Source organism: Anaerobiospirillum succiniciproducens DSM 6400, from assembly GCF_000482845.1.
Taxonomy (GTDB): domain Bacteria; phylum Pseudomonadota; class Gammaproteobacteria; order Enterobacterales; family Succinivibrionaceae; genus Anaerobiospirillum; species Anaerobiospirillum succiniciproducens.
On sequence record NZ_AXWV01000018.1, the window covers coordinates 1 to 57,671 of the forward strand.

Genomic DNA, 57,671 nt, shown 5'->3' on the forward strand with positions numbered 1-57,671 from the left:
ATGTACTTATATTATTCTAGCATATTTTGAGTAAAAAAAAGCAAAAGCATGCGGTTAAACACTGCTTTTGCTAAAAAGTTTTGAAAAACTCAGGTATAAGCTAGGCTTATAGCAACATCTTGCATGAACATCACTACGTCTTGTTGCAGCTCAAATTTAAGATGGTAGCATCAAAGATATGTACAGAAGCGGCGTTGTGTGTTGGTGATAGGGCCGTTGTTTTTTTAGCAGTAGCGCATGATCTTTGGCATATAGCACCACAGCTATGTCTTGTTCATATGCTTCTACCAGCATCCATACGGCTATTGTTCTAAACTTTGTAGCTTAGATAAGGGGAATTTATATGTCAGGAGTAATGGCAATGATCCTCGCTGGTGGCGAGGGCACACGCTTAATGCCACTCACCAAATCGCGCTCCAAGCCGTCTGTGCCTTTTGGTGGTTCTTATCGACTGATCGACTTTGTGCTTAACAACTTCGTTAACTCAGGCATTCTGCGTCTGTTTGTAATCACTCAGTACAAGTCCCAATCTTTGTACATGCACTTGAAGAATGGCTGGACAGTTTCAGGTATTCCAGGCTGCTTTATTGATCCAATCCCTGCACAGATGCGTACTGGCAAGGAGTGGTATCAGGGCACAGCAGATGCTATCTATCAGAACTTAACCTTCATTGAAGATCTGTACCCATCCGATGTGTGCGTTTTCGGCTCTGACCATATCTATAAGATGGATATTCGCCAGATGCTGCAGTATCACACTTCTCATAAAGCTGACTTAACTGTAGCTGCTATTCGTCTGCCATCTAAAGATTGCGCCGGCAACTTCGGTGTGATTGAGGTAGACCAATCTGGTCGCATGATTGGCTTTGAAGAAAAGCCAGCCGTGCCAAAAGAGATCCCTGGTGATCCAGGCTACTCTTTAGTCTCCATGGGTAACTACATCTTCAAGACCGAAGTGTTAGGCCATGAGCTGCGTGTAGATGCAGAGGATAAAGAGTCCTCCCACGACTTTGGTAAGGACATCATTCCTAAGCTCTTCCCACGTGGCAATGTTTTCGTCTATGACCTGTCGAACAATGTTATCGATGGCGAGCCTAATGAAGTGTACTGGCGAGATGTAGGAAGTATAGATGCCTATTGGGATGCCCATATGGATCTACTCCAAGATAAGGCCCCATTCTCCTTAATGAACTTAAAGTGGGCTCTGCACACTTTCTACCCACCTCTTCCACCAGCTCACTTCTCTGATACAGCTAACAATCAATCTGAGGTATCTCAGTCTATGATCAGTGCTGGCTGTAACATCGATGGCGCACGCATTCGTAAGTCAGTAATGGGCTTTAGATGTACTGCTGAAGATGGTGCTCAGGTTGAAGAAACCGTTCTCATTGGTGATGTTAAGATTGGCGCTAACTGCAAGATTCGTCGTGCCATCATTGACCGTGATGTAGTCTTAGCTCCAGGTTTTACTCTAGGCTATGACAAAGAAGCTGATATGAAGATTGTCACTCCTGATGACAAGAACGGTCCACAAATGTCACCAAATGGTATTATCGTCATTCCTAAGGGCATGCGCCTTGGCTTTGACGAGTAGGCTTAGCAACCTTAAGCTTGGCTAAACATGGTCAATTAAAGTGCTAGGCCATAGTGCCTGTTAAGTAAAGACTATTGGCTTTCAAAAGCCCCAATGATTAGAGTTTTGGGGCTTTAACAAGCCATGATAATTAGCTATTAATCATTTTACAGACCATCTCAAAGTCATCTTGATAGAGGCTTTAAGATGCTGATTGCTAGATACTTGTTGCAAGTTTGAGTATTTGACTGCACATCTAGGCTAGAAATTTCATACAATAGCTAGACTAGATGTACACTTTTGACACTAGTAAGAGCGTTAGGTTTTTAAAGCTATGGTATGCAGCTTTAACTTACGCTAGCTTGGTGTTGGTACACACAAGCACCACACAAGGTGCATTTACTCAGTCAGTTGCGAAGTTTGCTCTTAAGAGTGACCAATCTCTTAAGGATCTGTCCTTGAGACAAGTAACTGTCTATTCCTCCTGATTGCGACGTTTAGGAAGGTGCGTTTTGAATATCCTATTTATTTCTTCAGAGGTTGCTGACATTATCAAGACTGGTGGTCTTGCTGATGTGGCGAAGGCTTTGCCGGCACAACTGAAAAGCAACGGACATCAGGTTCGAGTAGTAATGCCTTGCTACAGTCTCATCAAAGGCGTTGAAAACTTCCCTGTCATCGGTTCTTCATCTTTAAATCCTGGAACCGATCGTCAAATCGATTACACCATTCGCTCAACTCACATTGCTAATGACGTTGAAGTTTGGCTTATCGATTGCCCACGTTACTACAACCGTACCTCCATTTACGGTGATAACAACCAGGCTTACTGGGATAATGGCGAACGTTACGCCTTCTTATCTGCAGCCTCTTTTGATGCAGCCGAGAAACTTCAGTTCCGCCCTGACATCGTACATGCTAACGACTGGCATGCTGCCTTAGCTCCAATGATCCTGCGCATCAAGTACGATGACAATAAGTTCTTTGATAAGACCCGCTCAGTAATTACCGTGCACAATGGTGCATTCCAAGGCGTCTTTGATCGCGGTCAGATTTATATGATTCCTGAGATTTGTCAGGTCTACAACGACATGATCTCTCAGGGCACTTACATTAACTTCTTAAAGTGCGGCGTGTTCTACGCTGACAAGATCACTACCGTATCCCCAGGCTACGCTACCGAACTTACCACCTACTTAGGCGGTCACGGTATGACAGTTAACTTCCAAAGCCGTAGCGCTGATTTAGTAGGTATTATTAACGGCTGTGACTATAGCGACTGGGATCCTGCTACCGATAAGCACTTAAAGATTCAGTACGACATCAACACCCTCGAAGAGAAGATTTTAGGCAAGTACCTGCTACAAAAAGAGCTGGGTCTGCCAATGGGTGATGACCCTATGTACGGTATGGTGGCACGTCTTACTGACCAAAAAGGTGTGGGCATCTTAATCCCTATTCTTGAGCAGTTCTTACGTCACCGTGTACAAATCGTTATCGAGGGCACTGGTGATCCAAACTTAGCTCGTCAAATTCAAGAGATTGCCGATCGTCATCCAGACAAGATGATTTTCCGCTCGGTTTATGACAATGCCTTAGCTCATAAGATTGAAGCTGCAGCTGACTTCTTCTTAATGCCATCAATCTTTGAGCCTTGCGGTCTCAATCAGATGTACTCTCTTGCCTACGGTACCATCCCAATTGTGCGTGGTGTAGGCGGTCTGCGTGATACCGTTACTAACTACGATACCGACCAAGTTAACGGTAATGGCTTTATCTTCTGGGATCCAAATCCTGAGGAGTTACTAAGCACCTTACGTCGCTCTTTAATTCTCTACCTTGAGGATCCTGTGGAGATGGAGCGTCTGCGTAAGAATGCTATGAGCGTTCACTTTAGTTGGGAAGAGTCCTGCGCTAAGTACGAAAAACTCTACGAGGAAGCTCTTACTAAGCCAAAGTGGTGGTAACACTATATGTAACTGCTACCTAGGTAGCGACAAAAAAGGCAGCCAAATGGCTGCCTTTTTTGTCTCTTGGCTCTTACCAAGATAAGCACTAAAGATAAGCGCATACCTCCTACAGGTACATGCGCCTATCTTAGTGAAAGATGGAATCTAATTACTTAGAAAAAGCGGCGATAGCATCTTCAATACGCTTGAAGGTACGCTCGCGACCAACTAACTCCATGGTGTCACCGATACCTGGAGAAGTTGGGGTGCCAGTCATAGCAAGACGCAGTGGCTGACCTACCTTACCCATGCCTACCTCATGCTTTTGAGCAATAGCCTCTAAAGCCTTATCAATAGCCTCTGGCTCCCAGCTGTCTAATGCCTTTAAAGCCTCTAAGCTGTCCTTTAAGATCTCAACAGAGCCTTCCTTGATCCACTTCTTAACACCTGCTGCATCATACTCAGTGATGTCTTCAAAGTAGCAACGAGCCTTCTCTGCCATCTCCTTGAGAGTCTGAGTACGCTCGCAGTAGTTCTTAACTACTAACTCTAAATCAGGACCTTGAACCTTATCAGTATCGATACCAAGACGGTTTAAGTGCCACTTGAGCTCTGAGGCTACCTCAGCACGTGGCTGGGTCTTCATGTAGTGAGCGTTAAGCCAGTTGAGCTTCTTGGTATTGAATGATGAGGCTGACTTGTTGATCTGCTCTGGAGTAAAGAGCTTAATCATCTCGTCAATGGTGAAGATTTCCTGATCACCATGAGACCAACCTAAACGTACGAGGTAGTTTAATAAGGCCTCTGGCAGGTAACCATCCTCACGGTACTGCATAACGCTAACAGCACCATGACGCTTAGAGAGCTTAGCGCCGTCATCACCTAAGATCATAGCTAAGTGACCAAAGACTGGCTCCTTTGCGCCCATAGCACGGTATAAGTTGATCTGACGTGGGGTGTTGTTAACGTGGTCATCACCACGGATAACGTGGGTAATACCCATGTCAAAGTCGTCAACTACTACGCAGAAGTTGTAAGTTGGGGTGCCGTCAGAACGCTGAATGATGAAGTCATCTAACTCTTCGTTCTTGAACTCAATGCGACCCTTAACCATGTCATCGAAAGCTACGATGCCAGTGTCTGGGTTACGGAAACGTACTACGTATGGCTCATCAGGTGAGTGCTCGGAGTGATCTTCACGGCAGTGACCGTCGTAACGTGGCTTAACACCGTCCTTCATCTGCTGAGCACGGATCTCTTCTAAGCGCTCTTTAGAGCAGTAGCACTTATAAGCCTTACCCTCAGCTAAAAGCTGATCGATAACTTCCTTGTAGCGGTCAAAACGCTTGGTCTGGTAATAAGGGCCCTCATCCCAACCTAAGTTGAGCCATTCCATGGACTCTAAAATGGCATCAATAGCTGGCTGAGTAGAACGTTCACGGTCGGTATCTTCAATACGCAGAACGAACTCACCATTGCAGTGTTTGGCATACAGCCATGAGAATAAAGCAGTTCTGGCACCGCCTACGTGTAAGTAACCAGTAGGTGACGGAGCAAAACGAGTCTTGACTAGTTCCATTGTAAAGTCCTTAAGGCCGAGAGTGCGGAGTAGGAAGTGCCCGCACCCGTATAAAACCGTGTTACCAGATCAGGCAGCCCTGGAGGTAACGCGCCGTTGTGAGAAATTGCGCCTATTTTAGCACCTCACGCCCTAAACGGCGCTGTAATTGTGCCTAAATATCTTAGATCTCATACTTAAGCTCTTGGTAAGTTAGCAATAAAAGCAAAATGGCACTTGCTTAGGCATACTAAATTGCAGACAAACAATGTTTTTTCTTTAGCCACAAATAAGAACAAACTAACTTAAGAGCAATTAACAGTCAAAAGCGTTCCTACAATGACTTTGTACACCATATATAAGCTTTCAAAAGCTGCTTTTTTACAAGCAATGAGGATAAAGCAACACTTAATTTGATACGCAGATAAGCAAAGCCTTAGTACATAAGTTAATATTGAGGTGTTAACGGTTTGTGGACTAGTCAAATTGAGCGATCAAAACCAATACCCTAATTTAACATCACCTACTCCCGACTCATCGTCAGTTAAGGGAGTAACTATGGGTGAGAATGCTGATAAGCACACTCTTGATGGCACTAGCGTCACCACGAGTGCTGCCTCATCACATGACCAATCATTTGCCAATGCAGATACTGCTAGCAAAGCTGCAGCGACTGCATCAGGTGCTGATGCATCCGCCTCTTCTGAAGCTACTGCTACTGCAGGCAGCACTGATGCTGCAGCTGCTGTAGTCATTGCAGATACTGCTGCAGGCAGCGCTGATGCTGCAGCTACTGCAGGCAGCGCCGATGCTGCTGCAGCGCAAGCTCATGCAGCAGGAGCTGATGGTGTATCTGATAGCGGCAGCCTCAATGAGAGTGCCTATATCAACGGCAGTGCTAATGGATCATTAGATAGTGATGACAACCATTTAAGCGATACTGCTACCGTTGGACTTAGCTATGGTGGCTACTCTAAGTATCAAAGCCCTCTGCCAGAGCCTGATGTCTCTGCATGCGATGCATTTCAAATCCTTAATGGTATTCCAGCAAGTAGAGGCATAGCCGTTGGAAGAATCTCTTTTCTCCAACGCGATGCACAACTTGCTACACGTAGATCCATTGAGGATGTGGATGCAGAAGTTGCACGCTTTGAAACTGCACGTGCTGAGGCCATTGCCCAGCTTGGCACCTTGTACGAGACCACAGTAGAAAAGCTTGGTGATCAGAACGCAGTCGTGTTCCAAATTCACCAGATGATGCTTGATGACCCTGAATACGTTGATGCCATTGAAAGCACCATTCGTGACGAAAAGGTCAATGCTGAGTACGCTGTAGAAATCACTGGTAGCCGTTTTGCAGACATGTTCCGTCAGATGGAAGATAACGACTATATGCAAGGTCGTGCCGCTGACGTGATGGATGTTTCAAGACGTCTTAGCGATATCTTGAACCAAAGCTCCGGCTTTAATGCCCCGCATCAATTCGTTAACTCTGATGAGCCAATCATTCTGGCCACAGATGATCTAGCCCCATCTGAAACCGTACAGCTCGATCAAAACTTAGTACGTGGCATCATTACTTCGGCAGGCTCTGCTCGCTCTCATACTGTTATCTTCGCCCGCACCTTAGGTTTGCCTGCAGTTATCAATATTGGTAACGATTTAAACAGCGATCTTGAGGGCAAGATAGCGATTGTCGATGGAGCCACTGGTCGTGTCATCTTAGATCCTGATGAGAAGACACTCTCCATTTATGCCGAGCGCAAACGTACTGAGGATGCTCTAAGAGCCCGCTTAGAGCAATTTAGAGGTAAAGAGACGAAGACGCTCTCTGGCCGCAAGATCAATTTATTTACCAACATCGGTACCATTGCTGATCTTGATTTGGTCAAAACCTCTGATGCTGAGGGTATTGGTCTACTTCGCTCTGAGTATATCTACTTACAATCACAAGATTACCCAGATGAAGAGACTCAATTTAATATCTACAAAGAAGCTCTCCTTGCTTTGAATGGCAAGAAGGTGATTATCCGTACCCTTGATATCGGTGCTGATAAAACCGCTGAGTACTTCATGCTTAAGCACGAAGAAAACCCTGCCATGGGTATGAGAGCAATCCGTATTTGCCTCACCCGTCCTGAGGTCTTTATCACTCAGCTGCGTGCGCTTTACCGTGCCTCAGCCTTTGGTAACCTCTCCATTATGTTCCCGATGATTACCTCTGTTGAGGAGGTTAAAGATTGCATCAGGATCTGTAATGAGGTCAAAAAGCAGCTTGATGCAGAGGGTATTAAGTACTCAGATGACGTAGAGATTGGCATCATGATTGAGACACCGGCTTCAGCCTTAATCTCAGACATGCTTGCAGATCATGTCGATTTCTTCAGTATCGGAACTAACGATCTCACGCAGTTCACTCTGGCAGTAGATCGCCAAAATGCAGAGGTCGGCCGCTTTTTAAACCCTTACCACCGTGCTGTTATCCGTCTTATTGAAATGACAGTGAACAATGCCCACAAGAAAGGCATTTGGGTGGGTGTCTGTGGTGAGCTAGCTGCAGATGAGGGATTTACTCACGAACTTATCCGTATGGGTGTAGACGAAATATCCGTTGTCCCATCATCGGTGTTAAACATTCGTGCACGTATTTCAACTTTAGGTTAATAGCGGCACACTCCTACACAAGGTAGCAAACTAAACATCACATACTAAGAACATCACTTAATAACTAGCAAATACACTAGTAAGCTTAAGCCCCAATAATCTGGACTTAAAAGAAAAAGGCTGATAATTGTTGATTGTGTTGGTATGTACGCTCCAAAATTTTTAGGAGCAATGAACAGCAAAATGTTTTTACAGGCTGTCAAGTAACAACCTTGTCTAGCCAACATGAATAGAGCTACCTAGGAGCGCCCTCAAAGAGGATTATTTTTTTCTATGGCTCAATGTGTCGTAATTGCAGATGAGATTACTGGAGCTTCAGCAGTTGCAGCCATGCTGCAAAAGAACCGCTCCACCGTATGTTCTCTAGCAAGCTCACGAGGCTTGAAAGACCCTTTAACAAAAGATTATGAATGCTTAGTCTATTCAACTAATAGCCGAAATCTGATGCCTATTCAAAGCTATCAGATGGTGTTTTATGCCGGCAAGCTCTTAAAGTCTCCAGACATTAAGCTCTATGCTAAGCGTATTGACCCTGCTATGCGTGGCAATACCTGTGCCGAGACCCAGGCTCTGTTAGATGCCTTAGGCGATAACGATCGCGTGGCTATCGTGGTTCCAGGCTTCCCAGAGCTAAAGCGCTCCAACGTTGGCGGCTATATCTTAGTTGATGGCAAGCCAATGGAGAAATCACTAGCCGGTCTTGAGGATTTACACGCCACCGAAGGCAGTCGTGTAGCCGATCTCTTTACAGAGAAATTCCGCTATAAATCTGACCCTATCTACTTAAAAGACCTGCTCCATGGCCCAGACTATCTAGCTAATAAGATCAAAGCCTTAGCCTCAAGCGGCACTAGAGCCCTTGTCTTTGACTGTACTTCACAGCAGGACATCAATACTATTGCCGATGCTGTGCTCATGTCTGGCATTAAGTTCTTAGCTGTAGATCCAGGTCCATTCACTGCTACCATGGCTCGCAAGGTCATGCGCATGCAAAACAATCAGCGCATCTCCTCAGACAAGATCTTTGGTCTAGTAGGTGGTTCTAACCCTCTTATCGCAGCTCAAGTTGAAATGCTGCGTTTAGAGGAAAAGACCCTCTTTGTCCCTGTTAAGAATATCGATCTTATTGTAGATGATCAGACCCGTGCTGTAGAAATTGAGCGTGTCGTCAACAACGTCATCGCCCGCGCTGGCGAGTTTACTACCGTCTTTGCTGTCTCAGACCACCTTGGTGCTAATGCTCAAACCATCATGGAATTTAACAATATGATCGAGCAAAGCAATCGTTCTGCAATTGAGGCTATGGACATCATAGCTACAGCCTATGCACAAATTACCCATCAGGTAATTGAGCGCTGCCCTGAGTTTAGAGGCATTTACTCTACTGGCGCTGAATACACAGTAGCGATTTGCCGTGAGCTCAAATCCCTCGGCTTTAATATTCAAGGTCAGGTATTACCTCTAACCTCTTATGGTCATCTCTTAGGCGGCCCATATGAGGGTCTGCACTATGTTGCCTCAGCAAGCTCTGCAACCGACCCTAACACCCTCATTGAGTCCATTCAGTACCTACGCCGTAAGATGGTTCTATAACCCGATCGCCACCACGGACACAAGCCCTCAATGCCAATATAATCTTGCCACCTGTTTACAGGTGGCAGCTTCGCCTTGTAAAGCCGTAGTTGCTAAATGGCGGTATTGCCCGGCTTATTAAGTGTGCACCAAGCTTGTTGCAGCTTGCTTTTTAGGGCCTTTAGTATAGAATGACACTCACGCGACTTTAGTTTAATGGTAGAACTGTAGCTTCCCAAGCTTCAAGCGCGGGTTCGATTCCCGTAAGTCGCTCCATCCTTTAGATGCTTGTCATCATCATCTCTTCATCCCGCTCTTTGCTGCTTTATCTAAGGCACACCTTTCCCAAGCAATAAAAACAACCAAGCCTTGCTAATGCTAATTTGTCGTGCGCAAAGACAAAAGCTGATGCTAATTTGTTGTGTGCAAAGACCAAAACTGATGCTAATTTGTTGTGTGCAAAGACCAAAACTGATGCTAATTTGTTGTGCGCAAAGACAAAAAAAGCCGCAACCTCACAGTAAGGTATGCAGCTTTTTTTACTTTAGCTAATGCCTGTATGCTTAGGCATAAGCATCGCCTTGTAGGCTTTTAATTAGATGAGTTCGGCTGTGGTCTTTAAGAAGCCGTTTTGAATTACGTAACGGATCTTGAAGTCATCGTTGAAGACGATAAGGTCAGCACGATAGCCATGGTCAATCCAACCAGACTCGTAGTCTAAACCAAGCACACGAGCAGGAATTGTGGATGCGGCCATCAGAGCATCGTCAAGAGGAATACCACAGGTCTTAACTAAGAACTTAACACCGTCCATCATACAGATGTTAGTGCCTACTAAAGAGCCCTTAGCGTCGATAAGACCACGCTTAGCATCGTTGAATACTTCAGTACCAGCAACAGTAAAGCTGTTGAGAACCTCAGGTGAGCCAGCTACAGCCTGAGAGTCAGATACGATGTACATACGATCTTTAAGCAGCTGATGAATGATACGAACGATAGCAGGGTGCACGTGACGACCGTCAGCAATAACACCGGTGGTTACAGTCTGAGCATTTAATACAGCACCGATGATGCCTGGCTCACGACCGTTTAATGGACGCATAGCATTGAATAAGTGGGTAATGTTAGTAACACCCATCTTAAATGCATCCACAGTATCGTTGAATGAAGCGTTAGTGTGGCCTAAGGATAACTTCATACCCATGCCCATGAGCTCCATAAGGAACTTACCACGCACCACTTCAGGAGCAATGGTCATATAGGCGATGTTATCGATGTTATCGCGCAGATAAGCAAGGTCAGAGTTAGAGATACCACGGATATAACCATTACCGTGGAAGCCCTTACGCTCTGGGTTAATGAAAGGACCTTCAAGGTGCAGACCTGGGCATACACCTGGGTGCTTATCCATGAACTTACGGGTAACAGCCAGTGCACGGGTCATGTTCTCACGTGGACCTGAAACCAGTGTTGGAACAAAGGTTAAGGTACCGTGTAAAGTGAGCCAACGACGCATACGCTCTAAACCGTCTAAAGAGAGGTCAGAGCTGAAGGTTACACCAGCGCAGCCGTTAACGAGCAGGTCAATAAAGCCTGGGGCAACGTGCATTCCGTTAAGATCGATTTCCTCAGAGGTGCCATCCTCTAATAAAACTGGATCGAGCGGAATGATGCGGTGGTTTTGTACCGCTAAAGAGTCAGCGCCTTCAAGAACACCCTTAGTAAGGTGTAATCTTGCGTTGCGTAAAATGGTTGCACCCATGGTTTTACTTCCGACTAATTCATTAAGTAACTTCTATGGCTGATGCTACGACTTAGTTTTAGCATAGCCAGTACGTTAAGAGCCCGATGGAGGTATTGCGACTACCTAAGCTTAAAAGAGAGTGCCATATGTTTAACATTCAAACTCTTTTAGGCTTTCAATATCAAGTAGCCTTAAAGCTACCCCTCAATATCGTACGTCACAAGGATACTTATCTAAACGATCCTTGTTAGAAAAATGTGAACCTAACCAGCTTATTGTTTTTTAGAAGCCGCGCTATTAGCAAGCTTCTTTAACTTATCTTTAGGTTCGGCCTTTGCACCGGTATTGTTAACTGATGCATTGCTCTTTGCTTGAGGTGCACTATCTGCCCCATCAGCAACGGCGGCTTTAGCTGCAAGGCGATCAGCTTTCTTTGCGCGCTTAGCGGCAAAATCCGGCTTGCCTTTATTCTTCTTATCGCGATGACGAATCTTCTTATGAGGCTTCTTCTCTTCTTTGGTCTTTTTATCAAAACCGCCATTAGGAGAAGCACGACCGCGCTTTTTCTCACTCTGATGAGTTGCACCAACCTCTTCAAATGAAGCACAGAGTCCTTTAATCGCTCTACGCTCAATGCTTCGGTCGGTATAACGCTCGATACGCTCTAAGGTAGCAAACTCATCAGCCTGTACTAAGCTAATTACAGTACCCTTAGCGCCGGCTCGAGCTGTTCGGCCTGCACGGTGTACATAGATCTCGCCTTTTGATGGCAGATCAAAGTTGTACACATAAGCTACGTCATCAAGATCAAGACCGCGTGATGCAACGTCAGTGGCAAGGAGTAAATCTACTTCACCGTCACTGAAACGACGCAATGCAGCTTTTCTCTCATTTTGTGAGCTCTCACCTTTAAGACTTGCAAAGCTCATGCCTTGACGTGAAAGTAAGGAAGATAAGCGGCTGAGCGTGTCTTTCGTACGCACAAAGATAATAGATTTACCCTTGATCGTACTTAATAAGTGCAAGAGGATCTTAACCTTTTGAGAGTCATTAGCTGCATAGTAAGCACGTGACTGCAAGAGCTCTGGGAGCTTCTCAGTAAATTCCTCACCACCACCTACGACGATCTCAGATGGATTATTGAGCACATTGCGAGCAAAGTCTCTTACGCCAAAGCCCTCTAATGTGGCTGAGAAGAGCATGGTTTGGAAACGACGCTCTAGACAACGGGTAATTGCAGCAATGTCATCTCTAAAGCCCATGTCGAGCATACGATCAGCCTCATCGATGACCAATAACTCGACATCGTCACTGTCAAACCAGTCTTTGCGTAAGAACTCTTGCAGACGACCAGGGGTGGCACACACGATGGTCGGCATCGAGACTCGCTGAGCTGCACGATCTTCACCGCCAATAATGGTACCTACGCTGATCTCTTGAGTGATCTCTCCCTCGCCTGACTCAATGGCCTCATCTTGGAAGGCTAAGAGTTCTTTAGCTACTTGAGCTACCTGCATAGCAAGCTCACGAGTCGGCTCAAGAATAATACATTGCACACCTTTACGAGGACGCTGAGCAAGACGCGCAATCACAGGCAGTAAGAATGCAGCACTCTTACCGGTACCTGTTGGTGCACCTCCTAAAATGTCGACACCTTCCAAAGCCTTCGGAATGACGAGACTTTGTACATGCGTAGGCTGTTCCCAGCCCATCTTATCAATCGCTTCGAGCACAAAACCAGGAAGGGTAAACTCTTCAAACATCAGCATTTCCATTTACTTAAATAGGCACGCAATTGCATATTGATCGTGATACATACCTAAAGCTTAGACAAGGTATGTATCAAAACAAGGGATTTAGAGCAAATCATAAAACCATAACTTTAAAGATGGCTGATTTAAGCATAAATAAGCGCATATCCACCATCTTTAGACCAAGGTTCTATGTGTTAAACACCCTCACGGCCAGCACGGCCTGCGTGACACTCAATAATAATGTCCACCATCTTGCGACGACGTTCGGTGTCGGCTTCATTGATGCGATGGAACCAGCGGAATAACTCAAGATCGCTGGCATCGAGTAGATCTAAATAGTCATCTACTACGCTTGCATCCATCTTAGGCAGATCAATATCAACAAAAGGCAATAGCATCAGATCAAGCTCACGCATACCACGACGAGACTGCCACTTAATCTTGCCCCAGTTAATTTCGCTCATAATATAAAAATCCTTTTCCCAAGCCTTTTTCAGCAATAATTAATAAGGATGCTCTACTGCCTCCTATTTTCAACCAAATATCTTATTATGGTATACCAAAAGTCTATTTTTATCCTAAAAAAATTAGGACCCACCCTACCTACTCAACAGTGACAGATTTAGCCAAATTGCGAGGCTGGTCAACGTCACTACCTTTGATTAAGGCCACATGATAAGCCAACAGTTGTAGTGGAATAGTAAAGACTAAGGCACTGATAAAATCAGGAGAATGAGGCAAAGTAAAGACCTTAAGATGTTTATCATCAACTTCTAATTTTACTGTAGTATCAGTAAAGATATAAAGTTTGCCGCCTCTTGCGCTAACCTCTTGGATATTGGAAATCAGCTTAGGCAACAGCTTATTGTCAGGAGCTACGACAATTACAGGCATATGACTATCAATTAGCGCTATTGGGCCATGTTTTAACTCACCTGAGGCATAACCCTCAGCATGGATATAGCTAATTTCTTTAAGCTTGAGTGCACCCTCTAGAGCAATAGGATACATCATGCCTCTGCCTAAAAATAAACTATGATCTAAAGAGACAAAATCTTGAGCTAAGGTCTCAATAACCTTATCAAGCTTTAAGACTTCACTAATTAGATTAGGAATACTCTTAAGATCTGCAATTAAGCTTTGAGCTTGTTCTTTATCAATATGATTATGAGCCCTACCTAAAGCAATAGTAAGTAAATTAAAGCATAGCAATTGGGTAGTAAAAGCTTTAGTAGAAGCCACGCCAATTTCAGTGCCTGCACGAGTTAATAAACTATAGTCACTCTCTCTTACTAAAGAGCTATTAGCTACGTTACAAATACATAATGAAGCAAGATAGTTTTGTGTTTTAGCAAGCTTTAAAGCAGCTAAAGTATCAGCAGTTTCACCAGATTGTGAAATGGTCACAAAGAGACTGTTGCTAGGCACAATGGTCTTTTTGTAGCGATACTCAGATGCTATAGAAACATTAACGCTAATTTCAGCATATTGCTCTATTAAATACTTACCTACTAAGGCGGCGTGATAAGAAGTGCCGCAGGCAACAATCTCTAAATGATCAATGTCCTTTAATAGCTCGGTAAAAGAGCACTTAACCTTATCGTGGTTAGCAATAAAGCTATCTTCATCAATATCACTATCCTTAAGCCTACCCATCATAGTATTAACTAAGGCATCGGTTTGCTCAAATATTTCCTTTTGCATGTAGTGCTTATAAGGGCCTTTACCTAACAACTCACTACTATGTTCTAGGCTATTAACCTCACGGGTCACCGCCTTATCATGGCTATCAAAAAGCTGATAATCATTACGTCCTACAATGCCTCTATCGCCATCTTGTAAGTAAATAAAGCGAGAGGTAACACTAGTGAGAGCTAAAACATCAGAGGCAACAAAGTTTTCACCAATGCCCAGACCCAACACTAAAGGTGAACCTTCTTTAGCAATATAAATATGGTCATGGTCATTATCAAAAATTACTGCTATAGCATAAGAGCCTTTAACCAAGGATAAGGCACAAGATAGAGCTTGATAGTTTAATTGCTCTAAAGAAAGCTCTCCTTGAGCACCGTGTTTTTCCTGTTTTTGGTAACAACTATCAATTAAAGCAGCTAATACCTCAGTATCAGTAGAACTCTTAAAGCTATAGCCACTATTAAGTAATTGCGCTTTTAGCTCTTGGTAGTTTTCAATAATACCGTTGTGAACTAAAGTTACAGCTCCCACCTGATGAGGGTGAGCATTCTCTACGCTAGGACGACCATGAGTAGCCCAGCGGGTATGAGCAATACCTATCTTGCCATTTTGCTTTTGCTCTTTGACCAAATTCTCTAAAGCACTAACTTTACCAGGGCTTTTAATAATCACCATACAATCATCATCACACATACAGATGCCTGATGAGTCATATCCTCTGTACTCTAAAGACTTAAGCCCATAAATTAAGATTTCGGCAATAGGACGCAAAGCAACAGCGCCCACAATTCCACACATACATTATCCTTAGTAATATCTGTAAAGCTTAAAAAGCCTTACAACCACACACATACACACTCAAAAAAATCTTAAATGAGTTCCAAGACAATAAACAGCCCTACCATGCTACCATGCAAGCATTGTGCACCCGCCATGGCACTGCACCAGCGCCCGCTATGGCCCCGTACATGCGTACGCTATAGCGGTGTCTTTGCACCGCCATCAGGCAGCTTCTTTTCTTTTATACAATCCATTTTGTTTAGGCAGGGGTGAATAAAGAAAAAGCTAAGAGCACTTTAATGCCCTTAGCTTTTAATTATTGTTTAATTTTGGCGCTAGCTGTTAACAACTAAACAGCAATAGGAGCCTTGATGACTGGATATGGGTCGTAATCGACTAGATCAAAATCCTCGAACTTATAGTCAAAAATACTATCTGGCTTTCGCTTGATTAACATTTTTGGTAAAGCACGTGGAGTACGTGACAGCTGCTCTTTGGCCTGCTCAAAATGGTTGGAGTACAGGTGAGTATCACCACCTGTCCACACAAACTCACCAGGCTTGAGACCACATTGCTGAGCGATCATCATGCACAGTAAGGAGTATGAGGCGATGTTGAAAGGCACACCTAAGAAAAAGTCACAGCTGCGCTGATAGAGCATGCAGCTTAAACGATCATTGGCCACATAGAACTGGAACAGTAAGTGGCATGGAGGCAGTGCCATCTTATCTACGTCAGCTACGTTCCAAGCATTGACGATAAGACGACGGCTTTGTGGATTGTTCTTGATCTGCTCTACTACATTGGAGATCTGATCGATGATACGTCCATCAGCACATTCCCAACGACGCCACTGCTTACCATATACAGGACCTAAATTGCCGTTTTCATCAGCCCACTCGTCCCAAATGGTGACATTGTTGTCCTTTAAGAACTTGATGTTGGTATCACCACTTAAGAACCATAATAATTCATAAATGATGGAGCGTAAGTGAACCTTTTTGGTAGTCAGAAGTGGGAATGATTCAGACAGATCAAAACGCATCTGTGTACCGAAAATTGAACGAGTACCTACTCCGGTACGATCAGAACGATCTACACCCTCATCGAGGATCTTCTTCATTAAATCAAGATAGACCTGCATATTACATTATCCACACCCAAAGTGTGGCTCCTAACTAGCAAAACAGCAACTTTCTTAAGATCGAGCTTAGCTCGGCCTCAAGAACAAAAATCACCGAATATTAACACAGACATTATCCTATCGCACAATCAGCGCAATATTATCGTAGTTAAGCTAAACCACGACACAAAGATCTGGCATTAATAAGCTGCAGCATATAGAAAAAAATTAAGGCCGCAAAAGCGGCCTGTTAGTGCCGCTAAGATCTCTAAAACTTAGCGGCTAAGTGGGCTTTTAGCAGCATATAATCGCTGCCTAATAGCCCTAATTATGGGTGTTTAAAAGCCACAAATTATTGGTATTTCAAAGCCTTAAATTATGGGTAATTTAAAGCCCCGTATGAAAAGCAAGCAATACTAGTGATTGTCGGTCTTCTCACCGCTTTCAATAATGGCTTTAATTTCCTGTTGGTAAGATGACATGATCTTACCTAAGCCCTGATTTGCAGCATAGGCATCATACAGCGCACGGATAGACTTACCATCAGTAAGCTTGAGAGCCTCGGCTGCTAGCTTTTGCAGATCCTCACAGGATACACGACGCATGATGTACTTAATACGAGCAATAAATGAGTTATTCATGCTCAGTGAGGTGTAGCCAAGTGACAAGAGCAGTAAAGCAGACAGAGGATCACCAGCAGACTCACCACATACGGTAATTGGCTTATTGTGCTCTTTAGCCTTATCGACCAGACCCTTTAAGCAACGCACCACTGCAGGGTGGAAACAATCATAGAAACGAGCCACATTTGGATTAGCTCTATCTACTGCCAATAAGTACTGAATTAAGTCATTAGAGCCGATAGAGAAGAAGTCTACCTCTTGAGATAGCTCATCCATTAAGTAAGTAGTGGATGGAACTTCAATCATCACGCCAAATGGTGGCAGAGTAACCTCTTTGCCAGTCTTCTGTCGCAGCTCATTAGCAACCTCAATAATGGCACTCTTAACAAAGTGCACTTCTTCCATGCATGACACCATAGGAATCATGAGCTCTAAGTTGCCATACTTCTGATGAGCAAGCAGCATAGCGCGTAACTGAGTATGCAGAATATTTGGCATATCCACAGTGACACGTACACCACGCCAACCTAAAGCTGGGTTTGGCTCCTTGCTTTGCAAATATGGCAGACCCTTGTCTGAGCCAATATCTAAGGTACGCATACATACAGGCTTAGGAGCTGATTGCTCTAAAATACGTGAGTACCACTCATATTGCTGTTGCTCACCAGGGAAAGTGTCACACATCATGAAGGCAATTTCAGTACGGTAAAGACCGATGTTATCGCCAGCTTGCAGTGCCTCAGAACCATTCTGATTTAAGCCTGCATTTAAGCTTACAGTGACGTGCTGACCATCTAAGGTGTTAGCAGGCTCGGTTGCCTCTCTTGAGAAGAGATCCTGCTGCTCCTTGCTCTGACTTACGAGCTGTTTGAACTCACCGATCACTGACTCAGGTGGGTCAAGAATCACTTCACAGTTTCTACCATCAACGATCACGGTATGACCATCAAGATCATTGATGTTAACCTTAACGCCTAAGACAGAAGGAATACCAAAGTCACGGGCTAAGATAGAAGCGTGTGCTGAGGATACTTGTGAGGTTGCTACAAAACCTACGATCTTATCCTTTGGCAAGTCAGCAACCATGGCTGCAGGCATATTCTCCATAACGAGCACTACTTGCTCGTCAATGTCGAACTCACGATTACATGCGTGCACCAGACGTGAGACTAATACCTGACCAAAGTCTTTAATGTCGATGACTTTATCATCCTGACCTTGGATTAAAGCATCCTTCAGACGACGCTCGATAACAAACTTAACTGCTGAGGTGGCTAAGTAATGGCCTTGCTCAATGCAGCTAATTACCTCATCAGAGAAAGTAGAGTCATCGAGGAGCTTGCCATAAGAGGCCATGTAACCAAATGCGGCATTGCTCTTTTCGCCCTCTTGCATCTTGAGAGTGGCCTTATCCATCTCAATTTGCATTTGGAAAAGAACTTGGGTGAACAGATCAACTTGTAGCGTTGAATCCTCAGTCTTTTGAATTTTTACATCATCAAGGGAGGTATCTGGCTGCCACACTAATGCTTTAGCAATGGCAATTTCGCCAGTGGAGCTAATACCCTTGATACGCTTAAGTTCGTCATCTTCTAAAGAGTGCTCTTCACGGCTTCTAGAGATGATGCTGCCCATTTGCGCAGCAAGAGTGACTAAAAAAGACTCCTCTTGCTCACCAAATTGCTGTCTGCTCTTACTTTGAATAATGAGCACACCAATGGTAGAACCCTGATCGAGAATAGGCACGCCTAAGAATGACTGATACTCGTCTTCACCAACATCAGGCAGGTACTTAAAGTTTGGATGGCTTGGAGCATTAGCTAGGTTTAACACCTCGCCAGTAGTACCAACTACGCCCACTAAACCTTCATCAAAATGTAAGGTAGCCTTACCTACAGCAGACTGTGACAGACCGTCAGTCGCCATCAGACGATAGCGTTTGCGGAAGCTATCGAGAAGATAAATCGAACAGCAATCGGTCTCAGTAGTCAGGCGAATCTTATGTACCAGGATATCCATTGCCTTTTTAATATCCAGCTCGCCCGTTACTGCCTCAGTAATCTGACGCAATGCTTGTAAGAATATTCTTCCGTCCATACCGTAACTCCGCACGATGTTTATCTATCTGCTGCTCAAGCAGCATTGCGAGTTTGTCGCGCATTGATTAACAAGTTAAACATCAGATAGCTAAACGTTTACATACGTCTCTATCTGTGTCAAACCAAACTCTAGACATGATAATTAAGTAAAGAGGTGGTTTCACTAGTTAATCTTATAATATGAAAGGTGCCGTGACTTAATAAGTGCTGATAATCTTAGATCAGATAGCTAAAATCACATGCCAAAACCCACTAAAGAGTCATTAAACCAGCTTAATTACTCTACTAAGTCGCACACGCTAACAAGAAGCGCTTAGCGACGACGCTTTGAGTGGGATCGACTACGCCTTTCACCATGTTTATGAGGATGTAAATCAAGTCCTAAAGCTGCAGAGGCAAACTCTGTAAGAATGGCCCTGTATACATCGCGTTTGAATGTAACTACATTGCGTACTGGATACCAATAACTGACCCAACGCCAACCATCAAACTCTTGATGCGATGAGCTCGTGAAGTTGATTACATCATTAAGTTTTGATTCATCTTCTAAAGACAATAAGAACCAGCGCTGTTTTTGGCCTAAAAACTCATTGTCTTTATGAGCATCTAAAATTCGTTTAGGCAAACGGTAGCAATGATGATCTTTAGAAGTTTGAACAATCCAAACATCTTTTTTAGTTAGCCCTACTTCCTCGTAGAGCTCGCGATACATTGCCTCTTCTTCGGTTTCGTTGTCCCTCACTCCTCCTTGAGGAAATTGATAGGAATTTTGCCGAATGCGCCGTGCCCATAGCACCTGACCTTTGCGATTAAAGATCACCATGCCCACATTGGGTCTGAAACCGTCTTGATCCATCATCGCAAAAAAGCCTCATACAATAGCGCCGCACTCTACGTATAAACACTCAAACACTCTTTTCGAGCACAAGATAAGCGTTCTATCTCATGCACCTAAGTAGCTGTTACTCAACTATTTTAAAGCGCTTACAAGCGTAAAAATGAGGCGTTAAACACCTTTGACAAAGATGCACAAAAACGTCTTAAAGCCGCCTCCTGCATTGTTTTGTCAAGCAATTATTATCCCATAAGGCGTAAACTATGTTTATGGTATGCATCGCAAAATCGAACATTACTCATTACATAAGCTCTGAGTTTTTACCTAAAAACATGCAAAAATCGCAAAAATGCCACAAATTCAGCTAAAAACTGCCTCAAACCCCAATAATCCCTAGCTCCAACACCAACAGGCCTTTACCACAATAGTCAATACATAATCATACAAAGAAGCAGGATAATACTCATGCACCTGTCATGCTAAAAGCAAGACATACTCTCTTAATTGGTTTAGACTGTTGAGCTCACATTGAGGAAGACTAGATCATGAGTAATGCAGCGATTTTACAGCCACAGCATTTGTGCGAGAGTAAAAGTGCACCTAAGTACCGTAAAGAGCTCAATAGCTTACTCAAACTTAGTCAACCTAAAACTCGCGCCGATCTCATTAAACGCCTTGATCTCATCACAGGCCGCTCCCTTAGTGAGCTTGCCTTTCTCTCCGGCGTAGATTCTCCTTATAACAACCGTGCTGGAAAAGGCTTTGCAGGTCAACTTACAGAGATCTTCTTAGGAGCTGATGCTGGCACCCTCTCAGAGCCTGATTTTACTAATCTTGGTATCGAGCTTAAGACACTGCCAGTAGGCTTTGATCTCATGCCTGCTCAAAGCACGTTCTTGTGCATGGCAGATCTAAATCCTGAGCGCTTCATACCTTTTGAGCAATCTCACCTTTACCACAAACTGCGCCATATGCTCTTTGTGATCCTTTTAGCGCCAAAGGGAGCCAAGATCACCGAAAGACGCATCTTAGGCTACTTCTTTTTCAAGCCTGATAATCAAACGCTTAAGCTCTTTGAACAAGATTACAATGAGTTTAACGAGCTCATTTTGAATGCATCGGCACGTGAAATTGATGGTAGCGCAGGCAATGTCATTCAGATGCGACCAAAAGCAGCTGCATCAAGTGAATACATCAAAGTGCGCGATGTTTCTGGCAACTTTACTACTACCTATCCTCGTGCATACTACTTAAGACCATGGTTCACTAAAAAGCTAATGCAAGACTTTATGGCCATGAATAAGATTGATGATCTCGCTCTATCACAACTTGGCAAGCTCAAGAGTGCATTTGGCATAGATCCTAGCGATCTTGAAGCAGCATTAGCCGCAGATGATGATCCTCTAGAACTACAAGATAGCCAAGCAAGTAAGCATACTCAAGCCTCGACCATCGATACAGTCTCTAATCATGAGATCGAAGATCTCTAGTAAGAGCGAGTCCAACTTCAGAAGTTTACTAATCAACGGCTATAGCGCCTCATCAATACGTATTGCCGTATTACAACTGCAATATGCTTAGCTAGCTTGCTCTTAAGATATGTTTAGCTATAGCCACGCACCTGACACCCTCGTTTAACCCTAGGCTTAACCCTCAGTTAGCACGCTTTGTAAAGACTAGGAACCCTACCTACTTACCCTTATAAAGTTGATATATATCACATTTTCAAGTTAAAGCACCCTCTGTATCGTTTACTTACACCCTCATCTAACCCTCATGCCACCCTATGCCTACCCCAAGGCCTAGGGTACTAAATTAGGAAAAGATCACGCCATTTTTGTCACTTAATTGTGCAACGTCCTCAAGATCTTAGAAAATTTTAAGATTTCACAGATATAACTACTTATTTACGCGATCGTTATCTAACCCGCATACAACGTGGCAAGAGGGTGTCTTAGAGGGTGGCACCACCCTCCCAAAATTAACAAATCCGCAAATTTAAGCAATAGATCTATGCATGCAAGTTACCTATAATAGCCCTTATGCATAATCTTTGTTCGTACTTAAAATTTACCAAAGTACTTTTTGCATAGGGTGTTCAGAGGGTGTTCACACGGGGGTGAGACCCCCCTTATACAACCCTCAATACGCACTGTCTAAGCTAATGAACATATTGGAAAAGATAAGGCGTGACATAGGCTTTATGTAGGATCACCACCTACCTATACAGGTCAAAGCATCTGCGTAAAGAGCGATCTCAAAAGCAGATACACCTGATTAACTTGTGAACAAAGACGTTTAGTTAAGAGAAGCTTACCTTCGCTTGTCTAAGACAGCATCAACATCAAAACTTAGCTATCAAATGTTGTAATCAGATCTGCCAAGCACTTTTATTGGTGCCAACAGATCTGCAATCACTTTTATTGTTGCAATCAGATCAGCCAAAGCACTTTTTGCCATCAGATCTGGCCAAGCACGTTTTATCTATAACAGTGGCGCTCGTTTGAGTAGCACCATAATGATTGCAACTTGATAACTAAGCACAAAAGATTTCACTGCTAAGTGGCAGCACAATTCACTAACTTGCTGCCACAGTATGACCACAAGATTGCTAATGCAGCCCCTATCAGTTAACGCACCTAAGAGATGTGCACTGATTGCTAACGACTGCGATGCAACAACTGTAATAGAGGATATTTGCATGAGTATTGCCAAGAGCCCAACCAAGGACGGCAAGAAGATCACCATTACTTTCTACATCAAGAAAGAAGCTGCTGCAGGCGCTGACAAGATCTTCTTAATCTGCGAGCACAATGGCTGGGAGCCAGTTGCTATGAAGCCACAGAAGAACGGCACCTTCAGAGGCTCAATCACCGTTCCTACTGATATTCAGCCAAGCTATCAATACCGTTTTAAGTACATCATGAACGACGGTGAAGTTAAGTTCGACAACGACTGGGATGCAGAATCCTACTGCCGCAACGACTTTGGTACTGAAAACTCAGTATTCACCGTTCAGCAAAAGTAATCGCTCTTGTAGCTAAAATATTTTAATTAAAAGGCTACACCTTAACTATGTGGCCTTTTTAATTTTCCATCCCAAGCACATAATCTGATTCCTCTACCCAATAGCAGCATGCATCTGTTATAGAGCCCGTCTCAAACCTCCCTTTTAGCTCCTTTCTTAGGTGCCTAATTACTCCATGACCTACATTCTTCTTTTTTAAGGAAGTGTCCGGGAGTGTCCAGTCTCTTACCGACATCCCTTAATTTTATTTAACGAGCAGCATATAGCCTTACAGAGGGGTATGTGAACGGCGATTTTGCATTCTAAGTGCTAAATACAAACAATACATATGGTCTATATGCCAATAATTTTAAGTTCGTAGTCAAATATTTTTAGATCTAGATCAAAGTTCACAAATGGCATGTATATGGGCATCACGTACTATTAGAGTATGATTATATATTTCTGATAAGGACAAAAAACCAAACTTTTTTCATAAAAGTGTTGACAGATAATAGCCCATTCCATATAATGTGCTCATTCAATCGCGGGGTGGAGCAGCTCGGTAGCTCGTCGGGCTCATAACCCGAAGGTCGTAGGTTCAAATCCTGCCCCCGCAACCAACTAAGCTAGTTGGTCTAGACTGCTCCGAGATGACCGCAATTAGCCAGCTTTATGCTGGTTTTTTTGTTTTTGGGCATTTCAAAATTTTTCAAAGACCAGCTTCAGGCTGGTTTTTTTGTATCTACCGATCCGATCTACCGCCATCAAATTCTTATCTTCTTTCTCTCACTCATTTTTTCTACCAATTTAGACCTCTTGCTATTAAGAGCATCATGCTCATTTTGGCATTACTTTTGTTGTTACTATAGTTATTAGCTATACGGCAAGAATCCGCATGTATATTGGCTTTGAGTAAATTTAAAACTTGATGTTGAAAACAAGAAAATGAGAAATCATATCATGAACAGAGAGAAAATTGTCATCTTATACATCTAAATTTACCATTTTGTTTTAGTTTTCTAGCCAGCTTCATAATTCACAATTCCAGCTTATCTTAGTCAGCTATACGTAATCTAAAATATGCACAAATGCTCATGAAATGAATTTATGAGATGTGTGTGATCTGATTAGGGGGCCTTATGGAGCTCTTTACTTCAATGTCCGATGGTATGCAGTTTTTCGTGCAAATCATCGTTGTTCTAGCCTGTTTATTCTATGGCGCTAAAAAAGGCGGTTTAGCACTTGGTATGCTCGGTGGTATCGGCATCCTGGTTCTGATCTTCGTTTTCCACATTCAACCAGGCAAGCCTGCTATCGACGTTATGATTACCATCTTAGCGGTAGTAGTTGCCTCAGCTACACTGCAGGCTAGCGGTGGCTTAGATGTAATGCTGCAGATTGCAGAAAAGGTTTTACGTAAGAATCCTAAGTACGTAACCATCATCGCTCCATTCATCACCGGCTTCTTAACCATGCTCTGTGGTACTGGCCACGTGGTTTATACCATCATGCCGATTATTTATGACATCGCTATTAAGAATGGTATTCGTCCTGAGCGTCCAATGGCAGCCTCTTCCATTTCATCACAGCTTGCCATTATTGCATCCCCTGTATCAGTAGCAGTTGTTTCACTGTCTGCTTTCTTACTAGCCTCTGATCACAAGATCCCTGGATTTGACGGCTACTTAGACCTGCTTGCTGTAACCATTCCTAGCACCTTATTTGGTATCCTCTGCATTGGTATCTTCAGCTGGTTTAGAGGTAAGGATCTTGAGGACGATAAAGAGTTCCAAGAGAAGCTCAAGGACGAAGAGTTCAAGAAGTACGTATATGGTGATTCTAAGAGTCTTTTAGGCGTAAAGCTGCCTAAGTCTAGCTGGCTTGCCATGTGGATTTTCTTAGGCGCTATTGCTGCTGTGGCTGTGGTTGGTGCCTCTAATGACATCAAGCCTTCATGGGGTCAGAAGATGGCCTATGAGACCACTATAAGCGCCGATACTCCACTGCGTTGGACTTCTACTGGCTCAAATAAGGGTGAAATCAACCTTAAGGCATTAGGCTTTGATCAAGAGTCTGATCACGGTGCTGATAGCAAGTTCAAAGAGGCTATCAAGGATGGCACTATCACTGCTATCCCACTTAAGGACAAGATGGGTAATCCTGATATTAAGTACATCTCTATGGTGCATGTAATTCAGGCCTTTATGTTACTTGCTGGTGCCTTAATCATCATCTTTACTCCAACTGAAGCCAAGAAGATTGCCTCTAACGAAATCTTTAAGTCAGGTATGATTGCTCTGGTTGCTGTGTTCGGTATTTCATGGATGGCTGACACCATGTTCGCTGTGCACACCCCAATGATGAAAGAGTTCTTAGGTGACATCGTTAAAGAGCACCAGTGGACCTACGCTATCATGCTGCTGTTAATCTCTAAGTTCGTTAACTCACAGGCTGCTGCATTAGCCGCTTTCGTTCCAATCGCCTTAGGCATTGGTGTAGAGCCAGGCATCATCGTAGCCTTTGCTGCAGCATGTTACGGCTACTACATTCTGCCAACCTACCCATCAGACTTAGCAACTATCCAATTCGATCGTACTGGTACTACTCGCATTGGTAAGTTCGTAATCAACCACTCATTCATTCTTCCAGGTCTGATTGGTGTAGGCTCTTCATGCGTATTTGGCTACATCTTAGCTACCTTATTTGGCTATATCTAATACTGCAAACCTCTAAAGCTTATGCTTTAACAAGCTAAGCTAGAACCATAACCTTAAAGCCCTATTCCCAAGCAATAGGGCTTTTTTTTATGCGCAAAAGCCTAGTCTTTACTACTGCACCATACCCCTAGAGTTCCTGCTATAAAGACTAATAGTCACGTATAATCACTAAGACGCTCAGCACCCTTGTGTTAGTACGCAATGCTCTAACCAGCGTTAGTAAGCAATGCTTAACCTGCAAATGACCATCTACAATGGCCTCAATAAAGCTGCTACGTGTGCACATATGTCATCTTTGCATGCAATGGATGCGTAGTGTATAAAGCAGTTAGTTGATGCGGCTAATAGCCTTCGCTGCCAGTTGATGCGGCTAATAGCCTAGAAGATCTTTGACACAGCTAGTAGCTTTAGGTGGCTTTTAGCGTTTAAGGCCTTTTGATGAATAGTAAGCGCTTGGAAAAGTGAGGGCACTTTGAGCCTGTGATAAGAGCAATAGCCCGTTGTCGGTGGGATCGAGGAAGAATGGTGGCTTGTGTTTAGGGTATAAATTAGACGGAGTTATGGCGTGCATAGGCAGCCAAACATATTTTGAAATTTTGGAGTGTCTATAAATGACAAAAGCCTTGTTCGTGCAAACAAGGCTCTTGGCAGGCTCAAAATTTGAGCCATAAATGACCGCAGGCATGAGTCTGCGGCCTTAACAGGAATTAAACCTGTCTGACTGTTAAACCTTCTCGCGGATACGAGCAGCCTTACCAGTACGTGAGCGTAAGTAGTACAGCTTAGCACGACGAACGTCACCACGACGGGTAACCTTAACAGAAGCGATCATTGGGGAGTGAGTCTGGAAGACACGCTCAACACCCTCGCCAGAAGAGATCTTGCGAACGGTGAAAGAAGAGTTTAAGCCACGGTTACGCTTAGCGATAACGTTGCCTTCGAAAGCCTGCAGACGGGTCTTGTCGCCTTCTACTACACGTACTTCAACACGAACGGTATCACCTGGGTTGAATGCAGGGATGTCCTGACGAAGCTGCTCTTTCTCAAGCTGGTCAATAATTGGATGGCTAGCCATTTTTTACCTACCTAAAGTAAATTCTTCTAATCCTTGAGCTGTTTTTGCTCAAGGTATTCGTCTAAGAGCTTTTGCTCTTCACGATTTAGTAATCTTGACTGCAATAAATCAGGACGCCGCTCATATGTACGGGCTAATGCCTGCTGCAATCGCCAACGACGGATCTTTTCGTGATTGCCGCTCATTAACACCTCAGGAACTTCCATCCCGTCGATAACTTCAGGACGAGTATACTGAGGAAAGTGCAACAATCCGTCGGCAAAAGAATCCTCATGCGCGTTACGTATATCTCCTAGAACTCCAGGAACCATACGTGATACCGCATCGATGACACACATAGCAGGGATTTCACCACCCGAGAGCACGTAGTCACCGATTGAGACCTCCAGATCGACTTCTTTCTGAAGGATACGCTCATCTATTCCCTCATAGCGTCCGGCTATAAGGATTAACGAACCCCAGTTATGGAATCGCGTGACCAGTGAGTGGCTAAGACGTTCTCCTTGCGGAGACATATAGACGACTTTTGTTCCCTCAGGTGCTCTTTGTCGAGCTGCGCTGATTGCATCTCGTAACGGCTGTACTTTCATAAGCATACCTGGACCGCCGCCATATGGCTTATCGTCCACGGTTTGATACTTATCTAATGTGAAGTCTCGAGGATTCCAAACGTTGACCTCTATAAGGCCACGTTTGACAGCTCGTGACGTTACACCTGAATTACATACAGCACTGAACATCTCAGGGAAGAGCGATATTACACCAAACCACATATTTAAATCCTGTAAAGGTACCAGCATTGCTGGCGTTTAAACTCTTATTTGTCCTTTCAGGAGCGGTTTAGTAATCTTCGCCCCACTCAACCCGGATTGTCTTTGCATCGAGATCGACATGCGTAACAATCGGGCCTTTAACGTAAGGAATTAACCTCTCACGAGGTCCACCTTTCGTTTGGTCAGAGGGAGACACTACCATATAAGGAGCAGCTCCTTGATCCACAACCCTCGAAACAACTCCGAGGTTTACATCATCAAGACCGATGACTGTGCATCCTTCGAGGTCTACTAAGTAGAACTCGCCGTCTTGAAGTGCGGGCAAGCTTGAGCGCTTGATCCCGATATCCATGCCAGTAAGAAGCGCTGCTTCTTCCTTGACATTGACCGCATCTAGCTTAACTATAAAGCCGTCAGCATGCGGTTTCCAAGCTTCTACCTGAACCTCACGCCATTCTTCTCCACGCCGACGAATATACCATGGCGAGTAGTCAAAAAGGTTTTCAGGTTGCTCGGTAAAGGACTGAACTCTTAAGTAGCCCTTTAAGCCATAAGTAGAGCCTAGTCTACCCATGGAGCGTGGTGCATCATCGACCATTAGTCGGGTAATGCTTTATTAAGCTTCAGCAGGAGCTTCTGCAGCAGCAGCCTCAGCGGCGGCAGCAGCGGCCTCAGCCTCAGCCTTTGCCTTACGAGCAGCTACAGCCTTCTCGTACTTTGCAGTCTTGTAAGCTGCAACAGCCTCAGCGCCCATTTCCTCGTCCTTGATTAAACGAGCAACGCGGTCAGATGGCTGAGCACCTACACCCTTCCAGTAGTTAACGCGCTCCATGTCTAACTTGAGACGGACTTCCTTACCACGAGCGATTGGGTTAAAGAAACCAACCTCTTCGATGAAACGACCGGTTGCTGCAAAACGAGAATCAGCAACTACTACGTGATAGAAAGGACGCTTCTTAGCGCCAGCACGACGTAAACGAATGACTACCATTTCGTAATTAACCTATTTTAAAGTTCAAGCTGAGAGGTGCATAAGGACTAAATCGTTATGCGCTTCAGCCAAGATATCAATACAGAAGTGCGATTTTACATCTTTTCTCACAAAAATCAAGATCAAAGACGCATTTTTTGGCCTTTCTCCTATCAATCCCCTAATGCTTATGCTAACTAAGCTGTGATCTTGCCTTTTAATCATCGCACTGATGGAGCTTAAAACGCATAAACATAGCCTTTGTTGACCCATCGCTCTATGATCTTGATCCTAGTGACCGAAAGTTTAGGGATCTTACGTTGATGTACGCTTCATGATCTTGTGGTGATCTTATATGGCGACTGTATATAAGCTGCCTTTAGTGGATATAAAAAAGGCAGCCATATTTAGCTGCCTTCTTTTTTCAGTATAGATGTGCGCTCAAGTTTGTCATCTTGTAGCGAGGATTTACGCATCTATAGTGGTGATCTTTTCATCTAGCCTAACGCTTAAAGCCACCGCCACCCATTGGAGGCAGGCCACCGCCGCCCATCATGCCGCGCATCATACCACCAGCGCCCATCATACCGCGCATAGTGTTCATGATACCCTTCATGCCACCACGCTTGAACATCTTCATTGCCTTTTGCATCTGTTCAAACTGACGTAAGAGCTGATTTACATCACTTACATCTACACCTGCACCTGCAGCGATACGCTTTTTACGTGATCCCTTTAAAAGGTCAGGGTGATTTCGCTCCTTTGGAGTCATGGATAGGATGATAGCTTCAGTATGCTTGAGCTGATCATCAGTGACCTTGGAGCCAACTTTTTCTAAGAGCTTGGCACCACCTGGCAGGTTACTAATGATGTCATTCATCGAACCCATCTTCTTCATCTCACGAATCTGATCTAAGAAGTCTTGAAGAGTAAAGGTTTCACCCTTCTTCAACTTATTAGCCATCTGTTCGGCCTTAGCAAGATCGGTCTTACGTGACATCTCTTCAACTAATGAGAGCACGTCACCCATGCCAAGGATTCTAGAGGCGATACGGTCAGGATGGAAAGGCTCCAAAGCTACAACCTTTTCACCCATACCGATGAACTTAATTGGCTTACCAGTGATCTGACGAACAGACAGAGCAGCACCGCCACGAGCGTCACCGTCAGCCTTAGTTAAAATGACACCGGTTAAAGGCAGAGCTTCAGCAAAAGCTTTAGCGGTATTGGCTGCGTCCTGACCGGTCATGGAGTCAACCACGAACATGGTCTCGGTAGGCTCACAGATAGCGTGAAGCTCTTTAACCTCGTTCATCATCTCTTCGTCTACTGCAAGACGACCTGCAGTATCGATAATCAGAACTTCGGTATAACGACGCTTAGCCTCAGCCATTGCATCTTTAGCAATTTGCTGAGGAGTTGAGGTTGGGTCAGATGGGAAAGAATCAACGCCAATCTCTTTAGCTAAAGTATGCAGCTGATCAATAGCGGCTGGACGGTAGGTATCAACAGATGCCACCATCACAGTCTTCTTTAAGCGCTCTTTGATATATAAAGCAAGCTTACCTGCTGAGGTAGTCTTACCAGCACCTTGAAGACCAGCAAGCAAGATTACTGCAGGAGGCTGGTGGGCAATATTAAGTTCGCTATTAGCTGCACCCATAGTCTCGGTGAGCTGATCGTATACGATCTTAACGAACTCTTGGCCTGGTGTAAGACTAGTGCTTACTTGAACGCCTAAGGCACGCTCTTTAACTTTAGCAGTAAAGTCTTTAACAACGCTCAGAGCTACGTCCGCCTCAAGCAGGGCAGTTCTTACTTCACGTAAAGTGCTTTGAATGTTGTCTTCGGTAATACGACCCTGACCTGAGATATTTTTCAGGGTGCGATTAAGTCTTTCGGATAAATTCTCAAACATCGAGGTACTATCTTCCCGAAGTTAGAAGTATTAACAAAACCGTGTACTCAAACGCCTGCTTTAGTAGCAAGCGATCTGGCTTAAACACATTGTGCAACGGTGTTCTTATTACTTAAGAATGAAACTGTAGACGTCATTTGCTACAAGATAGCTAGACTATAGCCACTCACTTTTGTCAGTTACTAATGCAACTGCATGTAGTTTAACCACTCAACAAAACTAAGCTGAATATATGAGTGCGTACTTAGAGCGTGACATACAAATGACGTGATCTTATGCCCCTTAACTTACCGCTAGTAAAACTAAGTCTTACGTAAGATCAAGATCGTAACGGATCTCATTGGCCGGGCAAAAGCCGCTCATCATTATACACTGATGGCCTATATATCCCAAACTACGCCTAATAACGGAGCGAGTAATCGCTGCATTTTGCTTAATTAAGTATCTACTTTTTTATTTATCGCGTAAAACACTATTGATGGGAGGTACCTTTATACACACCAGGCATGAGATAAACAGTGCCTATGATCGCTCTAAGAATGTGAAATGATTTTATTCTTTTAGATGTGGATGCAGTGATCTTTGTAAGGAGGAATTTTAGAAAAGATCTGATGGAAGTGTTAGTTTTTTCATGCCTATAAATAAATAATCCCGCAATGCATGAACATTACGGGACTCAGAACAAAAACAACTAACTATTGGCAGAGCAAAAGCTCCGCTCTACTTTCACAGGCTTACGCCTTTGAAACTTTTTTATGGCTAAGGCCTAAATATCGTAGAAGCCGTCACCCTTGGCACGAGCAATAATGTTTGGAGGCATCATCTTCTGCATTTCATTTTGCAGATAGGTACGCTTTGTCTTCTCGTACTCGTTGAAGTATAGAGAATGGTAGAGCCATGAATATGCTTCTTCATAATAGGCAGGAGCGCCTAAGCCACGGACAAGCATATCGGCCCACTGCAGACGTGCAGTTCGAGAGCCTAAAGAAGCTGCAGCTCTCATCAGAGTAACTGCTTTTTCCTTGCTATGTGGTACTAAGTAACCACGCTCGTGGAAATCGGATAAACGGATCATTGCTGGCGCATAAGCATGGTCAACTGCTTTCTTGATGTAATCAAGACCAAGCTCGACGTCCTGCTTTACGCAAGTTCCAGTAATCAGCATATCACCCCAGACGTACTCGAATGCAGGCATACCTACGATACGGGCACGGTCTTCAATATCAGGAGTGAACTGACACTTATCACGCTCACGAATCACCTTCATGTAAACGCCGCTCTCAACATAGGTGTTGAGCTCGTCTACGGTGTATACGTTAACGTTTGAGTTATCGTCTTTGTACTTCTCAAGTGTGCTTTCAATTGCCTTGCGTGCTGCTAAAGCTTGAGTGTCAGTAACCTTATCGTATTCTGACGACACGCTAGCGTAAGCAGAACTTGAGAGGGCAGCCATAAAGGCCACCGCTAAAGCTAGGGGCTTTCTCATAAGTAATCCTTGCCAATAGTTTAATAGTTGTTGTTCTTACCTATTCTATCGCCAAATCGTTGCCGTTTTTTCATACTTTTTGCCAAAAAAGGCAAAATTTTCCTCTACACTTTACAAAAAGCGCTTATTTATAGGGTTTAGAGCTATTGCACCACAAAAGAAAAAAGAGCTTCAATAGTTCCAACAATACAAGTTTTTAGCTTATGTCAGTGCTTTTGTGAAATGTTAACCGCGATAAGGCTACTTTTTGCCCTTCCAAAAAAACCAATAACTAGCCTCTGTAGCTCTGATCTTTTGATCTCTAAATGCCGCAACAAAAATATACAATGCCTTGCCCTATGAGGCTCTCAATACCGATACTAGCCAATATTGTTCTGATCTTTATACCCACAATACCAGCGGTGATCCTATACCCATCCGTGATCCTTTGATCCACGATCTTAAAAAGCATCTGATCTTGAAGCGACGTACACAAAGCTCCCAACTACGCCCATACTGCGATCTTTTATTGATCCTCATAAAGAAGCAAAGCGCTTATTTGTGCGCCTTTACCTCATAGCAAGCTCCACAATCCTCATTAAACGATCTTAACATCATCATCTAGATTGGCGTACTAATTTGAGAGCTCAACGCTCGTTAAGCGGTGATCGTGCGATCTTTGTATGATCTTCTAATAGATACACACGCGTGATCTTGATCGTGGGCACATGTATGGCAATCAGGCATAAAAAAAGGAAGCACATGGCTTCCTTTTTTTTAATTTAGCTGTTTGATACAGCCTTAATTTAAGTAGGATTACTTGTTCTCAGCAACCCACTTCTGACCGAACTCAACACCCTTCTTGATGTTGCCTTCTAATACAGACTTAGCCTCGTCAAGGCACTTCTGCTCGTAGTCAGAAACTGGGCCGAAGTCGATAACGCGCTTCCAACCCTCGGTGCCGAACTCAAGACGCTGTGCGAAGAACTGGCCGTACTTTGAACCGCCCTCAACATAGCCGTACTCGGTAACACCTGGCTCACCAGCTAAGCCACGGCCTACCTTCAGAGCAAAACGAGCACCTGCTAAAGCCATGGACAGGGTAGCAGAACCTGCACCAGCCTTAGCCTCAACAACCTCAGTACCAGCTTCCTGAATACGCTTGGTCAGCTGCTCGATACGCTCCTGAGAGATGGTCTCGTAGCCGAGAACCTTGGAGAGTAATGGGAGGATGGTGTTGCCAGAGTGACCGCCGATTACTGGAACCTGCATGTAAGCCTTGGAGAGGCCTAACTCTTCAGCAAGGAAAGTCTCGGAGCGGAGAACGTCTAATGCAGAAACACCGAATAAGCGGTGTGGATCGTATACACCCTCAGACTTTAATACTTCAGCTGCGATAGGTACAGTTGAGTTAACTGGGTTGGTGATGATGCAGATGCAAGCCTTAGGGCAAACCTTGGCGCAGTTCTTAACTAAGTTAGCGATGATGCCTGCGTTGATGTTGAATAAGTCATCACGGGTCATGCCTGGCTTACGTGCAACACCTGCTGGGATAACAACAATGTCAGCACCCTCAAGTGCCTTAGGAAGGTCATCACCAGTGAAGCCCTTTACGCAAACATCGGTAGGGATGTGGCTTAAGTCAACAGCAACACCTGGAGTGAAAGGAGCTACGTCATATAAAGACAGAGCTGAGCCAGCTGGTAATTGGGTCTTTAAGATTAAAGATAATGGCTGGCCAATACCACCTGCTGCACCTAAAACGGCAACCTTCATTTTTATATCCTCATGCGTAAAGCAAGCCGGAATTTGACGATCTCGCTCTGAACTATGAGCATCTGATCTATACCTGACTAAAACACAGCCCTTATTACGCTTATAGGTTGTGAACATCAAGCATCCCGGACTCCGGTTAAAATCTGTTTTTGCAGTTATACAACGCAATGTGCGTATTGAGCACAGTTCTTACTGCAAATTTGCTAGAGGGCCATATTGTCAGTTGCTTTTAGCAGCTGATAAGAGTTATTGCCCGCTGCAATTCTCCATTTTAGCAAAACATACCAAAGCTGCTTCTTATTTTTCCATTCTTTGTTGAACTTGTGCGCACCCTCAATTTTTTAGCGCTTTACTGACATGGCCGCAACCATAAACGCACCATTTCTACCGCTCATTGCCCTATGATCTTGACGCTTTGCATGAATTGTCACTGCAAAATTTGCAAACTATCCACCAACCATGCCCAAAACTATTCAACTCTAAGCCATAAGATCACCCTCGTAATACAGATGCACTTATTAATCTGCTCAAAGATCAAATCATAAAAAAAGCCGCCTAGATCTAACTTGTTAGTGCAAGCAAGACATAGGCGGCGCATATGCTCTAATCATCTGATGCCATAGGCTTAGCTTATAAAAAGTTCATGCTCAATATTTGTAATCAAGTATGAACCTCTCAAGTAAAGCCGTGCTCAGGGCAACTGAGCTTCGTTTGGTATTAGACCTGAGCGAAGTTTAAGAGCTTGTAAAGAGTTTGCTCATTACCACTTAAGCATTCAGTGAGCTTAAAGTACTCTTCCTTAGTTGGAATGTAACCTAAACGAGCACATACAGCACACAGCTCAGCAGAAGCTAAGTATACCTGTGAGCCCTTACCTAAACGGTTAGGGAAGTTACGGGTTGAGGTTGAGATTACAGTGGCATTCTCTGCAACGTGAGCCTGGTTACCCATACATAATGAACAGCCTGGCATCTCCATACGAGCACCAGCTCTTACGAAGGTTGAGTATAAGCCTTCAGCACGCAACTGAGACTCGTCCATACGGGTTGGAGGAGCCATCCAGAAGCGGCACTTGCTTTCCTGAGACAGGCCATTAAGGATAGAGCCTACAGCACGGTAATGACCAATATTGGTCATGCATGAGCCAACAAAGATCTCGTCGAGCTTAGTACCAGCGCACTCGCTTAATGGGTAGGCTGCATCAGGATCGTTTGGCACGCAGAGCACAGGCTCATCAATCTCGTCCATGTTGATCTCAAGAATTGCAGCATACTCACAATCTGCATCAGCCTGAATGCGTGATGGGTTAGCAATAAACTCATCCATAGCTGCAGCTCGGCGCAGCAGTGCATCCTTATCCTTGTAGCCCTCTTGAGCCATTTCCTTTAATAAAGCTGAGTTGCTCTTTAAGTAAGCACATACGCTATCTAAGTTCAGATCAATAGCGCATGCTGCAGCTGAACGCTCAGCAGAAGCATCAGCAAGCTCAAAGGCGTGCTCTACAGAAAGATCCTCAAGACCTTCAATCTCGAGAATACGACCTGAGAAGACGTTGATCTTGCCCTTCTTATCTAAGGTGAGCATACCCTGCTTTCTAGCAAAGTAAGGGATGGCATGAACTAAATCACGCAGAGTAATACCTGGCTTACGAGTACCAGTAAAGCGTACTAATACAGACTCAGGCATATCTAAAGGCATCATACCTGTTGCTGCAGCAAAGGCAACTAAGCCAGAGCCAGCTGGAAATGAGATACCTAAAGGCATACGGGTATGGCTATCACCACCAGTACCAACAGTGTCAGGCAGACACATGCGGTTTAACCATGAGTGAATAACACCATCACCAGGACGCAGAGCTACACCACCACGCTCAATCATGAACTTAGGCATGCTCTTGTGGTTTTCTACGTCTACTGGACGTGGGTAGGCGCAGGTATGACAGAATGACTGCATCACTAATGGAGCAGTAAACTTAAGGCATGCTAAGTCCTTAAGCTCATCACGAGTCATTGGGCCAGTAGTATCCTGAGAACCTACGGTAGTTACCTTAACCTCAACGTACTGACCAGGACGAACACCCTCAAGACCACAAGCACGACCTACGATCTTCTGAGCACGGGTAAAGCCCTTCTTGCTTTCACTTGAGCAAGTGCTGCTTTCTTTGGCAAAGACATCAGGTAAGTCCTTACCTAAGAACTCACAAGCACGCTTGGTAAGCGCACGGCCAATAATAAGAGGAATACGGCCACCAGCTCTTACCTCATCAATGAGGCTTGGACGCAGGCTAAAGCTTGCTGCTACTTCACTTTGACCTTGCTTAGTTACAGTGCCTTTGTCGAAGTTAACTTCAATGACATCGCCAGTATTGAAAGCTGAAACATCAAGCTCAATTGGCAGAGCACCTGAGTCTTCTAAGGTGTTATAGAAAATTGGGGCGATCTTACCGCCTAAAACTAAACCACCAGCTTTCTTGTTTGGAACACCCTCGATCTCATCACCAAAGTGATAGAGAACAGAGTTAGTGCCAGACTTACGTGAAGAACCAGTACCAACCACGTCACCAACAAAGACTACTGGTAAACCTTTAGCCTTTAAGGAGTTAATGAGTTTAACTGGGCCAGTTACACCCTCTTCATCTGGAGTTAAACCATCACGAGAGTTTTTGAACATGGCCAGTGCGTGTAGTGGGATATCTGGACGTGACCATGCATCAGAAGCAGGTGAGAGATCGTCGGTGGTGATCTCGCCTGTAACCTTAAATACGGTATAGCTACGGGATGCAGGCAGAGCATCACGTGAGGTAAACCATGAAGCGTCAGCCCAACGGCTAATCAGCTCTTTGGCATTTACAGATCCTTCTTTTGCAAGCTTAGCCACATCATCAAAGGCATCGTAGATCATGAGAGTGTGCTCAAGTGCATCTACGGCATCTTCGCCAAGCTCTGCATCATTTAAAAGAGAGATCAGCGGGGCAACGTTGTAGCCGCCTTTCATATTACCAAGCAGCTCTACAGCCTGCTCTGGGCTTACTAATGGACTCTCAACTTTGCCAAAAGCAACTTCAGATAAGAACTCAGCCTTAATCTTGGCGGCCTCATCCACACCAGGTGGAATACGGTTAGCCAGAAGATTAAATAAAACGGTCTCAGAACCTGCTGGCGGATCCTTTAACAGTTCAATAAGCTCACTAACCTCAGAGCTGTTCAATGGCAGCGGCTCAATGTGCTGACGTGCTCTCTCATTAGCTTTTAGGAAATAGTCGGATAAATACTCTTGAGCCATAGTGCCCCTCATCCCCCTGAAATCTGTGAATAACTGCAATCTCAATGTGAACAGAGATCAAACAGTCAAATTATCTAGACAAGTCTAGCCAACTTTTTGCGGCTACAACTTAGTGCACCACATTAATGCAATATATTTTCAGCCTCTACCATCTTGCACCAGATCAGTAATAAAGCCTAGCAAGCTCACTTAACAGCGCTCATTAGCCTACCAATCTCTAACAGATGGTGTTGAATGCTACTAGTGCAACACGCCGATGCGGCTATAGCTATACCGTGGAATGCTAGTCGTGCGGCACGCCGATGCGGCTGTAATCAAAGTAAGGGCCTGGATCAGTCTTGCGGGTTGGAGCTACCTCTGAATGAGAGGCTATGCGATCTCCAATGAGAGGGTATGCCTCTTTTATGAGTGGAAGAATCTGATTTAAGGCAGCATATTGCGCATCGGTATAGACGTCGCTATCAGTGCCCTCAAGCTCGATACCAATACCAAAGTCATTACACTCTAGCTGGCCTTTATAAGAACTTCGCCCTGCATGCCAGGCACGATCTAGGAAGGATACGTACTGAGTTATGAGACCGTCACGGTTGATAAAGAGGTGGGTGGATAGCTCCATATTACAAATATCTTTGAAGTATGGATGATCCTCACCATGCAAGGAGTTAGTAAAGAGCTGATCTACATATGGACCACCGTACTGAGCTGGTGGTAGCGAGATGCAGTGCATGACAATCATGGAAATCTCGCCTTTTGGTCTCTTATTGAAGTTCGGGGTAGGAACCTGCCTTATGCCCTCTCCTTCAAGCCATCCTGATACTATCCTCATGCACCCTCCAAGCTAAAATCCTTTAGTAAACTTAGTCTTGAGCATAAGCCCGATTGCAACTTATGACAAGATTTAGGCAAATGCCACTGCTAGTAAGTCGAATATCTGTGGTGCTTGGATAAGGAAGGCCTTATTGGATGGCAGAACTTTGAGATACTAAATCGATATATAGCCTAATGTTTGGTCAGTATTAGGCTCAAGGTGAGCGTGGCTTGGGAAAACTTGGTGGGTAAAAACAAAAACCGCCTTAGCACTTTGAGGCGCTAAAGCGGCATTTAATCAAATACTCGACTATCGCTAGTCAGATAATTAATTAGTTAAGAACTAACTTGTGGCCTGCCATTACTGGAGCACAATCACGCTCGCCTAAGAAGTCGATGGCGTTGTTAGTTGCTCTCTCACGCTCGATTTCGATAACTTCGTAGTTAGCTGCATCAGCTAAAACGGCACGTAAGAGCATATTGTTCAGCTTGTGACCAGTCTTGTATGCCTTGAAGTTGCCTAAGATGCTGTGGCCATTCATGTAGAGGTCACCAATAGCATCTAACATCTTGTGCTTAACAAACTCGTTTGGATAACGCAGACCGTCTGGATTGATCACGCGGAAGTCATCGAGCACTACAGCGTTCTCAAGTGAACCACCTAAAGCAAGGTTGTGGCTATGCATGTACTCAACATCACGCATGAAGCAGAAAGTACGTGCACGAGAAAGCTCTTTTACGAAGTTCTTACCAGAGAACTCCATAGCAAAGTGCTGCAGCTCTTTGTCCATTGCTGGGTGATTGAAATCGATAGTGAGATCAACACTAAAAGCATCGGATGGAGTCAGCTCAGCCCACTTGTCGCCATCCTCAACACGTACTGGACGCTTTACGCGGATGAACTTCTTTGGAGCATTAAGCTCTTGAATGCCAGTTGACTCAAACAGGTAGATGAACGGCTGAGATGAGCCATCCATTACAGGGAGCTCTGGTGCGTTGACATCAACATACAGGTTATCAATACCTAATGCGCTTAAAGCTGCAGTTAAGTGCTCAACAGTTGAAATACGAACACCGTCAAGGTTAACTAATGCGGTGCACAGCTGAGTATCGCGCACTGCCTCTGGCTCGCACTTAATTGATACCTGAGGATCTAAATCTGTACGGGTATAGACAATACCAGTGTCGGCTGGAGCAGGGCGAAAAGTTACTTCTACCTTCTTGCCTGAATGCAGGCCAATTCCGGTAGCAGAAACCGCTTCTTTTACTGTTCTCTGTAGTACCATGGAATTGCTCTCCTACGACTATGTATCAGAACTGAATGCAAAGGCATCTTTGCAATCTAAATCCGCATAATTCTAATACAAACTTTGATCAAAATCATGTTTTTTTTGACATCTTATCTCAACAATAAATATCGATCGAGACAAAAGAGATGATTTTGACTATCTCAGGACTATTTAACAAATAGTCTTGCTGATCTAGAAAGATTAGTACAACGGATCTTACATGTACAGTATAGCCTTATAAACTTAGCGCTAAATTGGATTCACATCAAAATTGTCTTTAAGCCCTAAGCTTAAAAGTAGTTGCTTACTAAAGCACTTGGTTGCCACTTTAACTCACTGCTGTCGATTAGACATCCAGAATTACAGATAGTTCCCACAAAAATAATAGCACTGCACCTTGCGCCATACTGCTATTTGTATATATAGGCAGATTAGAGCCTACTAAATTCTTAACATCCTAAGCATTAGCAGACAAGAGGCAAAATTCCCCAAACTCAAAGCTACTAATGCACTTAAGTGTTTGTTAATGCTTTACTAGAACTTCTTAGAAGCGACCTGCTGATGCTGGCACAAGGTACGGCTATGTTGGCACAAGGTACAGCTATGCTGGCATCTGGCTTTTGCAAAAGACGTGATTGAAATTAACAGCTGCTATATCGGGAGATGTTGTGGAGCTCAAAAGAAAGGCTCTTAAGGCGTAAGACTGAGGCCTAGAAACGGAAGGGCGGCACATCATGGTGTTTTACCTTACAGGTGTTAGACCTTGACGGTGGTTTTACCTGACGTGCCGCATGCCTTAAAGACGTGGCGACTTAAGGACGTGGTGCCTTAAGGCATGTATGAAAATACAGGACTTTTAGAAACGCTTAGATGAGACCTCTTGAGAGATACGCTCAGCTAAGGAATCAAGCTCTCTGGTGATGCTTTGTGCGTCGTTAACCAAGGTTGCATTGTTCTGGCTATTTGCACGCAGCTCATCGGAGGACTGCTCAATCATCTGAATAGAGTCTGACTGAGTTTGTACTGAGTTCTTTAAGGTGTGGATATTCTCAATGAGTAAATCTGCAATTGAGATAATGTCATTGAGGCTGCTCTGAGTGACGCTAGCAAGTGAGCGCACCTCATCAGCTACCACAGCAAAGCCACGACCATGCTCGCCGGCACGGGCTGCTTCAATTGCAGCATTCAGTGCTAGTAAGTTAGTCTGGTCAGCCACCTCACGAATCTTGGCTACTACGTTTTGAATGCGAGAGGCGTTTTCCTCAATCTCAATAGTACGACGACCTACTTCAACATTGGACTGAGTAATATTTCTAGTTGCAGCCAAAGTACCATCAATAAGGCCGAGCTGCTCTTTAAGAGCGGTTGCTACAGTTGATACAGCTAAGGTTTGCTGGCTAGACTTATCCTTTAAGTGATCAGACAGTTCCTTGTACTCACGTAGCAGAGCACAGACAGCATCGCCTAAACGGTTAATACCAGTTAACAGATGGCTGTACTGGCCTTCAAACTCATTGCTATTGATACGCGCTTGGAAATCGTTTTGAGCGTATGAACCTAAGACCGTAGTTGCCTCATTCATAACAGTATTAACAGTGGCAATGGTATGGTCTAAAGAGTCGATGAGCACAGAAATATACTTATCGTTACTCTTATAGCCAACCTGATCCTTAAGGTTACCCTTGTTCACATTATCAATGGTATTTTGCACGGCATGCATTGCTGCCATATTGTCCTTAAGGCCAGCCTCGATCTTATCACCCATATTACACAGAGTCTGAACGGCAGAACCAATTTCATCAACAGTGGAAGGACGCTGCATATTAGGCTCATTAGTCTTACGCTCAAAGAAATCTGAGAATGAAGTAATGTTCAGATGTAGCAAGCTTAAGCGTTGGTTAAGGATACGTGAGATATAGCTGTTAAAAGCAAGCAGAGCTAAGATCATTACCACGATAACAACACTAGACTGCAGCAAAATGCTCTTGAGTGGAGCCATAACCTCAGACTTAAGTACACGACCAACAATGATCCACTCAAGCGTAGGATCTTTAATAGCTACTAAAATGTATTCCTGCCCATCTCGTTTTGAGGTAAAAAATGCAGAGTGCCCTGGGTTGTTAACCGTCTGTAAGATCACATCGAGCATACCAGGCTCGATATCATTTACATTGGTCTTGAGAATATAATCCTGATTTGTATGCAGCTGAATTAAGCCTGAGTCATTGATACAGAAGAAGTATCCTGACTTGCCTAACTTCTGAGCCTTGATCATATCCTTCATGCTATTGATCTGAGCAGAAGCGCCAGTAATACCGATAACCTTGCCGTTCGTATCTTTAACCTTGTAGTTAATATATAAGGCAAGATCTCCAGTATTACGATCCTTATCCATGTTTACTTCATAGTCGCGAGTAGAGTTCACAATGCCTTGCATCCATGAGTCTTTACCGTTGATGTCCAATGCACCGGCATTATCACCATTGAAGAAGTAAACATTAGAGATAAACGAGGCTAGGAAAGTAGAGAACAGATTGTTGTTTTCCTTGATTGCCAGACTGCTTTCCTTAAACAAGGCCTTGCCAGACTCTGGCTCTCCCTTTTGCATCCAGTCGATAGTGTAAACAGATTGAGCCATCGAGCGAGAGAGTGCAATGTATGGATCAATGTTTGCGCGTATGTTGCTTGCGATGATATTAGTTTCAGCTGGCAGCTGTTTTGAAATGATCTCGCCTTCAATCAATGCCGCTGAAATACGATAAAACACTGCAGTAATGGAGATAAATGCCACTACAGCTGCAGCAACTGAAATCAAACCAATACGCTTTACCAAGGAGTGCTCAATTTTAGGTGACTTGCTAGAATCACCAGCACCTTGACCTTTAAATGACGCGTTCAGATTAAGCGCTGACATTGCAGCTCCTTCCTAATAAACAGGCTTGTTATTGCCTATATAAGCATGCGACTCTCAAGCATTAATTCCATGTCCTGTAATTAAGAATTTAAGTTTTATAAGACATGCAAGTGCAAACTTCAGCTTTAATCGATATGGCCGTAATATTGATGAGCTATATGAAATTAACAGAAGCTTGTTTATGTAGAGCAATTTAGATTGCTTATTGAGAAAATCGAAGTCCTTATGTAGTAACTATGCCTGAAGATGATGTACCAAAACTAATGTGCAATAGAATGTAAGAGCACCTAAAACAGCAAGGCAAAGAAGGTTATAAAGCAGATTGTGAAACGTAAATATCTCGCTTTAAAACCCCAAATCTTTGTCTGATTTCTTAAATTGCTACACTTCATGGTTTAAACAGATAGGAAAAAAACATCCTCTGAAAACCAATGTATAGCAACCTAGCATAGATATTTATCCAAAATCTATAAGTTTAGTGTTGAAGCTCTAGCCTGACCATTGAACTGACAGTAACCAAATGGCACTGAAAATTGATGACATGGCAATTGCTGCACTATGGATAAAATCAGCTGGTGTTTGTCAACAAATGCAATAACGCCTATATAAAGCTCTGACTAAGAAATTATTTAAAGTCGGCAAAGGCCAATCGCATAAGGACGCCCATTTTAAAGCACTTTGCATCGATTAGTAAGCAAAATCGATGGCAATGTGAAATATAGAAGCACCACTATGGGCTCAACATAAATGGAGCTTGTTGAAAAACCATTCTATAACAGCTATCTCAACTATGACCATGCAATTGTGATATATAACATATCTGCCTAGTTACAGCATCATAGACTACGAATGAATGCCAGTCTAATCACATTAATTTGAGTAAGCATCATCAAATTTGTAACGACTATCACGCAACCTTTTTACCCAAAGCCATTACCATATGCAATAAGCTAAGCCTACTTACATCAGAAAATCACACGTCAAATATAAGTATCAGCCATAGATATCACTTATGCCTCAGCTTTCACTGTTTTCCACTATACTTTAATCCCATGCCATTAAGATTAAAAATTAATAGAGCGTACAATTGAAAAAGGCGTTGCCATGCAACGCCTTTTTCAATGCAAACTGATGTTATCTATGCGCTAAATCTTGTTACGGAAGACTTCTGGCATTTCCTCATCGAAATCAGAGCCTACAGCCTTAGCGTATTGCTGCTCAGTTTGTACTGGAGCATCACTTGGTGCATATGTAGCAGCCTGAGCAGCTGGAGCTACAGGAGCTGCTGAAGCACTACGATCTGCTGTCTGTACATTCTTTCTTAAGAAGCTATCGTCCATGGACTTAACAGGCAGAGGAGTATTTGAGCCTAAGTTTTGAGGAATAGCATGGGCTCGAGTAATATTTTGTGAAGAACCAGAATAGGCATCATCATTAGAGTTAAAGCCTGTAATGATAATGGTGATCTCGATTTCGTCCTCGTTTAAAGAGTCATCGAAAATCAGACCGTACTTAATATCAGCCTCTGGATCGGTGTAACTTAAGAGCTGAGTATTCACCATATCCCAATTTAAGATTGGGAAGTTTGGACTTACATGAGCATTAACGAGCATACCTGTAGCACGCTTAACATCACTAGAGCTCATCAGTGGGTTATGTACAGCATTGTGTACTGCATCAGCAATAAAGTTAACACCACGACCACGGCCAAGACCAATTAAGGCATGACCACGAGAGCGCATAATGATATCAACGTCAGCTAAGTCTAAGTTAATGAAGCCAGCACCTGTAATTGCGTCGGAAATGCCACGTACTGCGTTATACAGTACAGCATTAGCCTCATTGAAAGCATTTAATACAGAGATATTCTGACCAAGAGACTTTAAGAGCTTATCGTTATCCACCACAACGATAGAGTCAACGTACTTAGTGAGCTCAGTAATACCTGCATTGGCATTGATAGTACGATTACGGCCTTCAAAGTAGAAAGGACGGGTCACAACTGCAATGGTAAGCGCACCTAACTCTTTAGCAATCTGAGCTACAACAGGAGTTGCACCTGTACCGGTACCACCACCGAGACCTGTAGTTAAGAATACGATTTTAGAGTCCTGCAGAATTTGCTTTAAGTCCTCACGAGACTCTTCAGCAGCTTCGCGACCCTTATATGGATTACCTCCAGCACCCAGACCATTAGTCTGTCTTACACCGATCTGTACCTTCAGTGATGCAGTAGAACGGTTTAATGTCTGAGCATCAGTATTTACAGCAATGAACTCAACGCCTTGCAGGCTTTGATTAATCATATACTGCAGCGAGTTACAACCACCGCCACCAATACCGACGACACGAATCATAGATCCAAAGTCTGCTGGACTGCTAGGTGATACAGACTGCACAACAAAGTCGCTCATAAGTCTCCTCAGGTGCACATCTGCGCACGCTTTCTTATACAGGTGATTTTAAATTATAGCGCGTATATGCCATCTTTTCCAAGTCATATACTTTCAGCATGAGACAAGGCCTCCAAAGAAAGCCACGAATACACAATATAATTAAAAAAATTACATCGTATCTATGTATGTAAATGCTCTAAAAAAGCAAGCTTAGCCTTCGTTTCTAACTTAACTCATGCTCATGCAATGAAATCTCGATGCTATAAAAAGCTTGTCCGTATAAGACTTTGTCAAAGCATAAAGTAAAAGCTTTAATGTAATTAAAAATTTAGGATACAGCTAAAAAACCATACCAAAGGAAAAAGCTATGAAAATGGGGGAATGTAGATAAGAAAGGCAATTTACCGTGAGGATAAAGGAATGAAGATTACTTAAGAAATAGTAGCTTAGGATATGACATGCATAAAAAAGCCCGGAGGACCGGGCTTTTTAGCGTACTGCATGGGAGTATGCAGTACTCGACACTAAAGTTAATGGAAAATTAAACCTTGTTACGGAAGATTGTTGGCAGCTCGTTGGCATCATTCCAATCATCGCCAACAGCCTTGTTACCAAGTGAGGCTTCCTTAGCTTCAATGTTGGAGTAGCCAGTTGGAGCCATACCAGTTGCCTGGGAGTAGTTGCGACCAGGAACTGACTGTGGGCGCTGTGCTGGAACATCCTGTGGCATGCGCTGCTGAGCAGGAGCATAACCATTCATCTGAGCCTGTCTAAAGAAACCAGGATCCTGTGGAGCTGATGGGCTATTGCGTCGATTGTTGACACTTGAGCGCACTGCAGCTGCAGCATTGTCCTTAGAGTTAGACTCTGAACCAGAGATACCAGTAATCAGAATAGTAACCACGATCTGATCTTCAGCGATTTGATCGTCGAAAATAATACCGTACTTGCAGTCTGCCTCGTCATCAGCGTAGTTCTGAATTTCCTTACAGATCTGCTCCCACTTAGCAATTGGGAAGTTATGGTTAATACGTGCGTTCACGAGCAGACCGGTTGCACTCTTAATATCAACCTGATCAATCAGAGGTGAGTGAATAGCACGCTGTACAGCATCTTCAATGAAGTTTGCACCCTGACCTACACCGTTACCGATCATGGCATGGCCACGACCACGGGTAATGGTCTTAACGTCAGAGAAGTCCAGGTTAATGTAACCAGGAGCAGTAATAGAATCGGTAATGCCCTTAACAGCATTTAACAATACATCGTTAGCCTCGTTGAAGGCGTTGATGATTGAGATGTTTGAACCTAAGTTCTTAAGGAGCTTGTCGTTATCAATAACGATAAGAGAGTCAACGTGCTTTGACAGCTCGGTAATACCAGCCTCAGCATTAACCATCTTACGACGGCCTTCGAAGTTGAAAGGCTTAGTAACAACAGCAATGGTGATAGCACCAGTCTCTTTGGCGATTTCTGCAATGATAGGAGCAGCACCAGTACCGGTACCACCGCCCATGCCGGCAGTAATGAAAACTAAGTCAGAATTAAAGAGTAACTTCTTAATATCTTCCTTACTTTCCTCAGCAGCCTTACGACCCTTATTTGGATCACAACCTGCGCCTAAACCGTTAGTCAGCTTAACGCCGATCTGTACCTTTAATGGGGCAGTTGAGCGGTTTAAAGCCTGAGCATCGGTGTTTACGGCAATAAACTCAACTCCGGTGAGACTTTGATTGATCATGTGCTGCAGTGAGTTACCACCGCCGCCGCCTACACCTAAAACACGAATCACGCACTTTTGAGCAGAGTGAATGCCTGCTTCAGTTCCGGCAGTACTTGGGACTACTGAATCCACAACAAAATCGTCCATAAAACTCCCATAAGGTAGATACTGAGCATCTTACTTAACATTAGTGTGTCGTACATTATACCCTTAAAACTCTGCAAATATCATCATCGTAGCCTCACAAAGATGACTAATATGTGGAATCTCGCACAGTTTTGGTACAGGCCTAGGGTATTAAGGCCTAACAAAATAGCTTCAACACGCCATTTTGTCTCATTTTTAGAGGTGGCTAAATTGCAAGTATGCCATGTATAAAAGCCACATAAAAAATCTTATAGCAGTCAAAACATCGAGTTTTACATGATTATTTGCATATGTATGCATAATCTTGCTCGTTGTTAAATGACCGCACGCACTTATCTTAACGTGTACATTCTTAGCAATTCACGATAGAACTACACATATTCATCGTTAAGAAGTGCGCTACTTATTTTGCAAACTAAAACTCGTGAGCAAGCCAGTTTCTAATCCAGGTGTAACCACGTTTAATCACACCATTAGAAGCCTTTTCTTCTTTTTGCATAGCTAAATTACGATGCTCTTGAGCTGTCAGTGAGTTAGCAAAACGCAAGAGACCTACAGCTGTGGCACAATCAGGCTTTGCAACTTCATCAGATCCTGTTACACCGCAAGGAATACCAACGCGAGCCTTCACACGCTGGCTACTGTCACGAGGAGCAAGCATGTTAGAGGCTAAGGTTGCCATACCGCGTGTACAAGCAACACCGCCTGTGAGCACGAAACCAGCACCGAGAGTAATATCAATGCCCTCAGTACGCTTTTTGTGATCAATACGATCTGAAACTATCTTGAGAATGTCGCTAAGCTTAAGACCAATTACTTTGGCCAAATCACTAAAAGCAACAGCTCGAGGCTCCTCTCCGTTGTTAACTGGGATAGATAAGCCTTTGTTCTTATTTTCCTCAGTTAATAATGCTGGATGAGCTAAGCCATAATTAACCTTGATCATCTCGGCAGTAGACAGAGGAATGCCGTAACGAGTAGCAATCTCGCGAGTGATACCAGTGCCACCTTGCTCAACGCCGAAGGTCATCACAAGGTCATTTTGATCATAAACAGATACGTTTACAGAACCACCACCGATATCAATTAAACAAACACCAATCTCTTTTTCTTCTTCGGTTAGGACTGCATCAGCAGCGGCAATACCTGAGTAGATTACATGATCAATGTTAAAACTCTTTGTAAGCTTGGTAAAAGCAGAGCGGAAGTTACTCTCTTGATCCTCATTACAGTTAATCAAGTGCGCATTTACCTTTAATCGTGAGCCACGCATATTAATTGGGTCATCACGAGTAGTAGTGCCTGAAAGAGTATAGCTATTTGGAATAAGATGAATTAAATGCTTGTACTCGCCAAAGACAATTGCACGCACATCTTCAATAGCATGGTCACGATCAGATACAGTTACATATGAGGTAGGAACAGTTGCGGAACCAGACTCATTACATGATTCAATATGGCGACCAGAAATGCCCATTACGCAATGAGAGAAAGTTCTACCTGTTTTATTCTCGTAATCGTCAATCAATTCAGCAAGCTTGTCAGCAAGCTTATCGATACTGCTTACTGAAGAATTACTTACACCTGATGAGGACACTTCAGCATAGTAACTGATGTTTACAATATTTTCCTCATCAACGCTGCCTGCAATAAGACGAATCTTAGAGGTGCCAATATCGACTGCTACCAAAGGATCTGGGGCGTTGTCATGATCTTTAGCCGCCTTGTCCCCTTTTAAAAACATGCAATATCTCCTGTCCTCTTGACTGACTTGTTCAGGGGTTGCACTCCCTGATAGCTGTATGACCTAGTTATTTAGATCGCCATTCTATCTAAATAGCTAAATCTTATCCGGTAGAAACACAAATATGTTGCCATTCAGTGCATGGTCTTTGTCGTTAATACGTCATGAAGCTTAAATCACTTATCGTGCACAAAACACTAAAGATACTTAAAAGCAAAATTACCTATTGAGGCGCGACCGTTTCAGGTGGATTACGGTCACCCACTGCAAAACCATTGACATAGCGCAAATCTACATAGGAAATCTCGTTGAGCTTCAATTTGGTCTGAGGGAATGCTAGAAGAAAACGTTTAAGGCGAATAAAAGGCATATCTTCTGTCGCGGCACGACCTAAGATAAGCCAAACATCTCCCTCAAGTAATATACGATAGCCGCGCGTTGCATCTAAGTGCACTTCGCGAATCATATATTGTGTGCCCTTAGTCATCTCAATAAACTTCGCGGCATGTGCATATAAACCAGCGGCCAATGTGTCATGCTGCGCACTTAAGGTAACTAATGGCAAATTAAATCTTTGCATATCAGGATAGAACACGCTTTCACTAAGCGCATCGTAATATCCTGAGTTTCGCCAGCGTGCTGAGGCGTGATGCTCTTCAATCACCACGCTTAAAGTGTCAGGCATTTTCTTTCTTACTGAAACCTTGCTCACCCACGGCATACGCAATAAAGCATTATGCACAGGAGCTAGATCCAGCGCTACCAAGTTCTTACCGGCAGCTATCTTAGCTACAGTATCAATGATCTCTTCTTTAGTTAGAAACTCAAACTCACCTTCAACAGTGACACGAGAAATCGGAAAAGTCTGCTCTGACTTAGCGTAGTCAAAGAGTAGCTCATATCCTTTGATAGAGACTAAGAGAAAGCCTACAAAGAAGAGCACAGACAAGATAAATCCTGCTCTACTTCTACGTCTGCGTGAACGCTGCTTTCCTATCGCCACTTTGCCGTTCCTAAATACTGAAACTACTTAACTGTAGGTTAACACCTAAACATTGCACTATAGTGAATGATATATGGCAAACAAACAAAAACGCAAGATTGGATGCTAAACAAGATTCTTTTTAGCACCCATCATTCACTATCAGCATTGAAAATAATGCTTAGGCTTTCTTAATAAAATCGCGATCTGACTTATCCCAACGCTGTGTCAGCATACCTGCAACCTGAACTACATTGCCTGCACCTTGAGTAAGCACAATATCGCCCTCTTCACACAATGCATCTAACAGTTCAGGCACCTCTTGAACAGACTCAACAAAGTGAGGTTCAATGCGACCTTGAGATCTGATGGAGTGGCACAGATGACGACCATCAGCACCAGGAATTTTAGACTCACCAGCAGAGTAAACCTCAACTAAGATAAGCACATCTACCTGCTGTAAAGTCTTTACAAAGTCTTCATAGAGATCACGGGTACGGCTATAGCGGTGAGGCTGGAATACCATGACCAAGCGTCTTGTTGGCCAACCCTCACGAATTGCTTTAATCGTTGCATTAACCTCTGATGGGTGATGCCCGTAGTCATCGACAATGCTAACTAGACCCTTAGGAGCTAAGTATCTGCCATAACGCTGGAAGCGACGACCTACACCTTCAAAATGTTCTAAAGCACTTAAGATAAACTTCTCTTCAATGCCTTCTTCAAGCGCCACGGCGATCGCGGCTGTAGCATTTTTGGCCATATGAAGTCCTGGCAAAGGCAGCTTCACATTTAGATCATTACCATTCTTACGCTTGACAGTAAACAATGAACCTGCCGCCATCTGAATGAAGTTAGTGACCTGTAAGTCAGCTTTCTCACTAACGCCATAAGTAATTACTTGACGACCAATTCTTGGAATAATGCTCTCTACAGTTGGATCATCAATACAAACTACAGCCACACCATAGAATGGTAAGTTGTGCAGGAACTGTACAAAGGTATCAGTTAACTTATTAAAGTCACCGCCGTAGGTCTCAAGATGATCTGGCTCGATATTGGTAACTACAGTTAACATTGGCTGCAGATGTAAGAATGAAGCATCAGACTCATCTGCCTCAGCAATTAAGAAGCGGCTTGTGCCTAAGCGTGCATTTGTGCCTGCTGAGTTGAGCAGTCCTCCAATAACGAAAGTTGGATCCAGTGCTGCTTCAGCAAAGATAGAGGAGATTAATGAGGTAGTAGTGGTTTTACCATGAGTACCTGCTACAGCAATGCCGTAACGGTAACGCATTAACTCACCTAGCATCTCGGCACGGCGCACCACAGGAATACGGCGCTCTACGGCTGCATCGATTTCAGGGTTACCCTTGTGGATAGCAGAAGATACCACCACGACCGAAGCACCCTCGATATTTTCAGCCTTATGGCCAATAAAAATTTTAATACCAAGAGAGGCTAAACGTTGTGTAACCTTGCCATCTGCAATGTCAGAGCCTGAGACCTCATAACCCTCATTTTTTAATACTTCAGCAATACCGCACATGCCTGAGCCGCCAATACCAACAAAATGGATGCGACGCACCTTGTGCATATGAGGAACCTTTTCAAAATTAGGCATTTTGTTCATAACAATCTCAGGCTATCTCAGCCTTATAAAAATTTAAGCAATGGCTAGCGCGTTAGTATTAGTAACTTATATCCCATGTACTAGGAAAACTCATAATCGCTACTTTAGGCAGCGAACATCCTAGTTTTTGCCACAGATTAACATCGTGAGACTAAAGAGTAGTTGCTAGACAAACAAGCAAAATATGCCAAGCACTAACTGTAAGTATCGTAACTTAGCCGTTAGTAATAAAAGCGCTACTAACCTTTAAAGCAACTGTCGAAATCCAACCAGCAATATAAGGTCTATAAAATGCCTTACACCGCCCACGCATAAACACTATTAAAACCGTATCTACAAGCGCTTTCACTGCTGATTTCTTTTCGACAAGTGCCTTTAGTGAATAGAAAAGCAAAACTATGATCTTAGTCTAAAATTGCCTTACTGACAAATGCCTGTTAAATCACCCTCATTATTTATGCCCTGCACAGTCCCAAAACGAGAGCAATTAACAGCAAATCCATAAAGACGTTAAGAATGGATGTCTTTGACAGCATATATAAGCAAAACCCAGCTAATAAGCTGGGTGTGCAATAAGCTTGGCTAGCAATAAGCTGAGTGTTCAATAGGCTTGGCAAGCAACAAGCTGGGGGTGCAATAGACTTGCATGCAGCAAGCTGGGTGTGCAATAGGCTTGGCAAGCAACAAGCTGGGCACGCAATAAGACATAGGCATAACGCTGCGCAGTACGCCAAAAGACTCTGTCATTGCAGCGCAGCACTAAGAGCTGTTTAGTTGGCTCTACTTGTTGGCGAGCTCTTCAGCAATATCAGCTACACGAGTGGTTGCATCAAGCTTGGCAGCCTTTGCAGCAGCCTCGGACATAGCCTTTAGAGTCTGAGGATTTCTTAGCTCTACGATCAGCTGATGGAGAGCCTCACTTGTAAGCTCAGACTGTGGAAGCAGCTTTGCTGCGCCAACTGAAACTAAAGACTGGGCATTTTTGGTCTGATGATCATCTACAGCAGTTGGCAGCGGAACAAAGATAGCAGGTAGCTTTGCTGCGCTCACCTCAGAGACAGTAGAAGCGCCCGCACGACAGATGATTAAGTCGGCATTACGATAGGCAGAGGCCATATCCTCAACAAAGTCTGAAGTTACAAACTCGCACTTTACATTCTTGTAGAGCTGAGCTGTTTCCTCTGAGCGGTCTTTACCACACTGATGGAAGACACTGACCTCATTGTCATTAAAGCCTTCTAAAGCTGCTGGCACTGCTTTATTTAAAGCAACTGCGCCTAATGAACCGCCAATTACCAAGATACGAGTCTTACCATCCTCGTGCTCAAAGCTGCGCTCTTGACTATGCAAGGCAAGAATCTCAGAACGTACAGGATTACCTACACTTTCTACTTTTGGGCCATTAAAGGCATTGCCCACGCCTAGTAAGATCTTAGAGGCAAAGCGGGATAACAAACGGTTGGTTAAGCCTGCAGCTGCATTTTGCTCATGCAAAATAAGCGGAATACCACTTAAAGAGGCTGCAACACCACCAGGTCCTGAAGCATAGCCACCAAAGCCAATAACCACATCTGGCTTAAACTCTTTAATGACTTTCTTGGCCTGAGATACAGCATGCATCACCATAAACGGAGCCTTTAACAAAGACATAATGCCGTTACGACGCACACCTTTGACATCAATATAGTGAATATTAATGCCTGCAGCTGGCACTACACGCTCTTCAATACGGCCACGGGTACCGAGCCACTCAACAGTATGGCCACGTGACTGCAGCTCTTTTACGATAGCCATTGCAGGGAATACATGGCCGCCGGTGCCGCCAGCCATGACTAAAACTCTCTTGCTCATAGTACCCTCTAATGATTTTGTCCTAATTTTCACTTACCTTAGATAAGTGCCACTCAGTTAAGTATCCATAATTCTTACTGTAGCAATATGACTTAGACCATTACTTCTACAGCTTCAATTAAAAGCCCAACTTGCTGCGTATTGCTTAGGCTTTCCTATACCAGCTAATTATTGTATTTAAACTCACCAAGCTGTTCTGTACGCCATTCATAATCGATGCGCAAAAGTATGGCCACTGCCCAAATACAGACTACCAAGGATGAACCACCATAAGATACTAATGGCAATGTCAGACCTTTAGTTGGCAGACCACCTGAGGCTGCACCTATGTTAATTACAGTCTGCAAACAGAAGAATAAACCAATCGCAAAGGCCACATAGCCTTGGAACTGAGCTCTCTGACGTAAAATGCGTGTGGCTAAGATAATAGCCTTTGTCACTATGATGAACTCTAAGAAAATCACAAAGCATACGCCAATAAAGCCACACTCTTCACCCAAGATTGAAGTGATGAAGTCAGTATGTGCCTCAGGCAAATAACCTAACTTGTGGATAGAGTTACCAATACCATCGCCAGTTAAACCACCTCGACCGAATGCCATTAGAGATTGGGTAAGCTGATATCCAGAGCCAAAGCGATCTTGCCATGGGTCTAAGAAGGAGGTCACACGTGCAATACGGTACGGCTGGAAGATAATCATAAGGCCGCCAGCAGCAGCCACAAAGCACAGTGTAATAAGATACTTTAATAGACCTGCACCAGCTACAAACAAAATACCGAAGGTAATGGCGGTCACTACTACTAAGGAACCAAAGTCTGGCTGCAGCAAGAGTAAGAATGAAATACCCACTAAGAACATCATTGGCTTAATAAAGCCTGCTTTCTCGTGACGCACCATCTCAATCTTACGGCTAGCATAGCTAGAGAAGTAAATAATCCACACCAGCTTCAAGATTTCTGCTGGCTGTAAATTAATTGGTCCTATAGCAATCCAGCGCTTAGCCTCATTAACCTCACGTCCTATGATGAGCACTAGCACCATCAAGAACAAGGCTATACCTAGTAAGGGCAAGGCCGCATCAAACCACGCTTTGGAGGGGATTGATGTCATCAAGAGCCCCCATACTACGGCCACGGAGACGAAGACTAATTGACGCTTGAAATAATAGTAAGAGTCACCTTTAGTGGTAAATGCCTCTTGTACTGAAGCAGATGAAATCAGCACGATAGAGATCAAGATCAGCAACAACGCAGTAAAGATAATGACGCGATCGAAGTGAACGACGTGTTTAGTGTGTTGATCAATCTTGAACTTATGTTCTGACATGGCTATAGCACCTATCTAGAGGCAAAGCAGTATAGGAGAACGACTACTATCTAGCCATATCTAAAAATACAGCTAGATAGCACATCAAGCTTAAATGGCTAAGTGATACTAGCCTAAACTTAAGCTTGATTACTTAATGGAATTAACTAAGTCAACGAAGACGCGGCCGCGCTCATCAAAACCCTTGAACTGATCTAAAGAGGCGCATGCAGGGCTTAATAAAATAGCCTGACCATCGCTAGCATCTTCACTTGCCATGCGCAGGGCCTGACGCATATTCATAACGCTCACACAGCGCTCTTTATCTAAAGCTAAGAGCTTATCGGCATCACGGCCAAAGCAGAAGACTTTCTTAATTTCCTTGCCTAAATAGCGCTTTAATGGGCTAAAGTCTTGACCCTTACCAATACCGCCTGCCAGGAGCAAGATGCCATTCTTGTGACGTGAGCTCAGACCAGTAATAGCTGCCTCTGCAGATGCAACATTAGTAGCCTTAGAGTCGTTATAGTAAGAAACACCCTCAAGGATGCGCACTAACTGACAACGGTGCTCTAAACCATTGAAGGTCTTTAAGGCCTGAATCTGTACATCACGAGGAATACCAGCAGCATCAGCTAAAGCCATAGCTGCTAATGCATTTAACTCATTGTGAGTACCGCAGATAATAAGGTCACGAGCATCCATAATGCGCTCACCGTTTACGCACAGGTACACGGTGTTTTCAGTAACCTCACGACCATACTCTTGATTATTTAGGCCAAAGCTAGCGTAGATATGCTGCTTCTCTTCATCCTTGATTGGATAAGTACGCTTATCATCGCGGTTAACGATAATCTTCTCGCAGTGGGCAAAGATACGGCGCTTAGCCTCAGCATACTTCTCAATATCACCATCATAACGATCAAGGTGATCTTCAGATACGTTGAGATTTACACAGGCTGCAAGCTTTAAGCTTGAGGTAGTCTCAAGTTCAAAAGATGACAGCTCTAAAACATAGGCCTCATTGCTATCTGAAAGAATGTCAAAGACGGCATTACCAAAGTTAGCTCCGATTGCTGCCTTGATACCGGCCTTTTCAAACATGTAGCTAACTAAAGCGGTTACAGTGGACTTACCATTAGAACCAGTAATTGCAACTACTGGAGCTTTAACCTCACGAGCAAATAGCTCAACGTCGCCTACTACCTCGACACCTGCATCTGAAGCTGCCTTAATCTCCTTGGTGTTGATGGATAAGCCAGGGCTTACCACTAACATGTCATAAGAGCTTAAGTGCTCAGCGTTTAAAGGACCAAAGTTGATATCAACACCGCGAGGTACTTCCTCAGCATGTGGTGGATTTGTACGGGTATCAAAAACAGACAGCTGCTTTAAGTCGTGCTTGAGCAGATATGAAATCACAGCAATGTTGGAGATACCAAGACCTACAACTGCAACCTTTTTACCCTGAAATTTGTCCATTTTGAATCTCCGCTCCACTTGTGAGCGCCTATGACATAAAGATTAACTTATCCCATGGCCCTAATCTGGCCATGGTCTAAAGCAACAAAAACCAATCTCATTTATCTGGCTTAACGTAACTTTAAGGTTACTAAGCCTAAGAGTACTAAGATGATAGTGATAATCCAAAAGCGGATGATCACGCGAGGCTCTGGCCAACCACCCTTTTCAAAGTGGTGGTGGATTGGAGCCATACGGAAAATACGAGTACCTCTCAGGCGGAATGAACCAACCTGTAAAATAACGCTTAAGGTCTCGGCAACAAAGATGAAACCCATAATGAAGAGTAAGAACTCCTCACGAATGAGCACAGCAATGATACCTAATGTAGCGCCTAAAGATAAGGAACCTACATCACCCATGAACATCTCAGCTGGGTAGGTGTTAAACCATAAGAAGCCTAAACCAGCTCCGATGATAGCCACGCAAGCAATTACCAACTCAGATGCCAAAGGCACATGAGGAATGTACAGGTACTGTGCAAAGTTATAGTTTGAAGTAGCCCAAGCGATGATGCCCAAACCTGCTGCTACAGTAATGGTAATCAAAATAGCCAGACCATCTAAACCGTCGGTTAAGTTAACCGCGTTAGATGAACCAGTGATTACAAAGTAAGCCAGAGGAATGATAAGGAAGCCAATATCAGGCATGAACTCTTTAAAGAAAGGCACTACTAAGGTGGTCTCAGCTGGAGACTGAGCAAAGCCATAGATGCAGCAGCCTAAGCCTAAGGCGATAGCTGATTGCCAGAAATACTTGTACTTAGCTCTCAAGCCTTGTGGGTCATGGCGTACTACCTTTAAGTAGTCATCAGCAAAACCAATGAGGCCATAGCCTAAGACTGTAACTAAGGTGTACCACACATAAATATTGTCTAAACGAGCCCATAATAAAATGGTCAGCATGATGGTGGAGTTAATCAAGATACCACCCATAGTTGGGGTACCCTGCTTCTTAAGATGGCTCTCAGGGCCATCCTTTCTAATTACCTGACCAAAGTGCAACATCTGCAGACGTTCAATAGTCTTTGGACCAAGCCATAAAGAAATGGTCAATGCAGTTAGCAAGGCACACACTGCTCTAAAGGTTAAGTATTCAAAAACGCGAAAAGCTGGCACATATTGGCTTAGCCATTCAGCGAGCATAATGAGCATGTTTAGTTCTCCACTATCGAGCTGACAGCTCGACGCTCAGTAGCGCAGCTCTGACAAAATAACTTAACATCAAGTCAGGCTGCTCTTAATTTAAGTACTCTGGTCGTTAACTTGCCGTTGTACTTTCCCTAAGTCCTATATTCATAAAGAAGCCCTGCATATAGCAGGGCCTCTTGTGTACACAAGCTCAAATACTAGAGCTTGGTGTAATCTTTAAGTGCTGATACTACCTTGTCCATTTGCATAGCATGAGAGCCCTTTACCAAACAGGTAGTATGCTCATGTTGATCAGCTTTTTCTTTAAGGTAGTTCTTCAAGAAGGTAATTAACGTATCGTGGTCAGTAAAGTGCAACGCATTACGTCCCATTTCCTTTACTGAGTACTGTGAGAGAGGACCAATGCATAAGAGCTGATCGATCTTGTCTTTAGCATGAGCGCCAACAGCTGCGTGTAACTCAACCTCAGCATTGCCAAGTTCACCCATATCGCCAAAGACGAGTACCTTAGAGCCATTAAAGGTGCTTAAAGTATCAACTGCTGCAATTACTGCATTGTATGAGGCGTTATAAGCATCATCAATCAAAGTCAAAGAGTCATTGACCTCAATTGGGGTTAAACGTCCCTTCATATTTTGCGTATTGCTAAGACCTGCAACTACATCGCTAGCTTTAGCACCCATGACCATGGATAGTAAAGCCGCACCGGCTGCATTAATGGCGTTATGACGGCCTAAAGCATTGATGGTGATCTTCTCATCAATCTTAAAGCGCTCATCATTGCTATGCAGTCTGAAGCTTAAACCATTAGTGCTAGCCTCAATCTCACTTACCTGCATGTCTGACTCGTCAGACTCGCCAAATGACAGTAAACGACCTGCCTTCATATAAGCTTCGTAGTCACGCTTCCAAGAGGCAAACCACTCGCTATCACTTGGAACAATGGCGGTTCCAGGCTCGGCATAAGGCTCTATCTGTGCACATGGCTTGTTAGAGTGCTTAGGAGCTTTTGGTGCCTTAGGAGCCTCATAGGCACTCTTACCCATCTTTCCAGAATGGAAAGGACAACCAGCAGCTGCAGCAGCTGCGGCAATACCAGCATCATCAGCACCATGAGCGCCCATGATCTTGGTTAAATCGATCTTTGGATGTCCTGGCGGCAGCATATCAGCCTTATGACCATGCACAGGGCAACCGCCCTCATAGCCACCTGGATGACCCATTGGATGACCGCCCATATGTGGGTGACCACTG

Annotated in this window: 35 protein-coding genes, 2 tRNA genes and 1 pseudogene (1 of these 38 running past the window's edge); 9 read left to right on the top strand and 29 right to left on the bottom strand. The window is 43.8% G+C overall.

Annotated features, from left to right (window positions below; all coding sequences use genetic code 11):
- The first annotated feature begins 343 nt into the window (after positions 1–343).
- Positions 344–1,594, top strand: a complete 1,251-nt coding sequence (gene glgC / locus H524_RS0102560) for a glucose-1-phosphate adenylyltransferase (protein ID WP_027939103.1) — start codon at positions 344–346, stop codon at positions 1,592–1,594.
- Positions 1,595–2,085: 491 nt separating this feature from the next.
- The gene (glgA, locus tag H524_RS0102570; protein WP_027939105.1) at positions 2,086–3,540 is read left to right on the top strand and encodes a glycogen synthase GlgA; all 1,455 of its coding nucleotides are present in this window, start codon (positions 2,086–2,088) and stop codon (positions 3,538–3,540) included.
- 151 nt (positions 3,541–3,691) lie between these two features.
- Here glgA and gltX read toward each other — a convergent pair whose 3' ends face one another.
- Positions 3,692–5,101 carry a glutamate--tRNA ligase gene (gene gltX / locus H524_RS0102575; RefSeq protein ID WP_027939106.1) on the bottom strand — a complete coding sequence of 470 codons (1,410 nt, stop codon included), beginning with the start codon at positions 5,099–5,101 and terminating at the stop codon, positions 3,692–3,694.
- A 537-nt stretch (positions 5,102–5,638) separates the two neighbouring features.
- Between gltX and ptsP (H524_RS0102585) the strand changes: the two genes are divergently transcribed.
- From ptsP (H524_RS0102585) to H524_RS0102595, 3 genes are all read left to right on the top strand, one after another.
- Positions 5,639–7,744 (top strand): phosphoenolpyruvate--protein phosphotransferase, encoded by a 2,106-nt coding sequence (ptsP, locus tag H524_RS0102585; protein WP_084281617.1) that lies wholly within the window; start codon positions 5,639–5,641, stop codon positions 7,742–7,744.
- Between the two features lie 273 nt (positions 7,745–8,017).
- Positions 8,018–9,337 carry a four-carbon acid sugar kinase family protein gene (locus tag H524_RS0102590; protein ID WP_027939107.1) on the top strand — a complete coding sequence of 440 codons (1,320 nt, stop codon included), beginning with the start codon at positions 8,018–8,020 and terminating at the stop codon, positions 9,335–9,337.
- A gap of 181 nt (positions 9,338–9,518) precedes the next feature.
- Positions 9,519–9,592 (top strand) — tRNA-Gly (locus tag H524_RS0102595).
- Between the two features lie 319 nt (positions 9,593–9,911).
- On the opposite strand, the gene nagA is transcribed toward H524_RS0102595, so the two are convergent.
- The 7 genes from nagA to H524_RS0102630 form a co-directional block, all read right to left on the bottom strand.
- Entirely contained in the window at positions 9,912–11,078 is a 1,167-nt protein-coding gene (gene nagA, locus H524_RS13850; protein ID WP_052338861.1) for an N-acetylglucosamine-6-phosphate deacetylase, read from the bottom strand.
- Positions 11,079–11,332: 254 nt separating this feature from the next.
- Positions 11,333–12,823: a DEAD/DEAH box helicase gene (locus H524_RS13855; RefSeq protein WP_052338862.1), complete on the bottom strand. Its 1,491-nt coding sequence runs from the start codon at positions 12,821–12,823 to the stop codon at positions 11,333–11,335.
- Between the two features lie 185 nt (positions 12,824–13,008).
- Positions 13,009–13,278, bottom strand: a complete 270-nt coding sequence (locus tag H524_RS0102610; RefSeq protein ID WP_044121322.1) for an FAD assembly factor SdhE — start codon at positions 13,276–13,278, stop codon at positions 13,009–13,011.
- A gap of 139 nt (positions 13,279–13,417) precedes the next feature.
- Entirely contained in the window at positions 13,418–15,307 is a 1,890-nt protein-coding gene (glmS, locus tag H524_RS0102615; protein WP_027939109.1) for a glutamine--fructose-6-phosphate transaminase (isomerizing), read from the bottom strand.
- A 331-nt stretch (positions 15,308–15,638) separates the two neighbouring features.
- Positions 15,639–16,433: a thymidylate synthase gene (gene thyA / locus H524_RS0102620; RefSeq protein ID WP_027939110.1), complete on the bottom strand. Its 795-nt coding sequence runs from the start codon at positions 16,431–16,433 to the stop codon at positions 15,639–15,641.
- 395 nt (positions 16,434–16,828) lie between these two features.
- Complete coding sequence (gene ptsP, locus H524_RS13860) at positions 16,829–19,132, bottom strand: phosphoenolpyruvate--protein phosphotransferase (RefSeq protein ID WP_044121323.1); 2,304 nt, start codon at positions 19,130–19,132, stop codon at positions 16,829–16,831.
- Positions 19,133–19,447: 315 nt separating this feature from the next.
- Positions 19,448–19,993, bottom strand: coding sequence for an RNA pyrophosphohydrolase (locus H524_RS0102630; RefSeq protein WP_027939111.1), 546 nt, complete (start codon positions 19,991–19,993; stop codon positions 19,448–19,450).
- A gap of 521 nt (positions 19,994–20,514) precedes the next feature.
- On the opposite strand from H524_RS0102630, the gene H524_RS16255 reads away from it, so the two are divergent.
- The 4 genes from H524_RS16255 (at position 20,515) to H524_RS0102655 (ending at position 25,696) form a co-directional block, all read left to right on the top strand.
- A complete protein-coding gene (locus tag H524_RS16255; RefSeq protein ID WP_052338863.1) occupies positions 20,515–21,459 on the top strand; it encodes a MutH/Sau3AI family endonuclease in 945 nt (314 codons plus the stop codon).
- Positions 21,460–22,670: 1,211 nt separating this feature from the next.
- The gene (locus H524_RS0102640; protein ID WP_027939112.1) at positions 22,671–22,997 is read left to right on the top strand and encodes an isoamylase early set domain-containing protein; all 327 of its coding nucleotides are present in this window, start codon (positions 22,671–22,673) and stop codon (positions 22,995–22,997) included.
- Between the two features lie 525 nt (positions 22,998–23,522).
- Positions 23,523–23,599 (top strand) — tRNA-Met (locus H524_RS0102650).
- Positions 23,600–24,118: 519 nt separating this feature from the next.
- Positions 24,119–25,696 (top strand): anaerobic C4-dicarboxylate transporter, encoded by a 1,578-nt coding sequence (locus H524_RS0102655; RefSeq protein ID WP_027939113.1) that lies wholly within the window; start codon positions 24,119–24,121, stop codon positions 25,694–25,696.
- A 724-nt stretch (positions 25,697–26,420) separates the two neighbouring features.
- Here H524_RS0102655 and rplS read toward each other — a convergent pair.
- From rplS to H524_RS16260, 21 genes and pseudogenes are all read right to left on the bottom strand, one after another.
- Positions 26,421–26,771: a 50S ribosomal protein L19 gene (gene rplS, locus H524_RS0102660; RefSeq protein ID WP_027939114.1), complete on the bottom strand. Its 351-nt coding sequence runs from the start codon at positions 26,769–26,771 to the stop codon at positions 26,421–26,423.
- A 26-nt stretch (positions 26,772–26,797) separates the two neighbouring features.
- Positions 26,798–27,544 (bottom strand): tRNA (guanosine(37)-N1)-methyltransferase TrmD, encoded by a 747-nt coding sequence (gene trmD / locus H524_RS0102665; protein ID WP_027939115.1) that lies wholly within the window; start codon positions 27,542–27,544, stop codon positions 26,798–26,800.
- Between the two features lie 67 nt (positions 27,545–27,611).
- Positions 27,612–28,142: a ribosome maturation factor RimM gene (rimM, locus tag H524_RS0102670; RefSeq protein WP_027939116.1), complete on the bottom strand. Its 531-nt coding sequence runs from the start codon at positions 28,140–28,142 to the stop codon at positions 27,612–27,614.
- Positions 28,143–28,289: 147 nt separating this feature from the next.
- Positions 28,290–28,535: pseudogene (rpsP, locus tag H524_RS17720) on the bottom strand (30S ribosomal protein S16); the annotation flags it as partial.
- A 481-nt stretch (positions 28,536–29,016) separates the two neighbouring features.
- Positions 29,017–30,432, bottom strand: coding sequence for a signal recognition particle protein (ffh, locus tag H524_RS0102685; protein ID WP_027939117.1), 1,416 nt, complete (start codon positions 30,430–30,432; stop codon positions 29,017–29,019).
- Positions 30,433–31,198: 766 nt separating this feature from the next.
- Entirely contained in the window at positions 31,199–31,918 is a 720-nt protein-coding gene (locus tag H524_RS0102690) for a tetratricopeptide repeat protein (RefSeq protein WP_156907519.1), read from the bottom strand.
- A gap of 795 nt (positions 31,919–32,713) precedes the next feature.
- Positions 32,714–33,673, bottom strand: a complete 960-nt coding sequence (gene mdh, locus H524_RS0102700) for a malate dehydrogenase (RefSeq protein ID WP_027939120.1) — start codon at positions 33,671–33,673, stop codon at positions 32,714–32,716.
- Positions 33,674–34,390: 717 nt separating this feature from the next.
- Complete coding sequence (locus H524_RS0102705) at positions 34,391–36,955, bottom strand: bifunctional aconitate hydratase 2/2-methylisocitrate dehydratase (RefSeq protein ID WP_027939121.1); 2,565 nt, start codon at positions 36,953–36,955, stop codon at positions 34,391–34,393.
- Positions 36,956–37,238: 283 nt separating this feature from the next.
- A complete protein-coding gene (ampD, locus tag H524_RS0102710) occupies positions 37,239–37,781 on the bottom strand; it encodes a 1,6-anhydro-N-acetylmuramyl-L-alanine amidase AmpD (RefSeq protein ID WP_027939122.1) in 543 nt (180 codons plus the stop codon).
- A gap of 313 nt (positions 37,782–38,094) precedes the next feature.
- Complete coding sequence (gene lpxC / locus H524_RS13875; RefSeq protein WP_044121326.1) at positions 38,095–39,048, bottom strand: UDP-3-O-acyl-N-acetylglucosamine deacetylase; 954 nt, start codon at positions 39,046–39,048, stop codon at positions 38,095–38,097.
- Positions 39,049–39,907: 859 nt separating this feature from the next.
- Positions 39,908–41,965: a methyl-accepting chemotaxis protein gene (locus H524_RS0102720; protein WP_027939123.1), complete on the bottom strand. Its 2,058-nt coding sequence runs from the start codon at positions 41,963–41,965 to the stop codon at positions 39,908–39,910.
- A 1,145-nt stretch (positions 41,966–43,110) separates the two neighbouring features.
- The gene (gene ftsZ, locus H524_RS13880) at positions 43,111–44,379 is read right to left on the bottom strand and encodes a cell division protein FtsZ (RefSeq protein WP_052338865.1); all 1,269 of its coding nucleotides are present in this window, start codon (positions 44,377–44,379) and stop codon (positions 43,111–43,113) included.
- 523 nt (positions 44,380–44,902) lie between these two features.
- Positions 44,903–46,231: a cell division protein FtsZ gene (ftsZ, locus tag H524_RS13885; RefSeq protein WP_052338866.1), complete on the bottom strand. Its 1,329-nt coding sequence runs from the start codon at positions 46,229–46,231 to the stop codon at positions 44,903–44,905.
- A 415-nt stretch (positions 46,232–46,646) separates the two neighbouring features.
- The gene (gene ftsA, locus H524_RS0102735; RefSeq protein WP_027939124.1) at positions 46,647–47,975 is read right to left on the bottom strand and encodes a cell division protein FtsA; all 1,329 of its coding nucleotides are present in this window, start codon (positions 47,973–47,975) and stop codon (positions 46,647–46,649) included.
- A 223-nt stretch (positions 47,976–48,198) separates the two neighbouring features.
- Positions 48,199–48,918 carry a cell division protein FtsQ/DivIB gene (locus H524_RS0102740; RefSeq protein WP_169726118.1) on the bottom strand — a complete coding sequence of 240 codons (720 nt, stop codon included), beginning with the start codon at positions 48,916–48,918 and terminating at the stop codon, positions 48,199–48,201.
- A 220-nt stretch (positions 48,919–49,138) separates the two neighbouring features.
- Complete coding sequence (gene murC / locus H524_RS0102745; RefSeq protein WP_425387370.1) at positions 49,139–50,578, bottom strand: UDP-N-acetylmuramate--L-alanine ligase; 1,440 nt, start codon at positions 50,576–50,578, stop codon at positions 49,139–49,141.
- A 789-nt stretch (positions 50,579–51,367) separates the two neighbouring features.
- On the bottom strand, positions 51,368–52,438 hold the full coding sequence (gene murG / locus H524_RS0102750) for an undecaprenyldiphospho-muramoylpentapeptide beta-N-acetylglucosaminyltransferase (protein WP_027939127.1): 1,071 nt from the start codon (positions 52,436–52,438) through the stop codon (positions 51,368–51,370).
- Positions 52,439–52,602: 164 nt separating this feature from the next.
- Positions 52,603–53,766 (bottom strand): putative lipid II flippase FtsW, encoded by a 1,164-nt coding sequence (ftsW, locus tag H524_RS0102755; RefSeq protein ID WP_044121328.1) that lies wholly within the window; start codon positions 53,764–53,766, stop codon positions 52,603–52,605.
- A 129-nt stretch (positions 53,767–53,895) separates the two neighbouring features.
- Positions 53,896–55,227 (bottom strand): UDP-N-acetylmuramoyl-L-alanine--D-glutamate ligase, encoded by a 1,332-nt coding sequence (gene murD, locus H524_RS0102760; protein WP_027939129.1) that lies wholly within the window; start codon positions 55,225–55,227, stop codon positions 53,896–53,898.
- A 110-nt stretch (positions 55,228–55,337) separates the two neighbouring features.
- The gene (mraY, locus tag H524_RS0102765; RefSeq protein ID WP_027939130.1) at positions 55,338–56,420 is read right to left on the bottom strand and encodes a phospho-N-acetylmuramoyl-pentapeptide-transferase; all 1,083 of its coding nucleotides are present in this window, start codon (positions 56,418–56,420) and stop codon (positions 55,338–55,340) included.
- A gap of 194 nt (positions 56,421–56,614) precedes the next feature.
- Positions 56,615–57,671, bottom strand: the 3' end of a protein-coding gene (locus tag H524_RS16260; protein WP_052338867.1) for a Mur ligase family protein. Its footprint extends 1,265 nt past the window's final position; 1,057 of the gene's 2,322 nt are visible here — the last part of the coding sequence; its start codon lies off the right edge, out of view; the stop codon is at positions 56,615–56,617.

Coding starts and splice junctions, on each gene's coding strand:
- glgC (WP_027939103.1), top strand. CDS start 344: ATGTCAGGAGTAATGGCAATGATCCTCGCTGGTGGCGAGGGCACACGC.
- gltX (WP_027939106.1), bottom strand. CDS start 5,101: ATGGAACTAGTCAAGACTCGTTTTGCTCCGTCACCTACTGGTTACTTA.
- ptsP (WP_084281617.1), top strand. CDS start 5,639: ATGGGTGAGAATGCTGATAAGCACACTCTTGATGGCACTAGCGTCACC.
- H524_RS0102590 (WP_027939107.1), top strand. CDS start 8,018: ATGGCTCAATGTGTCGTAATTGCAGATGAGATTACTGGAGCTTCAGCA.
- nagA (WP_052338861.1), bottom strand. CDS start 11,078: ATGGGTGCAACCATTTTACGCAACGCAAGATTACACCTTACTAAGGGT.
- H524_RS13855 (WP_052338862.1), bottom strand. CDS start 12,823: ATGTTTGAAGAGTTTACCCTTCCTGGTTTTGTGCTCGAAGCGATTGAT.
- H524_RS0102610 (WP_044121322.1), bottom strand. CDS start 13,278: ATGAGCGAAATTAACTGGGGCAAGATTAAGTGGCAGTCTCGTCGTGGT.
- glmS (WP_027939109.1), bottom strand. CDS start 15,307: ATGTGTGGAATTGTGGGCGCTGTTGCTTTGCGTCCTATTGCCGAAATC.
- thyA (WP_027939110.1), bottom strand. CDS start 16,433: ATGCAGGTCTATCTTGATTTAATGAAGAAGATCCTCGATGAGGGTGTA.
- ptsP (WP_044121323.1), bottom strand. CDS start 19,132: ATGGACGGAAGAATATTCTTACAAGCATTGCGTCAGATTACTGAGGCA.
- H524_RS0102630 (WP_027939111.1), bottom strand. CDS start 19,993: ATGATGGATCAAGACGGTTTCAGACCCAATGTGGGCATGGTGATCTTT.
- H524_RS16255 (WP_052338863.1), top strand. CDS start 20,515: ATGAGTAATGCAGCGATTTTACAGCCACAGCATTTGTGCGAGAGTAAA.
- H524_RS0102640 (WP_027939112.1), top strand. CDS start 22,671: ATGAGTATTGCCAAGAGCCCAACCAAGGACGGCAAGAAGATCACCATT.
- H524_RS0102655 (WP_027939113.1), top strand. CDS start 24,119: ATGGAGCTCTTTACTTCAATGTCCGATGGTATGCAGTTTTTCGTGCAA.
- rplS (WP_027939114.1), bottom strand. CDS start 26,771: ATGGCTAGCCATCCAATTATTGACCAGCTTGAGAAAGAGCAGCTTCGT.
- trmD (WP_027939115.1), bottom strand. CDS start 27,544: ATGTGGTTTGGTGTAATATCGCTCTTCCCTGAGATGTTCAGTGCTGTA.
- rimM (WP_027939116.1), bottom strand. CDS start 28,142: ATGGTCGATGATGCACCACGCTCCATGGGTAGACTAGGCTCTACTTAT.
- ffh (WP_027939117.1), bottom strand. CDS start 30,432: ATGTTTGAGAATTTATCCGAAAGACTTAATCGCACCCTGAAAAATATC.
- H524_RS0102690 (WP_156907519.1), bottom strand. CDS start 31,918: ATGAGAAAGCCCCTAGCTTTAGCGGTGGCCTTTATGGCTGCCCTCTCA.
- mdh (WP_027939120.1), bottom strand. CDS start 33,673: ATGAAGGTTGCCGTTTTAGGTGCAGCAGGTGGTATTGGCCAGCCATTA.
- H524_RS0102705 (WP_027939121.1), bottom strand. CDS start 36,955: ATGGCTCAAGAGTATTTATCCGACTATTTCCTAAAAGCTAATGAGAGA.
- ampD (WP_027939122.1), bottom strand. CDS start 37,781: ATGAGGATAGTATCAGGATGGCTTGAAGGAGAGGGCATAAGGCAGGTT.
- lpxC (WP_044121326.1), bottom strand. CDS start 39,048: ATGGTACTACAGAGAACAGTAAAAGAAGCGGTTTCTGCTACCGGAATT.
- H524_RS0102720 (WP_027939123.1), bottom strand. CDS start 41,965: ATGTCAGCGCTTAATCTGAACGCGTCATTTAAAGGTCAAGGTGCTGGT.
- ftsZ (WP_052338865.1), bottom strand. CDS start 44,379: ATGAGCGACTTTGTTGTGCAGTCTGTATCACCTAGCAGTCCAGCAGAC.
- ftsZ (WP_052338866.1), bottom strand. CDS start 46,231: ATGGACGATTTTGTTGTGGATTCAGTAGTCCCAAGTACTGCCGGAACT.
- ftsA (WP_027939124.1), bottom strand. CDS start 47,975: ATGTTTTTAAAAGGGGACAAGGCGGCTAAAGATCATGACAACGCCCCA.
- murC (WP_425387370.1), bottom strand. CDS start 50,578: ATGCCTAATTTTGAAAAGGTTCCTCATATGCACAAGGTGCGTCGCATC.
- murG (WP_027939127.1), bottom strand. CDS start 52,438: ATGAGCAAGAGAGTTTTAGTCATGGCTGGCGGCACCGGCGGCCATGTA.
- ftsW (WP_044121328.1), bottom strand. CDS start 53,766: ATGTCAGAACATAAGTTCAAGATTGATCAACACACTAAACACGTCGTT.
- murD (WP_027939129.1), bottom strand. CDS start 55,227: ATGGACAAATTTCAGGGTAAAAAGGTTGCAGTTGTAGGTCTTGGTATC.
- mraY (WP_027939130.1), bottom strand. CDS start 56,420: ATGCTCATTATGCTCGCTGAATGGCTAAGCCAATATGTGCCAGCTTTT.